Annotated in this window: 30 protein-coding genes; 10 read left to right on the forward strand and 20 right to left on the reverse strand. The window is 61.9% G+C overall.

The features are described from left to right. Window positions 1-461: dihydrodipicolinate synthase family protein (locus VGY55_18480; GenBank protein HEV2971966.1), on the forward strand; the 461-nt coding region annotated here is incomplete at its 5' end. Between the two features lie 104 nt (window positions 462-565). After that, entirely contained in the window at window positions 566-772 is a 207-nt protein-coding gene (locus VGY55_18485; protein ID HEV2971967.1) for a DNA-3-methyladenine glycosylase, read from the forward strand. Window positions 773-1,032: 260 nt separating this feature from the next. Here the strand turns inward: VGY55_18485 and VGY55_18490 are convergent, their stop codons facing one another. After that, complete coding sequence (locus VGY55_18490) at window positions 1,033-2,199, reverse strand: trypsin-like peptidase domain-containing protein (GenBank protein ID HEV2971968.1); 1,167 nt, start codon at window positions 2,197-2,199, stop codon at window positions 1,033-1,035. Between the two features lie 281 nt (window positions 2,200-2,480). Here VGY55_18490 and aat point away from each other — a divergent pair, with 281 nt between their 5' ends. From aat to VGY55_18515, 5 genes are all read left to right on the forward strand, one after another. Then, window positions 2,481-3,161 carry a leucyl/phenylalanyl-tRNA--protein transferase gene (aat, locus tag VGY55_18495; protein HEV2971969.1) on the forward strand — a complete coding sequence of 227 codons (681 nt, stop codon included), beginning with the start codon at window positions 2,481-2,483 and terminating at the stop codon, window positions 3,159-3,161. A gap of 272 nt (window positions 3,162-3,433) precedes the next feature. After that, window positions 3,434-6,058 (forward strand): DUF1549 and DUF1553 domain-containing protein, encoded by a 2,625-nt coding sequence (locus VGY55_18500; GenBank protein ID HEV2971970.1) that lies wholly within the window; start codon window positions 3,434-3,436, stop codon window positions 6,056-6,058. A 10-nt stretch (window positions 6,059-6,068) separates the two neighbouring features. Next, window positions 6,069-6,461: a group 1 truncated hemoglobin gene (locus VGY55_18505; protein ID HEV2971971.1), complete on the forward strand. Its 393-nt coding sequence runs from the start codon at window positions 6,069-6,071 to the stop codon at window positions 6,459-6,461. A gap of 19 nt (window positions 6,462-6,480) precedes the next feature. Further along, the gene (locus VGY55_18510) at window positions 6,481-9,846 is read left to right on the forward strand and encodes a PPC domain-containing protein (GenBank protein ID HEV2971972.1); all 3,366 of its coding nucleotides are present in this window, start codon (window positions 6,481-6,483) and stop codon (window positions 9,844-9,846) included. Further along, window positions 9,843-12,842 (forward strand): c-type cytochrome domain-containing protein, encoded by a 3,000-nt coding sequence (locus VGY55_18515; GenBank protein ID HEV2971973.1) that lies wholly within the window; start codon window positions 9,843-9,845, stop codon window positions 12,840-12,842. The genes VGY55_18510 and VGY55_18515 overlap by 4 nt, the downstream gene beginning before the upstream one ends. Window positions 12,843-12,985: 143 nt before the next feature. Here the strand turns inward: VGY55_18515 and VGY55_18520 are convergent, their stop codons facing one another. Both VGY55_18520 and VGY55_18525 read right to left on the reverse strand, forming a co-directional pair. After that, window positions 12,986-14,455 (reverse strand): molybdopterin-binding protein, encoded by a 1,470-nt coding sequence (locus VGY55_18520; GenBank protein HEV2971974.1) that lies wholly within the window; start codon window positions 14,453-14,455, stop codon window positions 12,986-12,988. A 125-nt stretch (window positions 14,456-14,580) separates the two neighbouring features. Continuing rightward, window positions 14,581-15,996: a hypothetical protein gene (locus tag VGY55_18525; protein ID HEV2971975.1), complete on the reverse strand. Its 1,416-nt coding sequence runs from the start codon at window positions 15,994-15,996 to the stop codon at window positions 14,581-14,583. A gap of 538 nt (window positions 15,997-16,534) precedes the next feature. Between VGY55_18525 and VGY55_18530 the strand changes: the two genes are divergently transcribed. Beyond that, window positions 16,535-17,764, forward strand: coding sequence for a hypothetical protein (locus VGY55_18530; protein HEV2971976.1), 1,230 nt, complete (start codon window positions 16,535-16,537; stop codon window positions 17,762-17,764). Window positions 17,765-18,010: 246 nt separating this feature from the next. Next, window positions 18,011-18,532 carry a hypothetical protein gene (locus tag VGY55_18535; GenBank protein ID HEV2971977.1) on the forward strand — a complete coding sequence of 174 codons (522 nt, stop codon included), beginning with the start codon at window positions 18,011-18,013 and terminating at the stop codon, window positions 18,530-18,532. 53 nt (window positions 18,533-18,585) lie between these two features. Here the strand turns inward: VGY55_18535 and VGY55_18540 are convergent, their stop codons facing one another. From VGY55_18540 to kdpF, 13 genes are all read right to left on the reverse strand, one after another. After that, window positions 18,586-19,998 (reverse strand): alpha-L-fucosidase, encoded by a 1,413-nt coding sequence (locus tag VGY55_18540; protein ID HEV2971978.1) that lies wholly within the window; start codon window positions 19,996-19,998, stop codon window positions 18,586-18,588. Between the two features lie 314 nt (window positions 19,999-20,312). Then, window positions 20,313-20,912, reverse strand: a complete 600-nt coding sequence (locus VGY55_18545) for a hypothetical protein (GenBank protein ID HEV2971979.1) — start codon at window positions 20,910-20,912, stop codon at window positions 20,313-20,315. Window positions 20,913-21,076: 164 nt separating this feature from the next. Further along, on the reverse strand, window positions 21,077-22,654 hold the full coding sequence (locus tag VGY55_18550) for a protein kinase (protein HEV2971980.1): 1,578 nt from the start codon (window positions 22,652-22,654) through the stop codon (window positions 21,077-21,079). A 73-nt stretch (window positions 22,655-22,727) separates the two neighbouring features. Next, on the reverse strand, window positions 22,728-23,321 hold the full coding sequence (locus VGY55_18555; protein ID HEV2971981.1) for a sigma-70 family RNA polymerase sigma factor: 594 nt from the start codon (window positions 23,319-23,321) through the stop codon (window positions 22,728-22,730). A 70-nt stretch (window positions 23,322-23,391) separates the two neighbouring features. After that, the gene (locus tag VGY55_18560; protein ID HEV2971982.1) at window positions 23,392-26,064 is read right to left on the reverse strand and encodes an NPCBM/NEW2 domain-containing protein; all 2,673 of its coding nucleotides are present in this window, start codon (window positions 26,062-26,064) and stop codon (window positions 23,392-23,394) included. A gap of 15 nt (window positions 26,065-26,079) precedes the next feature. After that, on the reverse strand, window positions 26,080-27,423 hold the full coding sequence (locus VGY55_18565) for a Gfo/Idh/MocA family oxidoreductase (GenBank protein ID HEV2971983.1): 1,344 nt from the start codon (window positions 27,421-27,423) through the stop codon (window positions 26,080-26,082). A 74-nt stretch (window positions 27,424-27,497) separates the two neighbouring features. Continuing rightward, window positions 27,498-29,351: an ATP-binding protein gene (locus tag VGY55_18570; protein HEV2971984.1), complete on the reverse strand. Its 1,854-nt coding sequence runs from the start codon at window positions 29,349-29,351 to the stop codon at window positions 27,498-27,500. Continuing rightward, the gene (locus VGY55_18575) at window positions 29,348-30,496 is read right to left on the reverse strand and encodes a universal stress protein (protein ID HEV2971985.1); all 1,149 of its coding nucleotides are present in this window, start codon (window positions 30,494-30,496) and stop codon (window positions 29,348-29,350) included. The genes VGY55_18570 and VGY55_18575 overlap by 4 nt, the downstream gene beginning before the upstream one ends. Before the next feature lie 7 nt (window positions 30,497-30,503). Beyond that, window positions 30,504-30,848: a hypothetical protein gene (locus VGY55_18580; protein HEV2971986.1), complete on the reverse strand. Its 345-nt coding sequence runs from the start codon at window positions 30,846-30,848 to the stop codon at window positions 30,504-30,506. Further along, entirely contained in the window at window positions 30,845-31,465 is a 621-nt protein-coding gene (gene kdpC / locus VGY55_18585) for a potassium-transporting ATPase subunit KdpC (GenBank protein HEV2971987.1), read from the reverse strand. Before kdpC ends, VGY55_18580 begins: the two co-directional genes overlap by 4 nt. 4 nt (window positions 31,466-31,469) lie before the next feature. Continuing rightward, the gene (gene kdpB, locus VGY55_18590; protein HEV2971988.1) at window positions 31,470-33,575 is read right to left on the reverse strand and encodes a potassium-transporting ATPase subunit KdpB; all 2,106 of its coding nucleotides are present in this window, start codon (window positions 33,573-33,575) and stop codon (window positions 31,470-31,472) included. A 10-nt stretch (window positions 33,576-33,585) separates the two neighbouring features. Beyond that, entirely contained in the window at window positions 33,586-35,580 is a 1,995-nt protein-coding gene (gene kdpA, locus VGY55_18595; GenBank protein HEV2971989.1) for a potassium-transporting ATPase subunit KdpA, read from the reverse strand. Window positions 35,581-35,699: 119 nt separating this feature from the next. Further along, window positions 35,700-35,789, reverse strand: a complete 90-nt coding sequence (gene kdpF, locus VGY55_18600; protein ID HEV2971990.1) for a K(+)-transporting ATPase subunit F — start codon at window positions 35,787-35,789, stop codon at window positions 35,700-35,702. A gap of 824 nt (window positions 35,790-36,613) precedes the next feature. Here kdpF and VGY55_18605 point away from each other — a divergent pair. After that, the gene (locus tag VGY55_18605; GenBank protein ID HEV2971991.1) at window positions 36,614-37,210 is read left to right on the forward strand and encodes a hypothetical protein; all 597 of its coding nucleotides are present in this window, start codon (window positions 36,614-36,616) and stop codon (window positions 37,208-37,210) included. A gap of 220 nt (window positions 37,211-37,430) precedes the next feature. Here VGY55_18605 and VGY55_18610 read toward each other — a convergent pair whose 3' ends face one another. The 4 genes from VGY55_18610 to kdpB (VGY55_18625) all read right to left on the reverse strand — a co-directional run. Further along, window positions 37,431-38,822, reverse strand: a complete 1,392-nt coding sequence (locus tag VGY55_18610; GenBank protein ID HEV2971992.1) for a sigma-54 dependent transcriptional regulator — start codon at window positions 38,820-38,822, stop codon at window positions 37,431-37,433. Between the two features lie 201 nt (window positions 38,823-39,023). Beyond that, a complete protein-coding gene (locus VGY55_18615; GenBank protein HEV2971993.1) occupies window positions 39,024-39,407 on the reverse strand; it encodes a helix-turn-helix domain-containing protein in 384 nt (127 codons plus the stop codon). Window positions 39,408-39,443: 36 nt separating this feature from the next. Beyond that, the gene (locus tag VGY55_18620) at window positions 39,444-40,511 is read right to left on the reverse strand and encodes a potassium-transporting ATPase subunit C (GenBank protein ID HEV2971994.1); all 1,068 of its coding nucleotides are present in this window, start codon (window positions 40,509-40,511) and stop codon (window positions 39,444-39,446) included. Between the two features lie 28 nt (window positions 40,512-40,539). Next, window positions 40,540-42,251 (reverse strand): potassium-transporting ATPase subunit KdpB (gene kdpB / locus VGY55_18625; protein HEV2971995.1); only part of this gene is annotated, 1,712 nt, incomplete at its 5' end.

A 42,251-nucleotide genomic window follows, 5' to 3' on the forward strand; every position in this document is an offset into this window, starting at 1 on the left:
CGATCCGCCGCCTGGCCGAGCTGCCGCGGATCGCGGGGATCAAAGATTCCTCCGGCGACTTGACCTTCATGATGCGGATGATCGCCGCGGTCCGGCCGGCGCGCCCCGATTTCGCTTTCCTCACCGGTTGGGAAGCGCTCCTGGTCCCGTCGCTATTGATCGGCGTCAACGGCGGCACACACGCCACGGCCGGCGTCGTCCCGGAAGTGATGCGATCGCTCTACGACCTTACCCGCTCTGGCCGGACCGAAGAGGCGATGAAGCTCCAATACCGCGTGCTCGATCTCTTCGACGCGATGCTCCACTCCGCCGACTTCCCCGCTGGCTTCCACACCGCCGTCGAACTCCGCGGCATCCACCTCGGCCCAAGCCGCCAACCGCTGAGCGAGCGGCAGCAATCGGATCGCAGCGAGCTGCAGAACACTTTGCAGGACCTGTTAAAAGCTCTCGGTTGCGTCTAGAAGTAGTTTGAAAACCGCCGAGTGGAACATCCGCCGTGGCGGTGATTGTCTCCTCCTCGTTCTCCCTCGCCCTCAATGGGAGAGGGACGGGGTGAGGGTGTTTTGTGATTTTGCCCATAAAATTCTTCGAGCGGCCAGTACTCGATGTCGCCAAAGAGATCATCGGCGCTTCGCTGGTCAGGCGAATTCCCAATGGTAACACAATCTCTTCGATGCTGACCGAGGTCGAAGCCTATGATGGCCCTGAAGACTTGGCCTCTCACGCCTCGAAAGGCCGAACACTGCTCACGAAACAGCAATGTGAATTATGACCAAGGGGTGACGTCATCAATCAAATTGCCGAGAATTCGTCCAAACACGGGGTAATTGACGCTCCGCCCGGCTCTCGGAACGGCCATTCTGTCCGCGTCCTTACGCGCATCGGTACGTCGGACGCGCGTTTGTCAGCGCCGCGCGCTGCGATGCCAAATGCACCCAGCAATAGCTCGATCGTTGCCAAGCCGTGACGGTCGGGCAGGAGGGCAGCATCGATCGCAGTCCGTTCCCGTTTTAGTCTTGTCTGATTTAGAGCTTACTGCCGCAATTGCGCCGGGCGCTCGGCGACGGTGATGTCGAGCTTGAGTTCTTCGCCGTTGCGCAGGACGGTGACTTTCACGGTCGTGCCGACTTTGGTTCGGGCGACGAGGAGGCGGAGCAGGTTCGGGTCTTCGATCGCGTGGTCGTCCCAGGCGGTGACGACGTCGTTTCTTTGCAGGCCGGCCTTGGCGGCGGGCGAGTCGGGAGCTACGCCGGCGACGATTGCCCCGTTGAGCGTTTTCAGGCCCAACCGGCGGGCTAGAGAGGGTGTGATTGGCGCGAGGTTGACGCCCAAGTATCCGCTGACGACAGCATGGCCCGCTTTGAGTTGGTCGTAGGCCGCGTGGGCCGCGTTGCTCGGCAGGGCGAAGCCGATGCCTTGATATGTCGGACCATAAATGGCCGTGTTGATGCCGACAATCTTGCCACCCATGTTGATGAGCGGGCCGCCGCTGTTTCCAGGATTCACTGCAGCGTCGGTCTGCAAGAAATCCTTCGGAGGACCATCGCCCACGTCGTGGCGATTCTTGGCGCTGATGATTCCGAACGTCACGGAGCGATCCAGCCCGAACGGATTGCCGATCGCGAGCACCATCTCGCCGACCTCGACCTGATCGCTATCGCCCCATTCGGCCGCGACGAGATTGTTCGCGGGGATCTTGATCACCGCCAGGTCGGAAGCCGGATCTCGGTTGACGACCTCGGCGTTATCGTAACGGGTGCCGTCGCTGAGCGTAACGGAAACCTCCTGAGCATCCTCCACGACATGGTTGTTGGTGACGATGTACCCATTCGATTCGACGATCACGCCCGAGGCCTCGCCCATTTCAGTTTCCTGGACGCCAAGGCCGCCGAAGAGGCCGCCGCCACTGCGAAGCTGATTTTGCGTCGTGTCGATGTGTACGACGCTCGGGGCGGCCTTCTTGGCCAACAGCACGAAGGCTTTTCCCAGCGAGCCGAACTTTTGGCCAAGGTCTCCGCCGAGCGATTCATCGATCGCCTGCACCTCGCCGCGCATCTTGGAGTATTCGACCCGCTGCAGGTAGTTCGGCAGATACAGAAGCACCAGCAATGCCAACAGCACGCCCAGCAGCATCGGCAACCGGGAAGCAGGACGCGGGGCAGGCTGGAGCGGCGAGGGAGGAGAGGGGAATGTGTCCATGAGAATCGGGGTCGAGTTGGAGGTCGGAGGACGGAGGTCGGCGAGCCGGAAGCGTAAGCGCCCGGAGGTCAGAAGTCAGCAGATTTCAGTTTCCTAGTATATCGTTTTCGCGTTGATCGGCGACACGTTCTGTTGTCGAATGAAGCAGTTACTTCACGTGGTGAAATGCTACTGCATTTTGGATGCCGCATTCGTTCTGCGTTCGATTTTCAAACTCCGGGCGCTTACACTTCCGGCTCGTCAAAATCCGACCTCTGACCTCCGACCTCTGGTGTCTTCCGGTGCCTCCCACTCGCTTTCCCGCCGCCGATTCGGCCGACCCCGAAGGGCTGGTGTTCATCGGCGGTGCGCTCAGCCCGGACTGGCTCTTGGATGCCTATCGGAGCGGGATTTTTCCTTGGCCGATCGTGCCGCGGGTTTCGCGCATGCAGTGGTGGTCTCCCGATCCGCGGGCGATTTTCGAGCTGGATCGGTTCCACGTTTCGCGGCGATTGGAGCGCACTTGCAGCTCGGGGCAATTCGCGGTCACGAGCGATCGTGATTTCGCGGGGGTGCTCGTTGGCTGCGCCACCGCGCAATCGCGCCGCTGGAGCACCTGGCTCAGCGGCGACATGATGGCCGCCTATCAGCGGCTCTTCGAGCTGGGCCATGCCCACAGCGTCGAGGTCTGGAGCGATGGCCAGCTTGCCGGCGGGACGTATGGCGTGACGATCGGCGGGCTCTATGCCGGCGAATCGATGTTCTATCGCGTCCGCGATGCGTCGAAAGTTGCGCTCGTGCAGCTCGTGCGGCATCTCCGAGATCGAGGCTATCGGCTCTTCGACATTCAGCAGCTCACGGCACACACGCAAAGTCTCGGTGCGATCGAGATATCGCGCCGCGAATACCTCGGCCGGCTGGCGGAGGCGTTGCACGCCCAGGCGACGTTTGGCTCTCTCGACCATGGGAGCAAGGAAAAATAGTTGCCATTTGTTTCTGGTTTCGTTAGGCTAATGACTGGGGAAATCAAACGGAGACCCTGAGACCCCCGCCTCGCCTGCCAACACCTGCCTGCCTGAATCTCCGATTTGCCGAATTGACCGCGGCGATCGCGGCCCTTGCTGCGGTCGCCGCGAGCGTGATGAGCGGAAACGCTGAGATCATCGGTCGTTCTGTATCCAACAGTCTGCGTTCCTTGCGAAAGAGACGAGCCGGCTTCGTCGGCCCGGGATCGATTGATTAAGGAGGAATCCACATGCGCATCAGGGCGACGCTCTTTAGGAGGCTATCCGAAAACCGCCTGCGGAGAGGGGGACAGTCCCCTTTTGTTGCGAAGACTCCACAAAAGGGGACAGTCCCCGGCGGTTTTCGGATAGCCTCCAAGGTCTTATTGATCGGCGGCGCGGCATTGATTCCTTCGGTTTTGGCACTATGGAATGCAGCGGCCGATGAAGGGGCGCCGAAGCCAGCCGACAAGCCAGCCGCCGTCGATAGCCCCGGCACGCTAACGAGCATTGCATTCGATCTGGGGGATGCCGGCGATCGGTTAACGCTCGCCGGCCGCGACTCGCGCCGGCAATTGCTCGTGACTGGAACCTATTCGACCGGGCAGGTTCGCGACCTGACCCGCGGCATCAGCTATTCGGTCGAGCCGGCCACGATCGCCAAGGTGGATGGCGCCGGCTTGATTTTGCCGCTCGCGGAAGGAGAAGCCACGATCACAGCTAAGGATGCATCCGGCCCGAGCGCGACCGTGAAGCTGGGCGTCAGCCATTTGGTCAGCGACTTGCCGATCAATTTTCCGAATCAGATCGTCCCCGTATTCACGAAGCTCTCGTGCAACAGCGGCGGGTGCCACGGCAAGGCGAGCGGGCAAAATGGCTTTCGACTTTCGCTCTTGGGCTTCGAGCCGAGTGAGGATTACGACCATCTCGTGAAAGAAGGGCGCGGCCGGCGGCTATTTCCTGCCGCCCCTGAGCGCAGCCTGTTATTGATGAAGGCGACTGGCCAGGTGCCGCACGGTGGCGGCCAGCGGATGGAGAAGGATTCCATTCCGTACCGCCTGATCTATCGCTGGATCGAGCAAGGGCTACCGTTCGGCAAACCGGAGGATCCCAAGGTCAGCCAGATCGAGGTGTTGCCGACGATGCGCACTTTGCCGCCAAAGGGCCAACAGCAGTTGGTCTGCATCGCGCATTACACGGACGGCTCGACAGAGGACGTCACTTCGATGACCCAGTTCGAGCCGAACGACACCGAGATGGCCGAAGTCACTCCGACGGGGTTGGTGAAAGCCCGCGATTTGTCGGGCACGGTGGCAGTGATGGCGCGCTATCAGGGGCAGGTCGCGGTGTTCCGCGCGAGCCTGCCGCTGGGGGCCGTGGTGAAGGATTTGCCTGCGCCGAAGAACTTTATTGATGAACTGGTCTTCCAGCAGCTTACGACGCTCGGCGTTCCGCCCTCAGTCAACTGCGACGATTCGACATTTCTCCGCCGCACTTCGCTGGACATCGCCGGCCGCCTGCCGACCGCCGAGGAGACCGAGAAATTCCTGGCCGACCCTGATCCGGCCAAACGCGAGAAATGGATCGATCGGCTCTTGGAGAGTGAAGCCTACGCGGACTATTTCGCCAACAAATGGAGTTCAATCCTGCGGAACAAGCGGCAGCAGGAGAGCTTTGCCCACGGCACGTATCTCTTCCACGATTGGATTCGCCAAAGCCTCTACGAGAACAAGCCGTACGACCAGTTCGTGCGCGATATTCTGACGGCCTCGGGCGAGATGGGGGAGAATCCGCCGGTGGCCTGGTATCGCTCGGTGCGAGAGACGAACCAGCAAATGGAAGACACGGCCCAACTGTTCCTCGGCCTCCGGATTCAATGCGCCCGTTGCCATCACCATCCGTTCGAAAAATGGAGCCAGCAGGATTACTACGGCTTCGAGGCCTTCTTCTCGCGCGTCGGGCGAAAGAAGGGGATGCAAGTGGGCGAAGAGCGGATTTTCCATCAACGCGGCGTGGCCACGGCCGTCAATCCTCGGAGCGGACAGACGGTGAAACCGGCCGGACTCGGCGCGAAGACGCTCGACCTGAGCGCCGATCAGGATCCTCGCCAAGCGCTGGTGGATTGGATGGCCGACTCCAAAAATCCCTTCTTCGCTCGGGCACTGGCCAACCGTTATTGGAAGCATTTTCTCGGCCGCGGGCTGGTCGAGCCGGAAGACGACATGCGCGTGACCAATCCGGCCACGAACCCGGCCCTGCTCGATGCGCTAGCGAACGATTTCGCCGAGAGCAAGTTCGACCTCAAGCATTTGATCCGCACGATCTGCAACTCGCGCGTCTATCAACTGAGCGCCGAGCCGAACCAGTTCAACGCCGGCGACAAGCAGAGCTACTCGCGCTACTATCCCAAGCGGCTCGAGGCCGAGTCGCTGTTGGACGCCATCGATCAGGTGACTGGGGTGGATGAAAAGTTCAACGGGCTGCCGGCGGGAACTCGTGCGATGCAATTGCCCGACACGGGCTTCAATTCCTATTTCCTTACCGTCTTCGGCCGGCCGGAAGGGGCCAGCGCCTGCGAATGCGAACGGAGCAACGAGGCGAATCTGGCGCAGAGCCTGCACTTATTGAACTCGGCCGAAGTGCAAAACAAGCTGTCCGCAGCGAGCGGCCGGGCCGCGGCGCTCGCCGCCGACCAGCAGCACACGCACGCGCAGAAAATCGAGCGGCTCTATTTGCAGTTCTATTCGCGCCGGCCCGCTCCCGAAGAAACGGCCTTGGCGGTCGCGCACATCGCCAAGACCAAGAACGACAAGGCGGCCTATGAAGACATCGTCTGGGCGCTGATTAATACCAAGGAGTTCTTATTCAATCATTAAGGAGCGAAACATGGCCGTTTCAACCAGCACGCTATGGGATCGCTTGGGCGGCGAACGGATCCTTAGAAAAGTGGTGGACGAATTCGTCACCTTGGCGATCCACGACCCAAAAGTCAATTACACTCGCGGCGGAAGATTTCCACTCGACGAGCAAGCGGTCGCGGATGCGAAGAGGACCGCGTTTGAGATCATCAGCGCCACGGCCGGCGGCCCTTATTCGTATACTGGCCGAAGTCTTCGGGAGATCCACGCCGGAATGAGAATCACCGACGCCGAGTTCGATGCCATTGCCGCCGACTTCAGGGAAGCGCTCGACCGAACCGGCGCTGACCCGGCGGACATCGACGTGGCGATGCAGATGGTCTATGTCGCCCGGCCGGAGATTGTAGAAGTTCACGCGTAAATGCCCAAAGGTCCGTTGCATGAGGAATGCGTCTCGCCCAAGATTCTTCCGCCACGCCGTCTGTCTCCCAATTCATCGCTGGTTCCTGACTGCCGGAGCACTTCTGTGTTGCGGCACAGTCCGCGCGCAATTGCCCACGGCCGAGTTGACCAGCGTTTTTCCGCCCGGCGGCAAAGTGGGAACCAGCGTCGATGTCGCGCTAATCGGCGTCGATATCGACGACGCGCATGCGCTGATTTTCTCGCATCCCGGCATCACGGCCGCGCCAAAGATGAGCGCGGAAAGCCAGCCGGAAAAGGCGCCGCATCCGCTGGAGCGACAATTCACCGCGACCATTTCCGCGGCGGTCCCGACCGGAGTGTACGAAGTTCGCGCCGTGGGAAAGTATGGCGTCTCGAACCCGAGGGCGTTCATCGTCGGCAATTTGAACGAAGTGGATGGTCGCCAGGCGGGGAATTCGCCGACCGCGCCAAAAGAAGTGCCGCTCGAATCATCGGTCAACGGCCAGATGAGCCCCGAGCGGGCCGATTTTTTCCGTTTCGCCGCCAAGAAGGGCCAGCGCGTGCTGGTCGATTGCTGGGCGCACCGGCTCGACTCGAAAATGGATCCGGCCATCGTGCTCCTCGACGCCAACGGCCGCGAAGTGGCTCGGGGCAAGGAGCGAGTGCACAGCGATCTGCTCCTCGACTACCTCGTGCCAGCCGACGGCTCGTACACCGTCAAGCTCTACGACTTCCTCTATAAAGGGGGCGGCGAGTACTTTTATCGTCTCGATGTTTCGACTAATCCGCTGGTCGATTTCATCATGCCGCCGGCCGGACTGGCTGGCACGAAACGAAAGTACACTCTTTACGGCCGGAATCTGCCGAACAGCGCGCCCTCGGAATTGAAAACCGCCGACGGTAAGCCGCTCGAACAAGTCGAAGTCGAAATCGAGTTGCCGGCCGATCCGACCGCGCAACAGCAGCTTCCGATCAACTCGATCGTCGAGCCGTCGGAATCGTTCCTCGATGCCTTCGCGTATCGCCTGCCGACGCCGCGCGGTGACGCCAACCCGGTCAATATCTTCTACGCCACTGCGCCGGTCACTGCGGAGCAGGAGCCGAACGATACTGCGCAGCAAGCTCAGAAGATCACTCCGCCCTGCGAGATCGTCGGCCAATTCAATCCGCGCGGCGACCAGGATTGGTATACATTTGACGCGAAGAAGGGAGACGTTTATTGGATCGAGGTCTATTCGCAGCGGATGGGAATGACCACCGACCCCTATCTGCTCGTGCAGCGCGTGAAGCGCAACGACAAGGGAGTCGAGGAAGCCAGCGACATCGCCGAGGTCGATGATCCGCCGCCGAGCAACAAGCACGAGCGGCTCGAAACGCGCTACGATACCGCGGGAAATGATCCTTGGCTCCGCTTCACTGCGCCGGAAGACGGCGCCTACCGGCTTCTCGTGCGCGATTTGTATTATCAGTCGCGCGGCAATCCACGGTTTGTCTATCGGCTGGCAGTGCGCCGCGAGAGCCCCGATTTTCGGCTGACGGCCGTGGTAGAGCCACCGCAGGATCCGGAGAACCAGAACCGCATTCCGATGTGGACGCCGCTGTTGCACAAAGGGGAAACCACCGGGGTGACAGTGATCGCCGCGCGGCGCGACAACTTCAATGGCGAAGTCCATGTCGGCGTCGACGGCCTGCCGGAAGGGATCAGTTGCTCCGGCGCGACGCTGGGTCCGGGGGTGGACGTGGGCACGCTCGTGTTCAGCGCCGCGGAGAGAGTCGCCCCTTGGAGCGGGATGCTCAAACTGAGCGGCAAGGCGAAGATCAACGGCGCGGAGATGGTTCGCGAAGCGCGGGCGGGAACAATTGTCTGGACCACCAACAACCGCGAGCAGGAGCCGGTCCGATTCCGGATGTGCTCGCATGTTCCGTTGGCCATTTGCGGCAGCGACCTAGCCGTGTCGGGCGTTCAATTGGGCGACGGCAAGCCGCTCGAAACATCGATCGGCGGGAAGCTGCAAATCCCGGTGAAGGTTACGCGCCGCGGCGAGTTCAAGCGCAACCTGAAATTGATTCCCGCCGGTTTGCCGCGCGAGTTGAAGATTCCTGAGATGAATATCGGCGACGGCGCGACGGACGGCAATTTGCAAGTCGATGTTCGCAATGGAGTCCCGCCGGGCGATTACACTTTTTCCTGCCGCGTGGCGACGCACGTCACTTATCGACACGAAGCGGAAACGGCTGCTGCCGCCACCGAGGCCGTCAAGGAATTGGAGAAGCTCGCGACCGAGGCCGCTGCGGCCGCGAAGAAATCGGCCGACGACAAAGCGGCTGCCGACAAAGTCGCTGCTGACGCCGCCGCCACTGCCAAGCAAACGGCCGAAGCGCTGACAACGGCCAGCAAAAGTTTGACCGATTCACAAACCAGCTTGAAAGCGACTCAGGATTCTAAAGTTGCCGCGCAAAGGACGGCCAATGACGCCGCTGCGAAGGCTACGGAAGCCGCCAAGGCCAAGGAAACCGTCGACAAGAAACGCGCCGAGACCGATCCGGATAAGGCCAAGGCGCTCGCCGATGCAAAGAAGGCCGCCGAAGAGGCCGCCAAACAGACGGCTGAGAAGAGCGCGCAAGCCGCCGCCCAATTGGCGGCCGCCGACAAGGCCGTCAAAGAGACCGAGACCGCCGTCGCTTCCTTTTTGACCGTCATGGTGGTGGTCGAAAAGGCGGCCAACGACGCCGCTGCAAAGGCCAAAGCCGCCTCCGACGCCAAGAGCGCGGCGGAAGTTGCCGCCAACGCCGCTTCCGAACGAAGCAAGGCCGCTGCAGCAGACAAGCAGGCCGCCGCGGAGCGCGCTCGGCTGGCCAACGAAAAGGCCCAACCGCGGGATGTGCTCGCCATCTTCTACACGACTCCGGCAACGCTAAAGATCGCCGCCACGCCGATCACGCTTGCGATCGCCGCGCCGGCAAGTCCGGCCAAGCCGGGAGACAAAGTCGAAATCCCGCTGACGCTCAATCGTCTCTATGGCTTCAGCGACTCCGTGACCGTCGCCTTGGCCGATCCGAATGCCGCCGCAGGATTGCATGTCAGCGAGGTCTCGATTCCGGGCGGGCAAACGCACGGCAAACTCACCATCCAGCTCGATCCGAAGGTCCCGCTCGGCGATCACCCGTTCACCGTTCGCGCTCGCATGAACTTCAACGGCCAGCCGCTTCAAACCGATCAACCGGTGACATTGAAAGTGGACATGCCCCCGCCGGCCGAAAAGAAGCCCGATCCCGAAAAGAAGCCCGAGCTGGAGAAAAAGCCAGAAACGGAAAAGAAACAGGACTCCAGCGCGAAGCCGGACTCCGACAAGACAACAACGCCGCCAGACAAGAAATCATGATCGCTCGTCCGTTCCTGCAAATCGCGCCGATTGTGTTGTTGCTTGCGTTCGGGACGCTCGTCTGCACAGCGGCTCGCGCCGACGATGCGCCGAAGAAAGTGCGGCCGAAATCGTCGGCCAAAGCGACGCCGATCGCCATCGCCGATCTGAAGCGCGACAAACCGGTCGATTTCGAGACGGAGGTGCTTCCCGTTCTCCGCCGCAACTGCATCGCCTGCCACAACAGCACGAAGTCGGAAGATCATCTCGTGCTTGAAACTCCCCAGACGATTCTCAAAGGGGGCGATAGCGGTCCGGCCGTCGTGCCCAAGAAGAGCGGCGAAAGCCTGATGCTCAAAGCGGCCGCCCATCTCGACGATCCGACGATGCCGCCGGTGGACAACAACGTGAAAGCGGCGCCCCTCACGCCCGACGAGCTGGGCCTCATCAAGCTCTGGATCGATCAAGGGGCGGCCGGGCAGGTCACGGGCTCGGCCGCGCCGCTCAAGTGGCAAAAGCTGCCGCCGACGGTCAGCCCGATCCTCGCCGTGGCGATTACTCCCGACGGGCAGTTCGTCGCCTGCGGCCGCGCGAACGACATTGTCGTCTATCACCTGTCGTCCGGCGCCCAGGTCGCGCGGCTCGTCGATCCGGCCCTGGCGGGCCGGTCCGGCGCGAAGGCCCCCGGCATCGCCCATCTCGATCTCGTGCAATCGCTGGCGTTCGATCCCTCGGGCGATCTGCTTGCCTCCGGCGGCTATCGAGAGGTGAAGCTCTGGCGCCGGCCGCATGATACGAAGCTCGCCGAGTTGGCTGGCTCGAGCGATTCGATTCGGGCCGTGGCGGTGAGCGGCGACGGAAGGCTGGCCGTCACCGGGGAATCCGGCGGTGCGATCAGGATTTGGGAGCTGCCCAGCGGCAAATCGCTGCAAACATGCACCGGCCACACCGCCGCAGTCACCGGTCTGCGATTCTCGGCGGACGGCACGAAGCTCTTCTCCGTCTCGCTCGACAAGTCGATCCGCGTTTGGACCACGATGGATGGCAAATCGGCTGGCCAAATCGATACGCCCGCGCCGATCAACGCGCTCACGCTCGCCGCCGGCGGAACTCAAATCTGCACCGGCCACGCCGACAATGTGATTCGCATTTGGGCCCTGCCGGATGCGAAGGATGTTAAGGACGCGAAAGATGGTAAACCGCCTACGGCGCTTAAGGAACTCAAGGGGCATGGCGGCCCGATCACGGCACTCGTCACCCTGCCGACCAATGACAAGGAAATCATCTCCGGCAGCGAAGATGGGACAGCGCGGCAGTGGAATGTGGAGAGCGGTAATTCGTCGCGCCAGCTTCAGCATGGCGGCGCAGTCACGGCCATTGCCGTTCGGCCCGACGGCAAGCGGATCGCTTCGGCTGGTGCGACTAAATCGGTGAAGCTTTGGAACGCGGACAACAATCAGCTCGTCGCCGAGCTGCGCGGCGATTTTCGCACTCGCGTCGAAATTGGCCGGCTCGATCGGTCTGTCGATGTCGCGCGGTTCAAAGTAGCCGACCAGAAGCGACTCTTGAAGGAAGCCGAAGACCGCCTGAAGCAAGAGACCGACGCCATCCCGAAGGCGAAGGAGGCCAAGACTGCCGCCGAGAAGGAGCTTGCCGAAAGGTCGGCCGCCGCCAAACCTGCCCTCGATGCCAGGGCCGCCGCGGCGAAAGAGGCCGAGTCCGCCGTCGCGGCCGCGAAAGCCGCGGCCGAAAAGCTCAATGAATCCAAGGCCGCAGTCGAGAAGGATTCAAAGAACAAGGATCTCGCAAAGGCAGCCGACGACGCCAAGAAGGCGGGCGCCGAGGCGGACAAGAAAGTGGCCGAGACGAAGCGCCGCGTCGAGGAAACGACCACTGCGGCGAAGCAGCCTCAGCGCGAGGTCAAGCGCGCGGAAAAGGCCGTTGAGGCTGCCGCCCGTCGCGTTGAAACGACCGAGCAAGCTGCCAAGCAGGCGAGCGAAGAACTGCCGATCTTGAAGAAGGCCGCCGACGAAGCCGAAGGCGCCCAGAAACAAGCGGAGTCGGCCGCTGCAAATGGCAAGAAAAAGGCCAAGGATTCGGAGGCGACGCCGCGAGCGCTGGCCTTCTCGCCCGATAACCTCTATCTGGCGGTCGGCGGCGACAACGCGCTCGTGCAAACGTGGTCGGCCGAAAACGGCGCTCCCGCCGACACGTTTTCCGGCCAGAGCGGCGCGGTCCAATCGTTGGCTTACGCCGGCGCTGGCGCGATCCTCGCCGCGGCCGACAAATCGGCCGTGCTCTGGAACGCGCAAGCTCCCTGGACGCTCGCGCGGACGATCGGCGGTCCGGAGGATCCGAAGACTCTAGTCGATCGCGTGATCGCGCTCGATTTCAGCCCCGATGGCAAGCTTCTGGCCACGGGGAGTGGCGAACCATCGCGGAGCGGCGAACTCAAGCTCTGGAATCCCACGGACGGCAGCGTCGTCCGTACGATTCCGGATGCTCACAGCGACACGATCTTCTGCGTCCGCTTCTCGCCCAATGGAGAGCAGCTTGCAAGCTGCGGGGCCGATCGGTTCGTGAAGGTTTGGAGCACCGCGACCGGTGCGCTCGTCAAGCCGTTTGAAGGGCACACGCATCACGTGCTCGGCGTTGCCTGGCAGTCGGACGGCAAGGGCCTGGCAAGCTGTGGGGCGGACAACGTAGTCAAGATCTGGGACGTTCCCTCCGGCGAGCAACGGCGCACGATCGAAGGCTTCGGCAAAGAGGTGACGGCGATCAGCTACGTCGGCGGCGCCCAGCGGGTGCTCACCACCTCCGGCGACCGCACCGTGCGGCTGCACAACACGGAAAACGGCGGCAACGAACGCAACTTCGGCGGAGCCAGCGATTTCCTCTACTCCCTCGCGGTCACGCCCGACGGCAAAACCGTCGTCGCCGGCGGGCAAGACAGCATCCTCCGCGTCTGGAGCATCGAGAACACGCAGCTCATCCGCCAATTCGAGCCGCCGCGGTGACGCGGCTAGCAGCGAGTGAAGAGAGCGATGAGCGTCATTGCCCCTTCAGGTTTACGTAGCCCAGGCGTTCACGCCTGGGATTCGGTCGGATAAAACATACTGTCCTTCCAAGCGCCATTCACGGGGCATTCCTGGGCTTCGGCTTATGCATGAAGAAGCTCGAGCCTCAAGAGATTGAGCGCTTGTTTGGCGGCGCGGAGTTTGAGGATGTCGGCAGGGCCGGCGTAGGGGGAAGAGCGGGCGCGGATGCCGGCGGGAGTGGCGATGGCGTAGTAGAAACGCGGTGGAACGGGCGCGGCTGGGTCGTATAAGGGAAGTTCGCCGATGGCCAGTGCATAGTCGGAGCTGAGGCGGAGCCGGCCGGCGGCGGCGAGAGCGCTGACGATGGATTCCGTCGCGGCGTCGGGGGGAAGGGCATGGCCGGTGGATTCGATGAGCTGACTGCGTGATTGCGGCGACGTGACGACAAAGCCGCCCAGGTAAGGTGCGTTGGGGAGTTGATCTGTCCCCTCTCTCTTTGGAAGAGGGTTAGGGCGAAGGGAACCGGCAGTCGATGGTGCTTCACCCTCACCCCGTCCCTCTCCCAGAGGGAGAGGGAGATTCGGCGGCAAGCCACCGAGTTGGTGCAGAGCACTATCCTGCGCGGTCGAAAGCCAATCGGCGATTAGTCCGCCGGTGCCCCATTCCGCGGTTGCCAGCGTTTTTCCTTTGGCGGCCAAGAGGCGGATGACGGCGTCTTGCAGCTCGTCGTCCTCTTCGCCGAACGCCAGATCGCCGAGGCAGTCGTGGATCGTGTCGACCGTCGGCTCCATCGCGGCCAGGCACGCCTCGCGGCTTTCGCCGGTTGCGGCGATGCGGAGCGTGATCGTCGCCCCGCTCACGGTAATGCCGACCTGCGGCTCGCGCCCTCGGCGGATCAAGTCCGGGAGCATCGCTTCCAAGTCGCTCTCGCCGACGCCGAAGCATTTGATCCGGCGATAGCAAATGATGCGCGGGGAAGGGAGCATTTCGCGGATCGCGGGCGCGACGCTGTCGTTCCACATCCGCTTCATTTCAGCCGGAACGCCCGGCAAAGCGAACACGCGGCATGTGCCGCCCGCCGGTGAATCCTCATTCGGAGCGCAAGTGTATTCGTCACGCTCCGCGTGACGAACGTCCTCACGCGGAGCGTGAGGAGTACACTGGCGGGGCACCGTCAAATCGATCCCTGGCGCCGTTCCTTCGGGATTGGGGACCACGCGGCTGCCGGCGGGGAACATCGCCTGCACGCGGTTGCGCTCAGGCATCGGCCGCTGCCGCCGCGCGAAGAGCCGCTCGATGTGCTCCAGCGCGGCCGGATCGAGCGTGAGTTCCCGGCCTATCGCGGCGGCGAGAACGTCGCGCGTGAGATCGTCGGCGGTGGGTCCCAAGCCGCCGCTGGCTACGACGACATCGGCCCGCTCGATCGCCGCGCGAAACACCCGAACATTGGCGTCGAGATCGTCGGCCACGGTCGTGTGATACATCACGCGCAAGCCGAGTTCCCCCAGCCGCTCGCTGAGCCATTGGCTATTCGTGTCCAGCCGCTGGCCGCTGGTGAGTTCGTCGCCGATGGAGATGACTTCAGCAAGCATTGGGGCCAGAGGCCGGGGACCAGGGAAAAGCATCCGCCTGCGTCGGATGGCATTAGTTTACCGCGTGTATTGTTTCTCTCGTCAACATCCGCTTGCGCTTCCCCTGGTCTCCGGCCTCTGGCCCCTTACCCCACCGCATCCGGTCCGATTAGACGGCCGACGGGGCGGCCGATTAGCACCGCACACATGCCTCCGCGCTGGGCCACGTTGACGACTTGCTTTTGCGATGCCCGCCCCAGGATTGCCACGCCAAACTTCGTCGGGGCGAATCCCATCACCAAATAGAACGGCTCGACCTGCACGCTGCCGTCGCCGTCGAGCACGGGGAATTCGCTTACCGGGATCGCCGCCAACCGCTGCACGACCCAGGGATTGGCGGGATCGGCTAGCGCCAGCTCGATCTCGGTTTCCCATTCCGGCTGGCTCACGAGATGGCCGAGCACGACGCGGTCGCCGCCGTACGATCGGTTCGGCTTGAGGACCAGGATTTCGCGCTCGTCGCGGACGAATTCGAGCAGGTCTCCCGTGCTGCCGTCGGGGAGCATCGTGCGGCGATCATAGACCAGCCGCGTCCAAAGCACGTGCCGGCGGAAGACCTGCCGCTCATCGGGATTGAAATACTTGCCGAATCGCGGATCGGTCAGGATCTCCCAAGCGCTCTTGTGGTCGAATTCTCCGGCCAGCGATGAAATGATCCGGTTCTCACGGAACAGCACCCGTAGCGGCTCGATATTCACCCCTTCCTCGTGCTCCAGCGCGATCAGGTCGCGGACCTCGTAATCGCGATAGGCGATATCGACCGGGCTATCTTCATACCAGACCTCGCCGTCTCGAATATGAAGTTCCGCCGGATCGGCGTGCATGATCTTCAGCCCGTGGCGCTGCAGATAGTATTCGGCCAGCGGGGCCTGCTCGTCGATCCCGGTGCCGGAGTATTTCGGTTCGATGAAGCAGACGTGGTGCCCCTTGCGGCCGATCGCTTCGAGATGATCCACCAGCTCTTGGATGAACAACTCGCGCAGGTCTTGTCCCTGCTCCATCACGAGCTTCGGATCGTGCCGCTGCAGAACCGGCAGCACCAGATCGATCAGCAACTGCTCTGCCGTCGGGCAAAGATGGATCCCGCCGACGCCTGACAGGTTCGGCTCGATCAGCTTGAGCGAATCTTTCCACATCGGGCTGGTGAATTCAATCACGCCATCGAGCCGGCCGATGACCGGATTGTTGTCGCGCTGGCTCGGTCCCCAGGCGTCGCGGAGCCATCGGTCCTCGGCCTCCGTGAGCGGCACGACCGCCCGCACCTCGGGATCGGCCAAATACATCTCGGGCAGCCGCTTGAGCGCGTTAAGGATCGTGAGCGTGACGAAATGGAGATAGGCCAATTGATCCGGCATCACTCCGGTCGGCCGGGCGAGCACGCGAATGATTTCTTCAACGCCATCGCGCTGATAAATGAGCCGCCGCCGCCGCGATTCGACCGTCATTTTCCGAATCAGATTTGCCAGCACCTCGGACGGCAGCGCGTAAAAGGCCTTACGCACTCGGCTATCGAGGCTCAAACCGCTCAGGCCTAGTTCTTCGGCAGGAGTTAGCGTGGCAGCCTCTCTAGGGGGAAAATGTCGAACGCCTAATGCCTAAGGACGAAGCCGTAGGGTGCGTCAAGTCCGCGCAGACGCACCGGAACCTGCCGCAATGCCAATCTCACCTGCCCCTCGGCGCGCCTGCGCTGTGGCTTGTCGCACCCTACCGACGCTTCGACGTTCCCGCATTGGGTATTCCCGCATCATTTTCATGGCGGTCGACGGATAGCACAAGGGCGGATGAGTTCGGGTAGCCCCTGTCCGAACCAGCGGGCCGCTTGTATTCTGGCACTAGTCAACCGTGCGGTGGGGTGGCTGGGGCTGGAGGCGGCCGCCGAAGCCGCACCAGCACCACAGCCGGAGCACCGCTTCGCTATGTTCCGGCCACCGCCGCCTGTACTCCGGCATTAGTCGACGTCTCGCAGCGTTCCGGTGCGTCTGCGCGGACTTGACACACCCTACCCGCTCATCAATCGCCACTCGTCATTTCGACAACCGCATGAAACTCGCCCTGCTGGGAGCCGACGATGCGATGCTGGCCATTGCTCGCCGCGCGCTGGAAAAGGGGTTGCATGAGATCGTATTGTTGACCGAACAGGATGTCACCGGCCACGAAGTCGAATCGATCGCGCGGCTTCGCGCGAGCCTGCCCGGCCGCGCGGAAATCGCCTGGGAAACGCTGCTCTACGGCCATCCGGTCGACGCGGTGCTCGTGGCCCGAGGGCCCGATCAAGAGTTCCGCGCCGATCAGCTTCGCAAACTGGTTCAAGCCGCAATGCCGCTATTGGTCTCGCACCCGGTGCTCGACTCGATGCTCGTTTACTATGAGCTGGACATGATCCGTCGCGAGACGGGCTGCGTGATGCTGGCCGACTTGCCGTGGCGCTGGCATCCGGCGGCGGCGCAATTGGCCGCGTTGATTGCAGAGGGCGAAAACTCGTCGATCGGCGCGATTGGCCAGGCTGTCTTCGAGCGGTCGCTTGGCCGCCGCGATAAATCCGCCGTGCTTGCACAGTTCGCCCGCGACGTCGATCTGATCCGCGCCACCTGCTGCGACGTGACAAAGCTCTCGGCCCTCGGATCGGCCGCGGACGAAGGGACCTACGCGAACCTCGGAGTGCAGATGACCATGCCTGGTTCGCTCGCCGTTCGATGGTCCGTCGGACCGGTGGAGGAATCGCCGCGCGGGAGCTTGACCGTCGTCGGCACGCGCGGCAAGGCCATCCTGCTCATGCCCGACAACGCTGCCTGGCGATTGGAAACGCGGTTCGACGGCCTATCGGAAACGGAGCCATTTCAAAAGTGGGACGCTCCCGCCGCCGCGCTCGAAGAACTCGCGGCGGCGATTGAAGGCGAACCGCCGGCCGCCGATTGGAACGACGCCGCGCGCTCGGTCGAGCTGGCCGAAGCGATCGACCGCAGCCTCGCCAAGGGGCGCTCGATCGAATTGCACAACGAAGAATTCACGGACATCGGCACCTTCAAAGGGACGATGACCTCGCTAGGTTGCGGGCTGTTGCTGGCCGGATTGTGCCTGCTGCTCGCCGTCGGCGTGGTCGAGGCAATCGCCCGCAAGGCTGGCTTCGTCAAGCTAGCAGATGCCTTGCGGGCGTGGCCGTATTGGCTGGTCGGGTTTCTCGTCGTCTTCTTATTGCTTCAATTGATTATGAAACTGGCGGCTCCAGGCGATTCGGGCAAGCACGAGTCTGACGATCGGTCCCAAACGTAAGGACACATATCGGTTCGTTCAACCCGGAGCCAACGGCGACGGAGAGCCTCACTCCGACAAACCGTCGCCGTTGGCTCCGGGTTAAACGATAAATGGGCTGAGTTTTCCGGTTACGTGAAAGTTTCCGGTCGCGTAATCCGATTTGATTGCGGAGTCGGTGCGATGGCGGTCTTCCGCGCGCTGTCTCGAAAACTGGATCCATCTCGATTCTGTGGCAGCTAGCGCATGGCTAATTCGAGCGGCAAAATGGCTGGTTGGCTGCTTGCATTGGCGACCCTGATCGCGACCGGCTGCATGCCGCGGGGCCCATTTCCACTGGCGACATTGTTCGGCGAAAAGGAACCGATGGAGTGCCGCGACTGTGGCTGCTGCAATCACCGCCGGAATGCCGGTCGTCAGGACGATGGCCAAGACGGAAATAGCAGTGCCGATACGCCGGCGCCGATCCTGGCCCCGCATTCCAACTTTCATCCGGTTCCGACGCGCCCGGTGTTCACGCCCTGGGCCGTGGAGAGCCCGGCACCGGAGGAGATCAGCGGACAGTTGGCGTGGAAAAACGCCGTAAACCCCGGCGAGGCCGGCAAACGGTCCACGAACCCGCAGCCAGTCGAACAACCCTCAAGCACGCCGATCGCCCGCCGCACACTTCCGCTGCCGGCGACGTTGCCGGACGAAAAGTCCTCCTTGCCGCGGACCGACCAGGGAGATTCGAATTCGCCTGGCGATCCAGGGCTGGGTGGCTGGCGTGCCGCGCCACTGCGGTTCTAAATCGCGCGTCGGGCGTGACGACGTAACCTGCTCTCGGCATCCCGCTTGGATCCTCAGAGCCGCTTGGTGGCCGCGGGGGCCTCGCCGGCTTTGGTCACTTGCGGCTGGCCTTCGATCTCGACTACGACCACCGTCGCGTTCGGATCGGGTGTGATCTCGGGGAGCGCGATTGTCTTTCCATCGGCGGCTGAGGTGACGGTCAGTTTTTCGTCGGGCTTGGTCAGCAGATAGGCGGCGCGGACATCGTTCGTCACCGGAACGAGCACCTTCCGGTCGCTCGGCCAGGCGAAGACGTGCAGATAGAGCTTGCCCGGCTTCTGCGTGCAGCGGCCATCGAAAGTGAGCTTGCCGAACGGGCTGGCGGTGGTGCCGTAGATGGCGTCGCCGTTGGCGGCGAGCCAGGCGCCGATCTCGTGCAGCCGCTCGACGCTGGCGGCGGGGATTTCCCCTTCGGAAGTCGGGCCGACGTTGAGCAGATAGTTGCCCCCTTTGCTGGCAATGTCGATCAGATTGCGGAGAAGCGTTTGCGCGCTCTTCCAATCGTTGTCGTAGCTCTTGAAGCCCCAGGTCTTATTCATCGTCATGCACGTTTCCCAATCGCGATCCATGCCGGTCGCGGGAATCTTCTGCTCGGGGGTCTCGGTGTCGCCGCGGAACTCCGGATCGCCGCGGAAGAGGCGATTGTTGGTGATGATTTGCGGCTGCAGCTTGAGCAATGCGTGCAGCTTGGCGGCGCGATCGCGATTCATGTTCACTGGCGTGTCCCACCACAGCACGGCCACGTCGCCGTACTTGGTGAGCAGCTCGCGCACCTGCGGCACGGCGATCTGGTCGATGTAATCGTCCATGCTGCCATCTTGGGCTTTATCCCAATGGCCTCCTTTGGCGGCCGCGCCGCCGGGGTGATGCCAGTCTTGGGCCTGCGAATAGTAGAAGCCGAGCTTGATCCCTTGCTTGCGGCAGGCCTCGGCCAATTCGGCCAGCGGATCGCGTTTGAAGGGGGTGGCGTCATAAATGTTGTACGGAGTGACGTGGGAATGGAACATCGCGAAGCCGTCGTGGTGCTTGGCGGTGATGACAATGTATTTTTGCCCGGCGTTCTTGGCGATCCGCACCCATTCATCGGCGTTGAATTTCACCGGGTTGAACTGCTCGGTGAACTTGGCGTAATCGGCGACGGGAATCCGGCCGCGGTTCATGATCCACTCGCCGATGCCGGGAATCTGCTTGCCGTTCCAAGTGCCGGCCGGCACCGAATAGACGCCCCAATGAATGAACATCCCGAACCGCGCCTCGCGCCACCATTTCATCCGCGCGTCGAGCTGCTCCTTGGTTTCTTCGGCCGGAGCGGCCTTCTCCGTAGCGCCGGATTTCTCTGCCGCATCCGCCGCGCGGAGGTCGGCGATCGGCAGACAACTGGCGATGGCGGCGACGAACGAGATCATGAGTCGGAGGCGGGCTATCATGGCGATTCCGTTTCCAATAAAAGGAAAAAAGGTGTTGAAGGGTGGGAATTCCGCGGCCTTGGCTACGGTGGTATTATCCGTTGATTGCAATTCCGTTTCAACCAGCGTCATGCCCACTCGATCGCACGAGTGTTCGACGATGAGTTCCGCCAATCCTTGTGAATCGCCGAAGGAATCGACGCCGATCAAGCGGCCTGGTGAGCAGTGCGGCTGGACGAGACAATCAAACGAGTTTACGAGAAAACGAAGAAGCCAGGCGGAAGCGGCGTGATCAAAACGCGCTCCCTGCCTGGCTTCAAGGCCTGCGTTCAGATTCATCTTTCGATGGGCGCCAGCGCGTTCGGAATCCGGTAGATCTGGCCGGGGACTGCGGGCGGGACGGCCGCCGGGCTTCCGCCAGGGCCGGTGTAAGTCATGATAGCGTGCTTCTCCCGGGCGCCTTCCGTTCCCCAACCCAAGCCTTCGGCGTCTTGAATCAAAGTCGTCAAGTGGTGGTCGATCAGTTCTTGCCGCATCGACTCCCGTTTCTTGAGCGTGTCGCGGAGGTGAGCGACGCGGTCTTCGATCTGCTTGATCTCCTCTTCGCGCTCCTTTTGCCGAATGTCGAAAAGCTCGGTCAGCGAGCTTTGAATCTGCTTCTTCGCGGCATCGCGCTCGCCGTCATCTTTGGCGGCGGTGTACTTGTGCAACTGTTCGTCAATTTTCGCGTTTAGCTCCGCATCGCGCCGGTTTCCGCCATCCAGCGACCGATAGTAAAGGACATTTCCCTCTCCCCGAGAGCCAGGCTCAACCAGCCCTTTCTGGAGAAATACCGGCCCTTCCGGCCTCTCCTGGCCGAACACTTCACTGAATGCAATCACAGCACTGCAAATCGCCGCGCCGCAGAGCAAGCCAATAGTAAGTTTCTTCCGCATGATTTATTCTCCTTGGATGGATCGCGTGGTAACAACCAGCAACATTGCACAGACAATGATCGAGAATTATCAACCACGAAGGACACTGAGGATTCGCAATCAAGATTGGTTCTTCGTGTCCTTTGTGTTCTTAGTGGTTCAATAAAATGGACTGGTCAATTGCGTTAATGCGAATCGGTCTCGACTCGGGAGTCCTCCGCGAGCGGAGCATCGAGGGTGTCGAGTCGCTGTAGTAGCGCCATGATTTCTCCCCGGATCGGCTCCGGCGAGGGAGTCGAGGCGTGGAGTTCGCCTTCGATCCGATCGATTTGCGAATTCAATTCGCCGACCGATTGCCGCCACATCCGATCCGACTGCGGATCTTCGCTTGTCCCGATCATCGCCGAGACGGCGGTGCGACTCTGGCCGGGCGCCTGCGCGGCAGTCTGCTGACCGTCATCGCCCGCCGGCAAGAACTGCTTGAGCAGAACGACGCTCACGACGACCATCGCCGCCGCGGCGCCGGCCCAAAGCCCGATTCGTCGCGCGTGCTGGCCCAGCCACGCGCGGGCCGACTGCGCGGCCTCAGTCCAAGAAAGCCCGAGCGCCCCGGAGGGCGATTGCAGCCGCGCCAAGTGGCGCTGCAGAATTTCCGCGACTTCCGACGCTGACGCGTAGCGTTTGGCCGGGTTCTTGGCGTGCAGCCGCGCGATGATCGCCGAGAGCCAGAGCGGAATCTCCGGATTAGCCTCTTGAATCGGCCGCGGGGATTCCTTGCAGATGCGGTGCAGCACTCCCATCGTCGTCTCGGCGCGAAACGGCGAATGCCCGACACAGAGGGCGTAGAGCACGCTTCCGAGACTGAACAGGTCGGTGCGGTAGTCGACGGCGTCGCCGCGGGCCTGTTCGGGGGCCATGTACTGCGGCGTGCCCGCGATCACGCCCGAGCAGGTCAGGCTCGCTTCATCGACCGTGCGGGCCAGGCCGAAATCGGTGATCAAGACCCGCTCGATGCCGTTTTCGAGCAGGATGTTCGCCGGCTTCACGTCGCGATGGACGAGTCCCTGAGCGTGCGCCGCCGCCAGCCCCGCGGCCGTCTGCATTCCAATTCGCAGGATTTCGCGGATCGGCAGCGGCCCTTGCTGATCGAGACGCTGTTGCAACGAGCGGCCCGGCACATACTGCATTACGATGAACGGCAAGCCTTGCTGCTCGCTGACCGCGTGGATCGGCACGATGTGCTCGTGCACCACGGCCGCGGCAGCCCGCGACTCGCGGGCGAACCGTCTGCGAGCGGCGGCGCTGGTCGCGAGGTTCGGGACCAAAACTTTGATTGCGACCAGCCGATTCAAGGCGCCGTCGAATGCCTTCAGCACGATTCCGGTGCCGCCGCGGCCGACGACGCCCACAACTTCATACGTCCGCAGCCGGCCGAGGCTGTGCGGATCGTCGGTCGGCGACAGGAATTCCAGCGAGATGGGAGGCGCGGCCTCCTCGTCGCGATCGTCGTCGCGATCGTCGTCGCCATCGCCTTCGGCGAGCGGCAGAACGATCGACGTCGTCGACCACGCATCTTCGCGCTCAGGACTTAGAAAGACCTGGGCCTCCTGCCACCAGCGTTCGCCGCCGGCGAGCCGCTCGACTTGCCGCTGGCATTGACCGCAGGTGTTCAAGTGCTCGACGATCTGCCGTTCCACGTCGGCGGAAAGCTCGCCAGAAAGAAAATGCGACAACAGGTCGGGATCACAAGTTGCGTTTGTCATGGATCGGTCCTCTTCGTTGGAGTTCCGCCTTTAGGCGGCAGCACACCGGCTGGAGCCGGAACTCCAACAGCTCTCACGATTCTTCGCCAAGCATCGCTTCAATCTCGCTCCGCAGCCGCGCCAAAACTCTGCTCCGCGCGGCATAAACCGAACCAGTCGAAATTCGCAGCTCGTCGGCCGCTTTGTCGATTGGCTCTCCCATCACACTGGTTCGCCAGAAGGCTTCCCAAGTGGCCGGTTGCACCTGCGCGCGCACCCGCTCGGCGGCCTGGTGAAACGCCGCCCGGCGAACTTCCAGTTCGAACGCGTCGCCAGCCTCCACCGGCTTGGCTTGCAGACGGCGCATCGTGTCGGTGTCCCCCGTGCCGCAATCGCCGGTTCGGCGCCTGCGCATGGCGGCAATGGTCTTATTTCTCACGATCGCATAGAGCCAAGTGCGAAATCGTCCGCGCTCGGGATCTGGCTGCCACGTTCGGATCGCGAGAGAGACCGCCGCTAGCACGTCTTGCGTAAGATCGTTGGCGTCGGCGTCCTGCAAGCCAAACCGCCGCGCCATGCGATAGACGACCGGCTGATACAGCCGCCAAAACTCCCCCCACGCTCCGCTGTCCGCCGGGTCGCAAACCCGCATCAGTAGCGAATACCGAGTGTCAATGGCTGGATTCATCGAGAGGCTCCAGTAAATGACACGCTCGGGTGGGCGGATTCTGACACGGCTCGGAGAAGAAAGCCGGCAGCTATTGCTTTCGAATCAGCCGCGCCTCACCCCAGACGACGCGGCCGGCGACGTCTTGGTTCTTTCCGAAACCCACTTCGAGAGTAAGCGTCTTGGCGGCAGCCACGTTCAGGTCGAGCACGGTCGGCGCGGCGTCTCCTTTCAGATCGGAATCTTGCCAAAGCACCTTTCCATCGCCGAGAACTCGGACGGCTGCGCGGCCGATTTTTCCCTCCGGCTGTTGAAATCCGAGCTTGGTTCGAAACCGCTCGAAGCCGCCGCCGATATCATAGGTCAGCACGCACTTCGAATGGACGGCGATGCCGCGGGCGACGACACCATCGGCCAGGGCCAGCGGACCGCCGGTCAGGCTTTCATTCACTCTATAGGGCATGAGCCGGTCGAAATAGGGGACTTGTGTGACCGCGATCGGCTTGAGGTCGCCGACCCAAGCGACTCGCCCACCGACGATCTCGATTCTGGCGAGCGCTGCCAAAGGAAGGCTGAAGCCAGCTCGATCATCTGCCGGAGCCGTCCACAACGGCGCGATGTGGAAAGTGCCGCCTTCCAGCGCTTCGATCCGGCCGGAAACGACATCACCGCTTGAGAGAGCAAATGTTTCGTACAGTGATTTTTCGGCCGGCAACTCGCGCTGCGCCAGCAATACACCCACCAAGCGATCCAGTTTGATCTTTCGCTCCGCCCCTTCATATTTGAATTTGAGAAACTCACCGTCCAACCCGTCGGCAACGCCCGCCACCGACTTCACCTTGCCGTCGCTTTCGACAAATGCAACATCTAGCGATTCGACGGCGACGTTCAGGTCTTGGGCTTGCTTTACTTTGGCGGCGTTGCTCGACCAGATCGCGCGCACCCGATCGACCGGGACTCTCAGTGTCGCCGATTTGAGCGAATCGATGGCGAGCGTCAACTGGCCGTCCGTCCAATTGCCGATCGAGGCGGTGATATGGTCGGTCGGCGACAACTCGACGCGCCACCGGGCGCCCGGTTTTTGTGAGCCGCTGGAAGCGGCCGAGTGATCCGACTTGGCCGATGTCCCCGGCGCGGCGCGGTCTTTGTCGTCCAGGATGATCGAAATAATGTCCGCGAGTGCGATCTTCTTCTCGACGGCCTCGGTGGCGGGCTTCACGACCAGCGAGCGGCTTTCGTATCCGACGATTCGATCGGCGCCGGCGGACGATCCGGTTGTGTCGCCGAGGGAATAGGAGAAATTGCTGACCTGTTGTATCGAAGCAAAGCCGCCGCAGGCGCCGGTCAATCCGACGTAGGCCGTCGGACCGCCTAAGATCTTCGCCACGTCGAGCGTCGTGTACGCCGTGGAATAGGTTGCCTTCGTGGTTTGATCGATAAGCTTGGCCGAGAGGGTCGTCGTCGCGGGATCGTAGCTCAAGTTGATGTCGATCGGATGACCGCTGGCGACGTTGACCGATCCGGTCGAATCGTACGACCCGGTCTCGCCATTGCTCCGCCATGCGACACCGGGCTTCGAATAGAGGTTGATCTCAAACTCAACGCTAGGCGAGATCGGAGCGTCGTCGTGGCTGGCGCCAACTCCAAACGATCCGCCGTGACTGCCGAGAGCCGAGGCGCTGCGGGGATCGTTCTGCAAGACGAACGCGACCCCATCGGCCTGCTTATTACCTGACGCTTTGTACGTGAACGACGCCGCGAATCCGCGGTGGCCGGCGATGACCGGCGCCGGCTTTTCATAGAACGCGCTGCGGGCGCCGTCGGTGTTATCGGTCAGTTGCAATGTGTTCGCCGAGGGAAATGGCGTAAAGAATCCTTTGTCGCTGTTGACCTTCCAACCCGTGCCAGAGCCGCCGAACCCTGTCAGCTTGAACGGCCCGGCGGCCGATTTGTCGTCGGCCCTCGGCAGAGTTGCGCCGGCGACGGAATACGAGAAATTGCTGATCTGCTGAGTCGCCCGATGGCCGCCGCCCGTGAATCCGATGTAGGCCGTTGAACCTCCCAGAATGCTCGTCACGTTGAGCGTACGGTACGAAGTGGAGTAAGTTGTCTTGGTCACTTGATCGACCAGTTTGACCGAGAGAGTAGTTGTCGCGGGCGCATACGTCAGAGTCACGTCGATCGGGTTGCCGCTGCCGACATTGACCGATCCGGTCGCGTCGTACGTCCCCGTGCTGCCATTGCTAACCCAGGCGATGCCGGGCGTCTTCCAAATATTGATCTCGAACTCCACGCTGGACGCGATAGGGGTTCCGTCGCTCTCAGTTCCAACACCAAGCGCCCCGCGGTATCCGCCAAGCGCCGACGCGCCGCGCGGATCGTTGTGCAGGACGAACGCCGCGCCGTCAGCCCATTTGTCGCCGGACGGAGTGTAAGTGAACGAAACGGTGAAGCCGCTGGCGCCGGCGACGATCGTCATTGGCTTTTCATAAAACGCACTGCGGGCTTCGTCGGAATTGCTGTTGGTTAAGAGCAGGACGTTCGACGACGGAAAGGGCGAAGACGGATTGTCTTTGCTGTTGACCTTCCAGCCGGTGCCACCTTCAAAACCGGAAAGGGTGGCCGTCACGAATACCGGCTTGTCGTCGATCATCTGAATGGTTGCGGCCTTCAGTCCGACGGTGGCGGAAACCACGACCATCGCCATGCTGAAGACGTGGCAACAGCCAAAACTGAATCGATAGCGAGCCGGCGAAGAGGTCATGCAACCCATCCTACTTTAAGTCACTTCCGGATGCACCCACGGCGGGCGATACGGTCGCCGGAGCCATTGATTCGCCTCATCGTCGCCGGCGATTTGTTGCTTCGCGGCGTCCCAAGTCAATTCGCGGCCGAGCCGCAACGAAAGGTTGCCCAGAATGCAGGTCGCCGTCGAGATATAGCCCTGTTCGATGTCGGCGACCGGCTTGCCGCGCGTGGCGATCGCTTGCAACAGGTCGCGCATGTGGTGGCGGATCGCCGGGGCGACGTGCTGTTCCAAATCCTTCTCGGTTTTGTCCTCGGGATACTCTTCCAATTCGTACTTCACGTCGCGATGGACCGGCTTTCCGCCGCCGATCGGCGTGAAGTCGTAGCTCATCACGCTGATCTTGAGCGTTCCCTTGTCGCCGTAGAGCGTCGCGCCCCACGGATATTTTGGATCGGGAGCATCGCCCCAACTCCGCATCTGCCAGACGATGTCCAAATCGCCGTAGTCGAAGGCGGCCGTCTGCGTGTCGGGGATATTGGCCTTGCTGCGCTTGTCGACGAGAATGCCGCCGGTCGATGAAACTCGCGTCGGCCAGCCGAGATCGAGCATCCACCGCGCGCAGTCGAGGAAATGGATGCACATGTCTCCCATGATCCCGTTGCCGTATTCCATAAAGGCCCGCCAACCTCGCGGATGGACGAGCTTGTTGTACGGCCGCATGGGGGCCGGGCCGGTCCACATTTCATAATCGAGGTTTTCCGGGGGCGACGTGTCCGGCGGGTTCTCCCTGGCGCGCATGTGGTAGTAGCAATACACCTCCACGAGCGCGACTTTGCCGAGCTTCCCTTCGCGGATGATCGTGTCGCGGGCTTCGACGAGGTGCGGCGTGCTGCGGCGCTGCGTCCCGACCTGGACGACGCGCTTGGTGCGCCGCGCGGCCGCAAGCATCGCTTGCCCTTCGACGATATCGACGCTGATTGGCTTCTGCACGTACACGTCCGCCCCGGCTTCGACCGCGGCGATCATCGCCAGGGCGTGCCAGTGGTCGGGCGTGGCGACGAGCACGATGTCGAGGTCTTTTTCCTTCAACATCTGGCGATAGTCGGCGTAGGTGCGCGGTTTCTTTTTTGACACTTGGCGGGTGGCGACCATCTCGGCCGCGTCGGCCAGCATTTTCTTGTCGACGTCGCAGAGCGACACGACTTCGACCGGCGCCACCTGGATCAAGCGAAACAGGTCGGCCTTGCCATACCAACCCGTGCCGATCAGGCCGACCCGGGGCGGCTTCTGATCGAGAAACTCGGCGGCAAAACTCCCGGCCGCGGACAAGGCCAAACCCGCCGCGCTGCTCTGCACAAACTGTCGGCGATTCATCGTTGCACTCCCGCGAAGGACCGATGGGTGGGAGAGATTAGTCTAGCAACGCGCGGCGCGAAAGACGAGCTAGCTTAAGCTGACCCAGGAGACGAACCTGTCGCGCGCAATGTGAACCAGAATGTGCTGCCGTGCCCCGGCTGGCTTTCGACGCCGATTCGGCCGCCGTGGGCTTCGACGATTTCCTTGCAAAGCGAGAGCCCAAGGCCGGCGGCGCCGGCGCTAGAGCCCGGGATGCGGAAGAACCGCTCGAAGATGGCCGCGTGGTATTCCTTCGGAATTCCTTCGCCGGTGTCGCTGATCTCGAACCGCACGGCTGAATCGTCGGCGATTCCACGGACGCGGACGATTCCGCGATCCGGCGTATGCCGCAGGGCGTTGGCGATCAGGTTGTGAAAGACGATCTGAATCCTCTCGACGTCGGCCATCACCTGTTCGTGGATCAAGAGCGATTCGGCTTGCAACTGAATCTGCTTCTCGGCCGCCGCGCCGTGCAGCGGCACGACGGCTTCTTCAATCAGCTTGGCCGCGGCGACCGGCTGCAATTCCATCTCCATGCGGCCCGACTGGATGCGAGCCAGATCGAGCAGCTCGTCCACGGTGGCCTGAAGTCGCTCGCATTCCTCGCGGGCGGCGTGCAGAAGATCGGCCTGCTTGTCGGTCAAGGGGCCGGCAACTCCTTCCAAACACAGATGCACGGCCATGCGGAGCGACGTGAGCGGCGTACGGAATTCGTGGGCAACCGTGGCTACAAGATTGTTTTTCAGCTCGTCGAGGCGCCGAAGCCGCGTCACGTCTTGGAGGATGGCGGTCGCGCCGGTAATCTTCCCCTCGTCTTCATAGACCGGATTGGCCCGCAGCAAGAACCAGCGATGCCCCTCGGCGCTGGGGACGTCGAAGGCGTCCTCGAAACCGTTGGGCAAGAACGCCCCTTTGCCCTGCAAGACGTGGGCCTTCGCACGATCGAGCGCCGAGCGCACGGCAGGTGGGAGCGTGACGAGGGTCTTCGAATCGGGTTCAAGACCATTGGTCTGCCAGAGCGAATCGGCCGCGCCGTTGGCCTTGAGGATGTTGCCTTCGGCGTTAAAGACGATCACCGGATCGGGGATGCTATCGATCGTGGCCTGCGAGGCGCGCTGGGCGAGCAGCAACTCACCGAGCGAACTCTCGCGGTATTCCTGTAAGTGCTCGGCCATCAGATTGAATTGCGTCGCGAGCTGCCCGATCTCGTCGCGGCTCATCACGAGCGCACGGGCGGCGAAGTCTTTCTGCCCGAGGCGGTTCACGGCCATAGTCAAGAGCGAGAGCGGGCGCAGCAGGCGTTGCGTCAGGAGGATCGAAGCGAGCGCCCCGACTACGAGCGCGCCGATCGCGACGGCGGCCACGATCGAGTTCGTCAACTGACCGGCGCGCAGCGCCGCGTCGGCCTTGCGCTGCATCGCAATCTCATTGATCTGCAAAATCTCGTCCGCATCATCTTTGACGACGACGAATTGCGGCTGCAAGATGTCGAAATACTGCTTGTTCATCTGCTTGAGATCGGTAAGCTTCAAGTAGTCGGTCAAAAGGCCTTCGTATTTGGTCCAAGCGTCTCTCAGCGTCTTGGTCGCCACGTCTTCGCGTTGATCGAATTCCGTGATGTTGTTCTCTTGGACCTGCAGTTCAGCCGCGAACTTGTTCCGATGCTCGGCGATTTGCGGCTCGGCCCGGTTCCTCTCTCCCGCGACGATGAAGATCGCGGCGCTGTCGAGCCGCTCGATCGATTCCTTCATCCGCTGGGCGGCCAAGACACTGCGGTAGTTGTCCTTGAGAATCAGTTCGGATTGGTGGCTAAGCGCCGATACTCTCCAGACAGCGACGACCCCCAGCAACACCAGCGCCAGGGCGAGAGGTAGTTGGGCAAGCAAGAGTTTCGCGCGGAGGCTCATCGGCGCGGCTCCTTGTCGTCGAGCGACACGATGTGCAAATCGAAGCCGCGAGCTTCGTGGACCAACCGGTCGATCATGCTCCGCCCCAGGATGCGCTTCCACCAGGGTCTTTCCGAGCGGCCAATCACGATGTGACCGACGCCACGCGTGCGGGCGAAATCCAACAGCGCGGTCACCACGTCGTGCGCTTGGAGCCGAATCACCTCGGCCCCCAACTCCTTGGCCATCGAGATCGTGGCGATCAATTGCCGCTGCACGGCCGAATCGATGCGATTGGGGGCCTCGCCGGGCGTTTCCACATAGACGGCATACCAATCCGTATTGAGACGCCCAGCCAGGCGCGAGCCGCGCCGCAACAGGGCCGCCCCGCGCGGCGATTGCGATGCAATGCAAACCATCACGCGCTCGATAGTCGATTTGTGATCGTCGCCGCCGGTTAAACTCACGGCAGCGGTCCGATCGATGCTCTCGGCGACTTCGCGGAGTGCCAATTCCCGCAGGGCCGCGAGATTCTCCTGCCGGAAGAAATTGCCGAGCGCCGTATCGACTTTTTCCGCCGCATAGATTTTGCCCGACTTCAATCGATCGACCAGGTCTTCGATCGCCAGGTCGAGATTGACGATCTGATCGGCCTGCTTGAGAAAGGTGTCAGGAACCGTTTCGCGGATGACGACGCCGGTCGCCCGCTCGACTACGTCCTTGAGGCTCTCCAAATGCTGAATGTTAAGCGCCCCAATGACGTTGATTCCCGCGGCCAGGATGTCTTGCACGTCCTGGTAGCGCTTGTTGTGCCGCGAGCCTGGGGGATTGGTGTGCGGGAGTTCATCGACGATTGCGACGGCCGGATGCCGAGCCAGAATGCCGTCGAGGTCCATGTCGTCCACCTGGAAGCCGCGGTATTCCACCTTGCGGCGCGGCACGACCTCGAGCCCGTCGATGAGCGCGGCAGTTTCCGATCTGCCATGCGTTTCGACGAAGCCGATCACCACGTCCGTGCCGCGCTTTTGCAAGGCATGGGCTTCTTCGAGCATCCGGTAGGTCTTGCCCACTCCGGCCGCGAAGCCGACATACAGCTTCAGCCGCCCTCGCTTGGAGCGCTCGACCAGTTCCAGAAAGTCTTCAGGACGTGGCTGCGCGCGAGTCATGTGGTCTTCAGTTCGCCCCAAACTGGATGACGAGTCCTCCGAGAATAATGATGGCTAGTCCGGCCCAGGTCGAGAGCGGAATATGCTCATCGAGCGCGAACCGCCCAGCGAGAACGCTGACGAGGGCAAAAGCACCGACATAGACGCCGATTAACTTCGAGAAGTCCCATTTTACCGTGTTGACGACGACCCCATAAGTCGCCAACAGCAGCCCGCCGCCGACAACCCAGGGCACACCGCCTCCGCGCAATCCTCTGCGAGTGACGGCATCACCTCCAGCTTCGATGGCGGCCGCAGCAAGAAACACGAGCCATGCGACGGCGGATAAATCCCGTTGGTGCATGGGGGTCATTTTGCCGCTGGCTTGGGGCGCCCGAATTGGCGGTCCAACGCCAAATTCAAGGATAGCACGTTCACGCGCGGCTCGCCCAACAGGCCGAAAGTGGGCGACTCGATCTGGTCCTTGACGACCTGTTGAACGCGCTCGGGCTTTTCGCCGCGTGCCTTGGCAATTCGCGGCACTTGCCAAAGAGCGGCCTGAGGGGACAGATTCGGGTCGAGTCCACTGGCTGACGTCGTGACAAGTTCGTCCGGGACGGGGCCGCTGGCGTCTGGATTTTCCTTTTGCAATCGCTCGACGTCTCCCTTGATGCGATCATACAGCGCCTGGGACGTAGGGCCGTAATTCGACGCCCCGGAATTCGTCGCGTTGTACGGTTTCGGCTTCGATGAATCGGCCTCGTCGTTGGTTGCCGAGGGGCGCGGCTGGACATAGGCCGGGTTCGTGAAATTCTGCCCGATCAATTCCGAGCCGATGACAACCCCTTTGTCGTCGGTGACGAGGCTGCCGTTGGCTGCGTGAGGCGCGATCACCTGGGCCAAGCCTGTCATCAAGAAGGGATACACGATCCCAGTCAGAACCAGCGTCACGAGCGTCACGCGCAGGGCGATCATCAATTCGGATTTCATTATCTCAAGCTCCTGTTCCCGCAATGTTGAGCGCTACGAGCGCCATATCGATCAGTTTGATGCCGATGAACGGCGCGATCACGCCGCCGACGCCGTAAATCAAGAGCGACCGCCGCAAGAGCGAGGCCGCGCCCACCGGACGATACTTCACGCCCCTCAGCGCCAGCGGAATCAATAGCACGATGATGATCGCATTGAAAATCACCGCCGCCATGATCGCGCTCAGCGGAGAAGCCAGCTTCATGATGTTCAGCGGCGCGATCTCTGGATACACGCCCATGAACATCGCCGGCAAGATCGCGAAATACTTGGCCACGTCGTTGGCAATCGAAAAGGTGGTGAGCGCGCCGCGCGTCATCAACAGTTGCTTGCCGATTTCCACCACTTCCAACAGCTTGGTGGGATCGGAATCGAGGTCGATCATGTTGCCGGCTTCCTTGGCGGCTTGCGTGCCGGTGTTCATCGCCATGCCGACGTCGGCCTGCGCCAGTGCGGGGGCGTCGTTGGTGCCGTCGCCCGTCATCGCCACGAGCTTTCCTTTGGCCTGCTCCTCCTTGATGAGCCGCATTTTGTTCTCCGGCGTGGCCTCGGCGAGGAAGTCGTCCACACCGGCCTCTCCGGCGATGGCCTTGGCCGTGCGCGGATTGTCGCCGGTGATCATGACCGTGCGGATGCCCATCGCGCGGAAGCGGGCAAAGCGGTCGGTGATTCCGACTTTGACCACGTCTTTCAGATGAACGACACCGAGCATTCGCGAGCCGCGCGAGACAGCCAGTGGGGTCCCGCCATCGTCGCCGATTTGACCGGCGATCAGGTTCAATTCGGCCGGCGCGGTTCCGCCCAACGTTCGAACGTGAGCCGTCACGCCGTCAACGGCCCCCTTGCGGATCACATCGCCGTTGAGGTCGCAGCCGCTCATGCGGGTATAGGCGCTGAACGGGACAAACTTCGCCTGCTTGTTCGTCAGCAGCGCTTGTTTGGGATGATGTTCTTCGATGAACGAGACGATCGAGCGCCCCTCGGGCGTTTCATCGGCTTGGCTGGCCAGATGGGCCGCCTCGGCTAAGTCCTCGACGCGCACGCCGGGCAGGGGGAGCAACGCGCTGGCCATGCGATTGCCAACCGTGATCGTGCCCGTTTTGTCCAAGAGCAGCACGTCCACGTCGCCAGCCGCTTCGATTGCCCGGCCGCTCATCGCCAGCACGTTCTTGCGAATCAACCGATCCATGCCAGCGATCCCGATCGCCGAGAGCAAGCCGCCGATCGTCGTCGGGATCAGGCAGACCAGCAAGGCGACCATCACGGTGGCCGAGAGCCGATTGTCGCTATACAGGGCCAGCGGCACGAGCGTGGCGCAGGCGAAAAGAAACACCAGCGTCAGACCGACAAGCAGGATGTGCAGGGCGATTTCGTTCGGCGTCTTCTGGCGGGCCGCCCCTTCCACAAGCGAAATCATTCGGTCGAGAAACGATTCGCCGGGGTTCGATGTGATTTTCACCACGATCCGGTCGGAGAGCACTTTTGTCCCACCGGTCACGGCCGAACGATCGCCGCCGCTTTCGCGAATCACCGGGGCCGATTCGCCCGTGATGGCCGATTCGTCGACGGAGGCGATCCCCTCCGTAACCTCGCCATCGCCGGGAATCAATTGCCCCGCTTCGACGACCACCAGGTCGTCCTTTCGCAATGTCGCGGCGGAGACCTCCGTCTCGCGGCCGTCGACGAGCTTGCGAGCGGTGGTTTCTTTCCGCATCTTCCGCAGCGTGGCGGCCTGGGCCTTGCCGCGCCCTTCCGCCACCGCCTCGGCGAAGTTGGCAAACAGCACCGTGAACCAGAGCCAGATCGTCACCGACCCGGTGAACCAAAGCCACGTGGTCTGCCAAGCCCCGCCGTTGCCATGGAACCATTGCGGCGTCGCCGGGATCGACGACGTTCCCAGGACGTCTCGCAGCCACAGCGCCGTGCAAAGCACGCTGCCGACTTCGACGACGAACATCACCGGATTCTTGTAGAGATGCTGCGGAGCGAGCTTCTTCAGGCTGTCGACGGCCGCCCGCCCGAGGATCCCCTTGTCGAACAATGATAGCGCTTTCGCGCGTGGACCACCCATAATGGAAACCTTAATAAAGTTTGCCTTGGCCGGCGAGGAAGTGCTCCACAATCGGCCCCAGGCATTGCGCGGGAAAGAACGTCAAGGCGCCGACGATGACGATCACGCCGACCAATAGCACGGTGAATAGCGGCCCGTTGGTTGGAAACGTGCCCAGGCCCGGGGCCACCGTCTTCTTGCCCACCATCGAACCGGCGATCGCCAGCACGGGAACGATCATCAGAAACCGCCCGGCGAGCATCACGATCGCTATCGTGACGTTCCAAAAATTCGTATTGGCATTGATCCCGGCGAACGCCGAGCCGTTGTTGCCGGCCGCGCTGGAATAGGCATAGAGCATCTCCGAAAGCCCGTGCGGACCGTTGTTGTTGAGGGCCGAGCCCGTGGGGGCATGCTCTTTGTCGGAGTACCAATTGTCGGGCAGGTCGGGCACGGGCGCCTTATAGTCTGCCGGCGGTTTGGCCGGCGCCGGATGAGCCTTGGCGAAATCCGCTGCATAATCCGCGGCTCGCTTTTCGTAAACCGCCGACCAGCCGGCAAATCCGAGAATGATCGCCGGGAAAATCAGGATATAGAACATCGCGTACTTCATCTCGCGCGACTCGATCTTCTTACCTAGGTACTCGGGAGTGCGCCCGACCATCAGACCGGCGATGAAGACCGACAGGATGACGAACACGAGCATCGCATACAGCCCGGCCCCGACGCCGCCGAAGATCAATTCGCCGAGTTGAATGTTCGCCAGCGGCACCAGCCCGCCGAGCGGCGTGAAGCTGTCGTGCATGGAATTGACGGCGCCGCACGAGGTGTCGGTCGTCACGGTGGCGAACAGGGCCGAATTCGAGACGCCAAAGCGGACTTCCTTCCCCTCCATGTTCCCTTGCGGCTGAGCGATCTTGAAGCCTATCGGAGAACCGCTTGGGGAGAGGGGGACAGTCCCCTTTTGTTCCGAGGACTCCACAAAAGGGGACAGTCCCCGGCGGTTCTCCGATAGGCTCTTGGCCTTCTCCGCGACGGACGGAGTTGCCGCCGCCAGATCGGCCTCGAGCTTGTGGATTACCGGGTTGCCGCCGGATTCCGCCCAATAGGCGACGCTCACTCCCGTCAAAAACAAGAGCGACATCGCCGCGAAAATCGCCCAGCCCTGCCGTTGGTCGCCGGCCATGCTGCCGTAGGTGTAAGTCAAGGCGGCCCCAATGCTGAAGATCAACAGCAGCTCGACGAAATTAGTCAGTGGCGTCGGGTTCTCGAACGGATGTGCGCTATTGGCGTTGAAGAATCCGCCGCCATTGGTGCCAAGTTCCTTGATCACTTCCTGCGAAGCCACCGGGCCCATTGCGATGGTTTGCTTCCCGCCGTCGATGGTGGTCACTTCTTGATACGGCGAGAAGTTCTGAATGATTCCCTGCGTCACCAAAAACAGGCCGACCACGACGCTGATCGGCATTAACACGTACACGATCGAGCGAATCATATCGACCCAAAAGTTGCCGATCGTTCGCGCGGCGTCAGGGGCTAGGCGGCGTGTCAGCCCACGGGCCACCGCCAGCGCGACCGCAATCCCCGCCCCGGCCGATACGAAGTTATGCCACGCCAAGCCGGCCATCTCGCTGAGATAGCTCATCGTCGTTTCGGGCACGTACGACTGCCAATTCGTATTCGTGTTGAAGCTGACCGATGTGTTAAAGGCCAAATGTTCGGGCACTGCGGGCAATCCCTGCGGATTGAGCGGCAAACGGTCTTGCAATCGCAGAATCCCATACGTGACGACGATGCCGAACAGACTGAACGCCAAGAGCGCCAGCGCATAGCGCTGCCAGGTTTGCTCGCGTTTTGGATCGACACCGCAAAGCCAATATAAAAACCGCTCGGTTGGCCCAAAGAACCGCGGCAGCGGTTGTTTCGAGCCTTCGAAGACTCGATACATGTACGCCCCGAGCGGCTTGGTGATCGCGAAGATCAGGACCGAAAACAGGCCGATTTGCAGCCAACCTTGCAGAGTCATGGGGAAACTTCGTCCTTTAGTGCGGCTAACAAATCCGGCGGGGACTGTCCCCCTTTTGCGCAGTCCGCGGAGCAAAACGGGGACTGTCCCCTTCTCTCAGCCGGATTTGTTAGACGCGCTTAAAAATGTTCGGGGCGCACGAGCGCGTAAAGAAGATAGATGGTCAACAGCACCGTGACGATGCCGCCTAAGAGAAACTCGATGTCCATGCGATATTTCCTGATGCCGTCGGCAGGGATGGGTCTTACGACTTAGCAGTGCTCGCAGGCGCGAACGTATAGCCAACAGACCGCGAAAAATACAACGCAAGCGCTCACGAAAACTGTGTCCCACATAAACAGATTCCCCGCGTCGACTCTTGATTCCGAATAAACGTTGCCGGCAATGGAGGCAATTGGAGTGCCAAACTCCTGGCGGACGCGCCAAGCAGCATCAGCGCAGCATCTTAAGGAACATTTACGCGGATGGCTTCCATCCCCGAGCATTGCATCTTGCACTGAAGTCACGATGCGGCAATGCAAAATGCAATCACCGATCAGGATCGACTAAAGCCGCTAAGAGGACTGCGACCTGAGACATACCAGGCGACTGTTCGCTTCGACGCCCTGCAATTCGCAGGCGGAATATCGCAATATGCAACCCGCCGGCGGACCGCGTCCGCGGCGATTGATTCTCGAAATCATTCCCCGCCACGGGCTTACGCGATCTTGATGGCCGCGGCACGCTCCTTGCTTTCATCCGAGTCGTCATTCGGTTCGTTGATCACGCGGCCCTGTTTAGAATTGCCGATCGATTCGCTGCCATCACGATTCAGAACCCCTCACAAAGCTGCCGGGGACTGTCCCCATTTTTGCGCAGTCCGCGGAGCAAAAACTGGGGACTCTCCCCTTCTCCCAGGCAGTTTTGTGGGGGGTTCTTGGAGCACTTAACAATCCCTCTTGATGGCCGCGAGTTGTCGGTTTCTTTCTCTTCGCCCGAGAAAGGCTGCACGACCGGCGCCGCGGCCATCATTTTTTCTGCCGCAAGGTGTGCCATGACCATCACTAATGTTCGCATCGCGCCGTACATTCGCGGTCCCGAACTTGATCCCGAATCGGTGAAAACGCCCTCACCGGCGAATTGGATTCGTCGGTTGACGCGGCTTTGGGGCAGAGTTTTTGGAAACTCCACTGAATGCGGCGAGCAGCCTGCGATCGCTGCCTCGCCGGTTTCAAAAACGCACTGGGCTTTCCGAGCGGTCAATTACCACCGACTTCACGCCGCGGGGATGCCGTGCGTAATCGCCGCGCCCTCGATCGCGGCCGGCATCTCGTCACATCTCGAACTCGAAGCGATCGTGCCGTCCGAATTGCAAGTGGGCGACGTCTTCCTCGTCGAGTCCGGTCAAACCATCTTTGCCGACGGCCTGATTCTCGAGGGAATCGCCATAGTCGACGAGGCCGTCATTTCCGGCCAATCGGCGCCCGCCCTGCGTTCGGCCGATGGAGATAGCGCCGTCATGCGAGACAGCCACGTCATCGAAGGACAGATTCTAATCGAAGTGGCGCCCCGCCGCGGCCACCCACTGGATTGGATTAGCGAAGCGACCGTGGTCCGATGGCCGCCCGCGGCCGCTGTCGCTCGAAGATAGCATTCGCGGTTAAGAGCCTATCCGAGAACCGCCGGGGACTGTCGCCTTTTGTGGAGTCTTCGGACCAAAAGGGGACTATCCCCCTCTCCGCGAGCTAAGAGCGCTTCACAAAACCGGAATGGGTGCCATGCCCACGGCTCGGCGTGGGCAGGAGCCCCAATGAGGCATGGCCACTCAGGGCAGTGGCCATGGCACCCAACGATTCAGCATTAAGGCTCCGCTAGGCATCGCTTCGCTCCGGACCCTCGTATTTCTTCCGTTTTCGCCACAGCGTCGAGCTGTCGATGCCGAGGATCCGCGCGGCGTCGTCCAGTGTGGCGCTGCGCGCAAGCACGGAGAGAACGTGTTGGCGCTCGATCTCCTCCAGCGAGAAATCGCCCCCCAACTGCGGCGATGAGCCACTGCGCGAATGCATTCGCTCGGGCAAGGCTTGTGGCTCGACCACCTGCGCCGGCCAAAGGATGACGGCACGTTCCATCGCGTTGCGCAGCTCGCGAACGTTGCCGGGCCAGGCGTACGACAGCAGCACCTCTTCCGTCGCTTTCGACATTTCGGGCGTGGGCCGTCCGACCGAATGGCCGAAGAACGCCAGGAAGCGCCGCGCGAGAATGATGAGATCTTCCGGCCGCTCGCGCAATGCGGGAACGTGAATCTCGATCACGTTCAGACGAAATAGCAGGTCCTCGCGAAAATGGCCGGATTTCACATCGACTTCGAGATCGCGATTGGTCGCGGCGACCACCCGCACGTCGGCCTTGCGCGTGCGCGTCTCGCCGAGCCGCTCGAACTGCTTTTCCTGCAAGAATCGCAGCAGCTTAGCTTGCAGACCGGGAGTGATTTCGGCGATTTCGTCGAGAAAGAGCGTGCCACCTTCGGCCGCCTCGACGCGCCCCGGCTGATCGCGCACGGCGCCGGTAAACGCCCCTTTCGCATGACCGAAGAGTTCGCTGGTCAGCAGGTTCTCGGAAAGCGTAGGACAGTTGACAACGACGAACGGCTTCGTGCGGCGCCGGCTTTGAGCGTGCAGGGTGCGGGCCAGCACTCCCTTGCCCGTGCCGCTTTCACCGCGCAGCAGCACGGCCACTTCCGAATCGGCAGCCCGGCCAAGCACGTCGAGCGCCGCCTGCATTTTCGGCGACCGCGTCTCGAGCACTGTCTCGGGCACGGCCAGCTTGAGCTGCTGGTCGAGTTCGGCCAGTCGGCCGAGCGTGGCCATTCGTTCGGTGAGCTTGGCGACGAGGTGGCGGATCTGATCGGGCGTGAAGGGCTTTGGGAGATAATCGGCGGCCCCGCGCTTGATCGCCTCGACGGCCGTGTCGAACGTCGCGTAGGCAGTGAGCACCACCGCGGCCAGGTTCGGATTTTCAGCTAACAGCTTGGGCAGCAGATCCAGCCCGCTCGATTCGCCGATCTTGAGATCGACGAAGGCCACGTCGAACGGCCGCTGAGTGACCGCCGCCAAGGCCATTTCAGCCGAGGCCGAGGCAACTACCTCGCAGCCGATGTCTTCCAGGCAAACGGCGAGCGTGCGACGGATGTTTTTTTCGTCGTCAACGACAAGCACCCGCAGGCCTCGCATCGAGGATGCGCCAAGTTGCTCGGGCCGGGGCATGAAATCCTCGTGCCTATGCCGGAATAGCAAGGCAATCTGAAGGACGATTCGTGTGACAGCCAACGCGGAGGGGCCATTATAGCAAAAAGGAGTCCGCGTGCTTCCACCGCCATGTCGAGACGCTGATGCCCAGGATGCTCGGCAGCTACGATGCGGCGGAGTGAGCCGGCAAAGAATGTGGTGACGCTCCTTCGAGTCGCGTCACGATAACTCGTATTTCTTCCGCTTTCGCCAAAGGGTCGAAAGGTCGATGCCCAGGATGCGGGCCGCCTCGTCGAGCGTGCTGGTCCGAGCCAGGACCGCCGAAACGTGACGGCGCTCGATCTCGTCAAGCGTGAAGTCGCCGCCGAGATCCGGCAGGCATTGTGCATAAACCTGCACGGATTGGGCAAATGCTTGTGGGCCGACGTCAGACGCGCGCTCGATGGCGGGGAGCAATTGCTCGGGTGAACGTGCCGCCGCGGCCTCGCAGCCCGCGCCCGCAGCGTAGACCGCGAGTGAGATGCGATCCTCCTTGTTGTTGGCAATTGTGAACACGCGCACAGGTTGCGCGGAAGACCCGTTGGGTGAGTCGTGTCGCGCCATGAGATTTCGCGCTGGCGAATAAGCTGTCGCCCGAAATTACGGCTTGCCGCCGGTCGTCGCTCCGTATTTGTTGTCTAGTGCGAGGTTGATTTCCAGGACGTTGACCATCGGCTCTCCCCACGCGCCGCCCAGGGGAGCCGAACTCTTTTCCTTCAGCAAGGTTTCAATTTCGTCGTGGACCTTCTTCACGTCGGCCTTGGTGTCCTTGGCCCAGGCCCCGGCCACGCCATCCAATTGGAACATCGCGTTGGCCAAGGTGATGTGCGGATCGAGCCCGGAACCGGACGTTGTCGCCCAATCGCCGGGAACGTCGTTCAATTCAACAGTCGGATTGTCCGTCAGCCACATGTCGAAGAAATGCGCTTGGATGTCAGTCTGAGTATCGGAGCCCTTGTCGACAGGCTCGATGGCCGTCGTGCTGGTCTTGCCGTCAGCCGACATGTGGGTCACCGACGAGGGGAATTTGCCCGGATGCTCTTTAGAAAATGACTCGAAGAACACCATGGCCAAATCGGACGGCGAGGGATCGGAATTGTCGGGATTGTCTTTTTTGAACTTCTCGACGATTGCCGCGTGAGTCTTCTCCCAATCCAACACATACTGCTGCTGCGGCGTGGGATTCTTGGCATCGAATGTCGTGCCGACCCATCCCTGGGCCACACTGTTGTGGAGATCGGCCCATTGGGCCACGATCGACGGCTGGCCTTGGAATTTATCCTTGTGGAACCATTCCTCGACATCGGGAGCGACATTCTGGTCCTTCTTGGGACCGGTCTTATACGTGACGACCGGGCCGAGCGCATTGGCTACGCGATCCCGCAGCGCATAATTCGACACCGCCAGCGCCGACGACGTGGACGAAGTCGCATCGTAGGGCGTCGAGATCGCCGAGGGGCGCGGCGTAAAATGCTCGGGTTTCGCAAATGGCTGGGCGATCAACAACGATCCCACAGGCTTGCCGTCCGGTCCGTTGACGATGCTGCCGTTGGCCTGGAAGGGAAACACGGTCTGGCCGATTCCCCACAGTACCAGCGGATAGATGACGCAACAGATGACGACCGAAAAGAGCAGAAGCCAGAGGCTCTTGGAAATGATTTTGAACATAGGAGAAACTCCGTGATCGGTTAGGTAATCAGGCCATGTGCAGGGCGACCATCATCGGGTAAATCACGACGTCGATTAATTTGATGCCGATGAACGGCAGGACTACGCCGCCTAGACCCCAAATCAGCAGGTTCTTGCGCAGCAGCGCATCGGCCCCCAGCGGCTGATACTTGACCCCTCGCAACGCCACTGGAATCAAGGCCGGGATGATCAAAGCGTTGAAGATCACCGCCGACAGGATGGCCGAGGTCGGCGTATGCAGATACATGATGTCGATCTTCTTCAGCCACGGCAGCGTGCCGGCGAACAGCGCCGGGATAATCGCGAAATACTTCGCCACGTCGTTGGCGATCGAGAAGGTCGTCAGCGCGCCGCGGGTCATCAGAAGCTGCTTGCCGATCTCGACGACTTCGATCAGCTTGGTCGGGTCGCTGTCGAGGTCCACCATGTTGGCCGCTTCCTTTGCGGCCTGGGTGCCGGCATTCATCGCGAGCGCGACGTCGGCCTGAGCAAGAGCGGGGGCGTCGTTGGTGCCATCGCCCATCATGGCGACGAGCTTACCTTCGGCCTGCTGCTTCCGCAGGTATTCCAGCTTGGTTTCGGGCGTGGCTTGCGCGACGAAGTCGTCCACTCCGGCTCGCTTGGCGATGGTGGCTGCCGTGAGCGGGTTGTCGCCCGTGATCATGACAGTTCGAAGCCCCATCTTTCGCAGCCGCTCGAAGCGCTGTTCCATCTCGGGCTTGAGAATGTCCTCGAGCACGATGACGCCCTTGATCTGATTTCCTTCGCAGACGGCCAGGGGCGTGGCGCCTTCCGACGCAATGCGCTCAACGACTTTGGTCATTTCCGTTGGCACCATGCCCCGCTCCGCTTGGACAAACCTCGCGATCGCGTCGGGCGCGCCCTTGCGAATCCGTCGACCGTCGTCGAAATCGACGCCGCTCATCCGCGTTTGCGCGGAGAACGCGACGAATTGGGCCGAGGTCGGTAGATCAGCGTGGTTCTTGGCTTGTCCCTCGTAAAGTTTGACAATGCTTTTCCCCTCCGGCGTCTCGTCCGCCGCCGAGGACAGAGCGGCCAATCGGCCAACCTCTTCGCTCGAATGATTGCCGACGGGTATGAACTGAGTCGCATGGCGATTGCCCACCGTGATCGTTCCGGTCTTGTCGAGGAGCACAAGATCCACGTCGCCGGCCAGCTCGACCGCCTTGCCGCTCTTGGCGATGATGTTCGCCTGGAGCGCCCGCTCCATGCCGGCGATGCCGATCGCGGCCAACAGCGCGCCGATTGTCGTTGGGATCAAGCAAACCAACAGGGCTACGAGCGTGGGGACGTCGGTGCCGAGGCTGTGCAACGGGTCCGAAGAAAGGCCAAATTGACCCACCATGTACTGTTCGGCTTGGTAAGCCATCGGCCACAGCGGGATGACAACGATAAGAAAGATCAATGTCAAGGCGGAGAGGGCCAGAGTGAGCGCGATCTCGTTCGGGCTGCGTTGGCGAATGGCGCCTTCCACCAGTGCGATCATCCGATCGAGGAATGATTCGCCGGCCCCGCTCGTGATGCGAACCACGATCCGGTCGGAAGTGACCGTCGTGCCGCCGGTGACACCGGAGCGGTCGCCGCCCGATTCGCGGATCACGGGGGCCGATTCGCCGGTTATCGCTGACTCGTCGATCGAGGCGATCCCTTCGATGATCTCGCCGTCGCCGGGAATGACTTGTCCCGCCTCGACGACAA

The organism is Pirellulales bacterium, assembly GCA_035939775.1.
Classification (GTDB): domain Bacteria; phylum Planctomycetota; class Planctomycetia; order Pirellulales; family DATAWG01; genus DASZFO01.

Coding starts and splice junctions, on each gene's coding strand:
- VGY55_18615 (HEV2971993.1), bottom strand. CDS start 39,407: ATGGCGCGACACGACTCACCCAACGGGTCTTCCGCGCAACCTGTGCGC.
- VGY55_18570 (HEV2971984.1), bottom strand. CDS start 29,351: ATGAGCCTCCGCGCGAAACTCTTGCTTGCCCAACTACCTCTCGCCCTG.
- VGY55_18530 (HEV2971976.1), top strand. CDS start 16,535: ATGAAACTCGCCCTGCTGGGAGCCGACGATGCGATGCTGGCCATTGCT.
- VGY55_18515 (HEV2971973.1), top strand. CDS start 9,843: ATGATCGCTCGTCCGTTCCTGCAAATCGCGCCGATTGTGTTGTTGCTT.
- VGY55_18580 (HEV2971986.1), bottom strand. CDS start 30,848: ATGACCCCCATGCACCAACGGGATTTATCCGCCGTCGCATGGCTCGTG.
- VGY55_18540 (HEV2971978.1), bottom strand. CDS start 19,998: ATGATAGCCCGCCTCCGACTCATGATCTCGTTCGTCGCCGCCATCGCC.
- VGY55_18550 (HEV2971980.1), bottom strand. CDS start 22,654: ATGACAAACGCAACTTGTGATCCCGACCTGTTGTCGCATTTTCTTTCT.
- VGY55_18610 (HEV2971992.1), bottom strand. CDS start 38,822: ATGCCCCGGCCCGAGCAACTTGGCGCATCCTCGATGCGAGGCCTGCGG.
- VGY55_18545 (HEV2971979.1), bottom strand. CDS start 20,912: ATGCGGAAGAAACTTACTATTGGCTTGCTCTGCGGCGCGGCGATTTGC.
- VGY55_18520 (HEV2971974.1), bottom strand. CDS start 14,455: ATGCTTGCTGAAGTCATCTCCATCGGCGACGAACTCACCAGCGGCCAG.
- VGY55_18555 (HEV2971981.1), bottom strand. CDS start 23,321: ATGAATCCAGCCATTGACACTCGGTATTCGCTACTGATGCGGGTTTGC.
- VGY55_18535 (HEV2971977.1), top strand. CDS start 18,011: ATGGCTGGTTGGCTGCTTGCATTGGCGACCCTGATCGCGACCGGCTGC.
- kdpB (HEV2971988.1), bottom strand. CDS start 33,575: ATGGGTGGTCCACGCGCGAAAGCGCTATCATTGTTCGACAAGGGGATC.
- VGY55_18605 (HEV2971991.1), top strand. CDS start 36,614: ATGACCATCACTAATGTTCGCATCGCGCCGTACATTCGCGGTCCCGAA.
- kdpF (HEV2971990.1), bottom strand. CDS start 35,789: ATGGACATCGAGTTTCTCTTAGGCGGCATCGTCACGGTGCTGTTGACC.
- VGY55_18565 (HEV2971983.1), bottom strand. CDS start 27,423: ATGAATCGCCGACAGTTTGTGCAGAGCAGCGCGGCGGGTTTGGCCTTG.
- VGY55_18490 (HEV2971968.1), bottom strand. CDS start 2,199: ATGGACACATTCCCCTCTCCTCCCTCGCCGCTCCAGCCTGCCCCGCGT.
- VGY55_18560 (HEV2971982.1), bottom strand. CDS start 26,064: ATGACCTCTTCGCCGGCTCGCTATCGATTCAGTTTTGGCTGTTGCCAC.
- VGY55_18500 (HEV2971970.1), top strand. CDS start 3,434: ATGCGCATCAGGGCGACGCTCTTTAGGAGGCTATCCGAAAACCGCCTG.
- kdpA (HEV2971989.1), bottom strand. CDS start 35,580: ATGACTCTGCAAGGTTGGCTGCAAATCGGCCTGTTTTCGGTCCTGATC.
- VGY55_18575 (HEV2971985.1), bottom strand. CDS start 30,496: ATGACTCGCGCGCAGCCACGTCCTGAAGACTTTCTGGAACTGGTCGAG.
- kdpC (HEV2971987.1), bottom strand. CDS start 31,465: ATGAAATCCGAATTGATGATCGCCCTGCGCGTGACGCTCGTGACGCTG.
- VGY55_18510 (HEV2971972.1), top strand. CDS start 6,481: ATGAGGAATGCGTCTCGCCCAAGATTCTTCCGCCACGCCGTCTGTCTC.
- VGY55_18620 (HEV2971994.1), bottom strand. CDS start 40,511: ATGTTCAAAATCATTTCCAAGAGCCTCTGGCTTCTGCTCTTTTCGGTC.
- VGY55_18505 (HEV2971971.1), top strand. CDS start 6,069: ATGGCCGTTTCAACCAGCACGCTATGGGATCGCTTGGGCGGCGAACGG.